This is a genomic window from Rhodococcus sp. F64268 (assembly GCF_023015605.1).
In the GTDB taxonomy this organism is placed as follows: Bacteria; Actinomycetota; Actinomycetes; order Mycobacteriales; family Mycobacteriaceae; genus Rhodococcus.
This window is the reverse complement of sequence record NZ_JALKAI010000004.1, coordinates 283,182-340,852: the sequence shown is the minus strand read 5'-3', so window position 1 is coordinate 340,852 and position 57,671 is coordinate 283,182. Positions and strand designations below refer to the sequence as shown.

The 57,671-nt window shown below is 64.8% G+C and carries 48 protein-coding genes and 2 tRNA genes (2 of these 50 cut by a window edge); 31 read left to right on the top strand and 19 right to left on the bottom strand.

Annotated elements, in window-relative coordinates; genetic code table 11:
- From glsA to MWU77_RS11910, 3 genes are all read right to left on the bottom strand, one after another.
- Positions 1-297 carry the start of a glutaminase A gene (gene glsA / locus MWU77_RS11920; protein WP_169689061.1) on the bottom strand. Its footprint begins 714 nt before the window's first position, so 297 of the gene's 1,011 nt are visible here — the first part of the coding sequence; it begins with the start codon at positions 295-297; its stop codon lies off the left edge, out of view.
- A gap of 129 nt (positions 298-426) precedes the next feature.
- Entirely contained in the window at positions 427-4,470 is a 4,044-nt protein-coding gene (locus tag MWU77_RS11915) for a bifunctional nitrate reductase/sulfite reductase flavoprotein subunit alpha (protein ID WP_247273774.1), read from the bottom strand.
- 142 nt (positions 4,471-4,612) lie between these two features.
- Positions 4,613-6,067, bottom strand: a complete 1,455-nt coding sequence (locus MWU77_RS11910; protein ID WP_169689063.1) for a CCA tRNA nucleotidyltransferase — start codon at positions 6,065-6,067, stop codon at positions 4,613-4,615.
- A gap of 114 nt (positions 6,068-6,181) precedes the next feature.
- Here MWU77_RS11910 and MWU77_RS11905 point away from each other — a divergent pair, with 114 nt between their 5' ends.
- From MWU77_RS11905 to MWU77_RS11885, 5 genes are read left to right on the top strand one after another with little or no spacing between them, the layout of a single operon-like run.
- Complete coding sequence (locus MWU77_RS11905; RefSeq protein WP_247273773.1) at positions 6,182-6,787, top strand: NUDIX hydrolase; 606 nt, start codon at positions 6,182-6,184, stop codon at positions 6,785-6,787.
- Positions 6,784-9,177, top strand: coding sequence for a glycoprotein (locus tag MWU77_RS11900; RefSeq protein ID WP_247273772.1), 2,394 nt, complete (start codon positions 6,784-6,786; stop codon positions 9,175-9,177). The genes MWU77_RS11905 and MWU77_RS11900 overlap by 4 nt, the downstream gene beginning before the upstream one ends.
- Positions 9,174-13,064 carry a murein biosynthesis integral membrane protein MurJ gene (gene murJ, locus MWU77_RS11895; RefSeq protein ID WP_247273771.1) on the top strand — a complete coding sequence of 1,297 codons (3,891 nt, stop codon included), beginning with the start codon at positions 9,174-9,176 and terminating at the stop codon, positions 13,062-13,064. Before MWU77_RS11900 ends, murJ begins: the two co-directional genes overlap by 4 nt.
- Positions 13,065-13,110: 46 nt before the next feature.
- On the top strand, positions 13,111-13,710 hold the full coding sequence (gene sigM / locus MWU77_RS11890) for an RNA polymerase sigma factor SigM (RefSeq protein ID WP_374229856.1): 600 nt from the start codon (positions 13,111-13,113) through the stop codon (positions 13,708-13,710).
- A 54-nt stretch (positions 13,711-13,764) separates the two neighbouring features.
- A complete protein-coding gene (locus tag MWU77_RS11885; RefSeq protein ID WP_247273770.1) occupies positions 13,765-14,472 on the top strand; it encodes a hypothetical protein in 708 nt (235 codons plus the stop codon).
- Between the two features lie 10 nt (positions 14,473-14,482).
- Here the strand turns inward: MWU77_RS11885 and MWU77_RS11880 are convergent, their stop codons facing one another.
- Positions 14,483-15,040 carry a helix-turn-helix domain-containing protein gene (locus tag MWU77_RS11880; RefSeq protein ID WP_247273769.1) on the bottom strand — a complete coding sequence of 186 codons (558 nt, stop codon included), beginning with the start codon at positions 15,038-15,040 and terminating at the stop codon, positions 14,483-14,485.
- Positions 15,041-15,140: 100 nt separating this feature from the next.
- On the opposite strand from MWU77_RS11880, the gene MWU77_RS11875 reads away from it, so the two are divergent.
- The 4 genes from MWU77_RS11875 to MWU77_RS11860 all read left to right on the top strand — a co-directional run bounded on the left by MWU77_RS11875 (position 15,141) and on the right by MWU77_RS11860 (position 19,175).
- The gene (locus MWU77_RS11875; protein WP_247273768.1) at positions 15,141-16,340 is read left to right on the top strand and encodes an NADH:flavin oxidoreductase; all 1,200 of its coding nucleotides are present in this window, start codon (positions 15,141-15,143) and stop codon (positions 16,338-16,340) included.
- 207 nt (positions 16,341-16,547) lie between these two features.
- Positions 16,548-17,513, top strand: a complete 966-nt coding sequence (gene trxB, locus MWU77_RS11870) for a thioredoxin-disulfide reductase (protein WP_247273767.1) — start codon at positions 16,548-16,550, stop codon at positions 17,511-17,513.
- 43 nt (positions 17,514-17,556) lie between these two features.
- On the top strand, positions 17,557-17,880 hold the full coding sequence (gene trxA / locus MWU77_RS11865; protein WP_169689071.1) for a thioredoxin: 324 nt from the start codon (positions 17,557-17,559) through the stop codon (positions 17,878-17,880).
- 116 nt (positions 17,881-17,996) lie between these two features.
- The gene (locus MWU77_RS11860; RefSeq protein ID WP_247273766.1) at positions 17,997-19,175 is read left to right on the top strand and encodes an N-acetylmuramoyl-L-alanine amidase; all 1,179 of its coding nucleotides are present in this window, start codon (positions 17,997-17,999) and stop codon (positions 19,173-19,175) included.
- 63 nt (positions 19,176-19,238) lie between these two features.
- Here the strand turns inward: MWU77_RS11860 and MWU77_RS11855 are convergent, their stop codons facing one another.
- The 9 genes from MWU77_RS11855 to rpmH all read right to left on the bottom strand — a co-directional run bounded on the left by MWU77_RS11855 (position 19,239) and on the right by rpmH (position 26,132).
- Positions 19,239-19,931, bottom strand: coding sequence for a GNAT family N-acetyltransferase (locus tag MWU77_RS11855; RefSeq protein ID WP_169689073.1), 693 nt, complete (start codon positions 19,929-19,931; stop codon positions 19,239-19,241).
- A 55-nt stretch (positions 19,932-19,986) separates the two neighbouring features.
- Positions 19,987-21,168: a ParB/RepB/Spo0J family partition protein gene (locus MWU77_RS11850; protein WP_169689074.1), complete on the bottom strand. Its 1,182-nt coding sequence runs from the start codon at positions 21,166-21,168 to the stop codon at positions 19,987-19,989.
- Complete coding sequence (locus MWU77_RS11845) at positions 21,165-22,139, bottom strand: ParA family protein (protein ID WP_169689075.1); 975 nt, start codon at positions 22,137-22,139, stop codon at positions 21,165-21,167. The genes MWU77_RS11850 and MWU77_RS11845 overlap by 4 nt, the downstream gene beginning before the upstream one ends.
- A gap of 626 nt (positions 22,140-22,765) precedes the next feature.
- The gene (gene rsmG / locus MWU77_RS11840; RefSeq protein WP_169689076.1) at positions 22,766-23,443 is read right to left on the bottom strand and encodes a 16S rRNA (guanine(527)-N(7))-methyltransferase RsmG; all 678 of its coding nucleotides are present in this window, start codon (positions 23,441-23,443) and stop codon (positions 22,766-22,768) included.
- 122 nt (positions 23,444-23,565) lie between these two features.
- A complete protein-coding gene (locus MWU77_RS11835; protein WP_247273765.1) occupies positions 23,566-24,108 on the bottom strand; it encodes a protein jag in 543 nt (180 codons plus the stop codon).
- A 22-nt stretch (positions 24,109-24,130) separates the two neighbouring features.
- Positions 24,131-25,237, bottom strand: coding sequence for a membrane protein insertase YidC (gene yidC, locus MWU77_RS11830; RefSeq protein ID WP_169689078.1), 1,107 nt, complete (start codon positions 25,235-25,237; stop codon positions 24,131-24,133).
- 71 nt (positions 25,238-25,308) lie between these two features.
- A complete protein-coding gene (yidD, locus tag MWU77_RS24960; protein WP_308198792.1) occupies positions 25,309-25,605 on the bottom strand; it encodes a membrane protein insertion efficiency factor YidD in 297 nt (98 codons plus the stop codon).
- The gene (gene rnpA, locus MWU77_RS11820) at positions 25,596-25,967 is read right to left on the bottom strand and encodes a ribonuclease P protein component (RefSeq protein WP_169689080.1); all 372 of its coding nucleotides are present in this window, start codon (positions 25,965-25,967) and stop codon (positions 25,596-25,598) included. Before rnpA ends, yidD begins: the two co-directional genes overlap by 10 nt.
- Positions 25,968-25,988: 21 nt before the next feature.
- The gene (gene rpmH, locus MWU77_RS11815; protein WP_040744549.1) at positions 25,989-26,132 is read right to left on the bottom strand and encodes a 50S ribosomal protein L34; all 144 of its coding nucleotides are present in this window, start codon (positions 26,130-26,132) and stop codon (positions 25,989-25,991) included.
- Between the two features lie 490 nt (positions 26,133-26,622).
- Here rpmH and dnaA point away from each other — a divergent pair, with 490 nt between their 5' ends.
- The 14 genes from dnaA (at position 26,623) to MWU77_RS11745 (ending at position 44,739) form a co-directional block, all read left to right on the top strand.
- Positions 26,623-28,272: a chromosomal replication initiator protein DnaA gene (gene dnaA / locus MWU77_RS11810; protein WP_169689081.1), complete on the top strand. Its 1,650-nt coding sequence runs from the start codon at positions 26,623-26,625 to the stop codon at positions 28,270-28,272.
- Positions 28,273-28,816: 544 nt separating this feature from the next.
- Positions 28,817-30,001 carry a DNA polymerase III subunit beta gene (gene dnaN, locus MWU77_RS11805; protein ID WP_169689082.1) on the top strand — a complete coding sequence of 395 codons (1,185 nt, stop codon included), beginning with the start codon at positions 28,817-28,819 and terminating at the stop codon, positions 29,999-30,001.
- Between the two features lie 25 nt (positions 30,002-30,026).
- Positions 30,027-31,262, top strand: a complete 1,236-nt coding sequence (gene recF / locus MWU77_RS11800) for a DNA replication/repair protein RecF (protein ID WP_169689083.1) — start codon at positions 30,027-30,029, stop codon at positions 31,260-31,262.
- The gene (locus MWU77_RS11795) at positions 31,252-31,809 is read left to right on the top strand and encodes a DUF721 family protein (protein ID WP_169689084.1); all 558 of its coding nucleotides are present in this window, start codon (positions 31,252-31,254) and stop codon (positions 31,807-31,809) included. The genes recF and MWU77_RS11795 overlap by 11 nt, the downstream gene beginning before the upstream one ends.
- A gap of 206 nt (positions 31,810-32,015) precedes the next feature.
- Positions 32,016-34,052, top strand: coding sequence for a DNA topoisomerase (ATP-hydrolyzing) subunit B (gene gyrB, locus MWU77_RS11790; protein WP_247274111.1), 2,037 nt, complete (start codon positions 32,016-32,018; stop codon positions 34,050-34,052).
- Positions 34,053-34,434: 382 nt separating this feature from the next.
- Complete coding sequence (locus MWU77_RS11785; protein WP_247273764.1) at positions 34,435-37,941, top strand: ATP-binding protein; 3,507 nt, start codon at positions 34,435-34,437, stop codon at positions 37,939-37,941.
- Positions 37,938-38,354: a roadblock/LC7 domain-containing protein gene (locus tag MWU77_RS11780; RefSeq protein WP_054805599.1), complete on the top strand. Its 417-nt coding sequence runs from the start codon at positions 37,938-37,940 to the stop codon at positions 38,352-38,354. The genes MWU77_RS11785 and MWU77_RS11780 overlap by 4 nt, the downstream gene beginning before the upstream one ends.
- A gap of 13 nt (positions 38,355-38,367) precedes the next feature.
- Positions 38,368-38,742 (top strand): DUF742 domain-containing protein, encoded by a 375-nt coding sequence (locus MWU77_RS11775; protein ID WP_247273763.1) that lies wholly within the window; start codon positions 38,368-38,370, stop codon positions 38,740-38,742.
- 13 nt (positions 38,743-38,755) lie between these two features.
- Positions 38,756-39,310 carry an ATP/GTP-binding protein gene (locus tag MWU77_RS11770; protein WP_054715879.1) on the top strand — a complete coding sequence of 185 codons (555 nt, stop codon included), beginning with the start codon at positions 38,756-38,758 and terminating at the stop codon, positions 39,308-39,310.
- A 426-nt stretch (positions 39,311-39,736) separates the two neighbouring features.
- On the top strand, positions 39,737-40,561 hold the full coding sequence (locus MWU77_RS11765) for an MHYT domain-containing protein (RefSeq protein WP_169689086.1): 825 nt from the start codon (positions 39,737-39,739) through the stop codon (positions 40,559-40,561).
- A 128-nt stretch (positions 40,562-40,689) separates the two neighbouring features.
- Entirely contained in the window at positions 40,690-43,194 is a 2,505-nt protein-coding gene (gene gyrA, locus MWU77_RS11760; protein ID WP_169689087.1) for a DNA gyrase subunit A, read from the top strand.
- A complete protein-coding gene (locus MWU77_RS11755) occupies positions 43,195-44,379 on the top strand; it encodes a DUF3566 domain-containing protein (RefSeq protein ID WP_169689088.1) in 1,185 nt (394 codons plus the stop codon).
- A 75-nt stretch (positions 44,380-44,454) separates the two neighbouring features.
- Positions 44,455-44,528, top strand: a tRNA-Ile gene (locus tag MWU77_RS11750).
- Positions 44,529-44,666: 138 nt separating this feature from the next.
- A tRNA-Ala gene (locus tag MWU77_RS11745) sits at positions 44,667-44,739 on the top strand.
- A gap of 128 nt (positions 44,740-44,867) precedes the next feature.
- Here MWU77_RS11745 and MWU77_RS11740 read toward each other — a convergent pair.
- Genes MWU77_RS11740 through MWU77_RS11725 form a run of 4 tightly spaced genes read right to left on the bottom strand, consistent with a single transcriptional unit; the run spans position 44,868 to position 47,941 of the window.
- Complete coding sequence (locus MWU77_RS11740) at positions 44,868-45,215, bottom strand: metal-sensitive transcriptional regulator (protein ID WP_169689089.1); 348 nt, start codon at positions 45,213-45,215, stop codon at positions 44,868-44,870.
- Between the two features lie 48 nt (positions 45,216-45,263).
- Positions 45,264-47,513, bottom strand: a complete 2,250-nt coding sequence (locus MWU77_RS11735; RefSeq protein ID WP_247273762.1) for a cation-translocating P-type ATPase — start codon at positions 47,511-47,513, stop codon at positions 45,264-45,266.
- Positions 47,514-47,538: 25 nt separating this feature from the next.
- Positions 47,539-47,700: a hypothetical protein gene (locus MWU77_RS11730; RefSeq protein WP_169689091.1), complete on the bottom strand. Its 162-nt coding sequence runs from the start codon at positions 47,698-47,700 to the stop codon at positions 47,539-47,541.
- 34 nt (positions 47,701-47,734) lie between these two features.
- The gene (locus MWU77_RS11725; protein ID WP_169689092.1) at positions 47,735-47,941 is read right to left on the bottom strand and encodes a heavy-metal-associated domain-containing protein; all 207 of its coding nucleotides are present in this window, start codon (positions 47,939-47,941) and stop codon (positions 47,735-47,737) included.
- 203 nt (positions 47,942-48,144) lie between these two features.
- On the opposite strand from MWU77_RS11725, the gene MWU77_RS11720 reads away from it, so the two are divergent.
- The 6 genes from MWU77_RS11720 (at position 48,145) to MWU77_RS11695 (ending at position 53,049) form a co-directional block, all read left to right on the top strand.
- Positions 48,145-48,552 carry a YciI family protein gene (locus tag MWU77_RS11720; RefSeq protein WP_169689093.1) on the top strand — a complete coding sequence of 136 codons (408 nt, stop codon included), beginning with the start codon at positions 48,145-48,147 and terminating at the stop codon, positions 48,550-48,552.
- Position 48,553: 1 nt separating this feature from the next.
- Complete coding sequence (locus MWU77_RS11715; protein ID WP_169689094.1) at positions 48,554-49,699, top strand: RNA polymerase sigma factor; 1,146 nt, start codon at positions 48,554-48,556, stop codon at positions 49,697-49,699.
- Positions 49,700-49,764: 65 nt separating this feature from the next.
- On the top strand, positions 49,765-50,265 hold the full coding sequence (locus MWU77_RS11710) for a hypothetical protein (protein WP_169689095.1): 501 nt from the start codon (positions 49,765-49,767) through the stop codon (positions 50,263-50,265).
- 93 nt (positions 50,266-50,358) lie between these two features.
- Positions 50,359-50,868, top strand: a complete 510-nt coding sequence (locus tag MWU77_RS11705; protein WP_247274110.1) for a copper chaperone PCu(A)C — start codon at positions 50,359-50,361, stop codon at positions 50,866-50,868.
- The gene (locus MWU77_RS11700; protein ID WP_247273761.1) at positions 50,861-52,033 is read left to right on the top strand and encodes a Dyp-type peroxidase; all 1,173 of its coding nucleotides are present in this window, start codon (positions 50,861-50,863) and stop codon (positions 52,031-52,033) included. Before MWU77_RS11705 ends, MWU77_RS11700 begins: the two co-directional genes overlap by 8 nt.
- Positions 52,034-52,077: 44 nt before the next feature.
- Entirely contained in the window at positions 52,078-53,049 is a 972-nt protein-coding gene (locus MWU77_RS11695; RefSeq protein ID WP_247273760.1) for a R2-like ligand-binding oxidase, read from the top strand.
- A 15-nt stretch (positions 53,050-53,064) separates the two neighbouring features.
- Here MWU77_RS11695 and MWU77_RS11690 read toward each other — a convergent pair whose 3' ends face one another.
- On the bottom strand, positions 53,065-54,228 hold the full coding sequence (locus tag MWU77_RS11690; protein ID WP_247273759.1) for a hypothetical protein: 1,164 nt from the start codon (positions 54,226-54,228) through the stop codon (positions 53,065-53,067).
- Between the two features lie 121 nt (positions 54,229-54,349).
- Between MWU77_RS11690 and MWU77_RS11685 the strand changes: the two genes are divergently transcribed.
- Together MWU77_RS11685 and MWU77_RS11680 are read left to right on the top strand one after the other, a co-directional pair.
- Complete coding sequence (locus MWU77_RS11685; RefSeq protein ID WP_206040158.1) at positions 54,350-56,053, top strand: alpha/beta-hydrolase family protein; 1,704 nt, start codon at positions 54,350-54,352, stop codon at positions 56,051-56,053.
- Between the two features lie 62 nt (positions 56,054-56,115).
- Complete coding sequence (locus tag MWU77_RS11680) at positions 56,116-57,408, top strand: lipase family protein (RefSeq protein ID WP_247273758.1); 1,293 nt, start codon at positions 56,116-56,118, stop codon at positions 57,406-57,408.
- 61 nt (positions 57,409-57,469) lie between these two features.
- On the opposite strand, the gene MWU77_RS11675 is transcribed toward MWU77_RS11680, so the two are convergent.
- Positions 57,470-57,671, bottom strand: partial view of an acyl-CoA dehydrogenase family protein gene (locus tag MWU77_RS11675; protein ID WP_247273757.1) — the 3' end only. The gene runs 1,754 nt beyond the window's last position; the window shows 202 of its 1,956 coding nt (coding positions 1,755-1,956); its start codon lies beyond the right edge, outside the window; it ends in the stop codon at positions 57,470-57,472.

The following is a 57,671-nucleotide window of genomic DNA, read 5'->3' as shown; positions in this document are numbered from 1 at the left end:
CTCGTGACCGAGCTCCTGGCATACCAGGGCGTAGACGAATGCCTTGGAAATCGACTGGATCGAGAACTCGATACGCGTATCGCCCGACGAATGAACAACACCGTCCGTGCCCACCACGCACACACCGAATCGATCCGGGTCCGCCTCGGCAAGCGCCGGAATGTAGTCGGCCACCGCACCGTCTCGGAGGGTCCGGTAGCGTCGATGGGCAGCCTCGACGAGCGAGTCCACTTCGTTCCATTCGGGTAGCAACCCCGTGGAAACTTCCTGTGAGACGTCCGAGAGCCCGAGCTCCACTGCAATCCCTCCCCGGACCACCGTGTGTGACAAGCATTCTGTGGCACAAACAATCCTGGGTGGACTGTAGACGGAACGTACGCCGCTCGCGGGAAGCGCGCCGATCTTGGTCAGGAAATGGGGATTCGTTCAGTACACGTCGCGCACATAACGCTTCTGCGCGATGAGCCCGTCGATATACGCAGTCGCCTGGTCCTGGTCGAGCCGGCCGTGGGCCTGCACCACGTCACGCAGAGCGGTGTCCACGTCTTTCGCCATCCGGGCGGCATCACCACAGACGTAGAAGTGGGCACCGTCCTCCAGCCAGCGCCACAGACGCGCACCGTGTTCACGCATGCGGTCCTGCACGTAGATCTTCTGTCGCTGATCACGGGAGAAGGCGAGGTCGAGCCCGGTGAGGAATCCGTCCGAATGCATTGCCTCGATCTCATCGCGGTACAGGTAATCGGTCTCGATTCGCTGGTCGCCGAAGAACAGCCAGTTACGTCCCGTGTGGCCGGACTCTCGACGGTCGTGGAGAAAGGCACGAAACGGCGCGATCCCCGTCCCCGGACCCACCATGATCATCGGTGTATCCGGCGACGACGGCGGTCGGAAGTGGTTGCTGCGCTGCACGAAAATCGGGATGTCCGCGCCCTTGCTGTGGTCGGCGAGGAAACTGGAGCACACCCCTGCGCGGCCACGACCCGCGTTGTCGTACCGCACCACCGACACGGTCAACTGCACTTCACGAGAATTCACCTTGGGGCTCGACGAGATCGAATACATGCGGGGCTGGAGACGTTCGAGTAACGGCAACCATTCGTCCAGGGGTGCTTTGAAAGGATATTCGGCGATGATGTCCATCGCCTGCTTGCCCCACAGCCAACGCTGCAGTTCGAGCTTGTTGCCGGGGCGGAGAAGTTTCGCGAGTTCGGCGCTTCCGGTCTGGTGTTGCACGAACTTCAGCAGGTCCGGTGTCACCCGGGTGATATCGAGGTGCCGTGTCGCGGCCTCGCGCAGCGGGATCGTCGGGAGTCCCGGGATCTCGGTGGGTGCCTCCGCGTCGAGAACGGTGACCTGAAGCCATTCGTCCACGGTGTCCGGACGATTGGTGGGTACCACACCGAGTGCATCGCCCGCGCTGTATTCGAACGCAGGATCGAACAGTTCGAATCCGAATTGACGCACTTCCTTCGACGAACCCGCACCACTGAGGCAGGTATTGCGAGTGAGCCGCGTGATCAGCGGCGACTTCCGCGAGTAGGACGGTGCTGCCGGTACCGGTGCGACAGCAGGCCCTGCACGTCCCGGAGCGCCATCGAAGTGCAGCTCGATCTCGCTGAGCCACTGCGCCGACCGCTCCTCGAAGTCGGGCTCGCAGTCGACGCGGGAAACGAGAGCGGTTGCGCCGAGCTCGGCCAGCCGCTCGTCGAGCTTTCTGCCGAATCCGCAGAAGTCGTCGAAACTCGAATCGCCGTACGCAAGAATCGCATACCGCATTCCCGCGAGATCGGGAGCGTCGTCGCGGGTCAACGCCGCGAAGAAGGTGCTGCCGTTGTCGGGAGCGTCGCCGTCGCCGAACGTGCTCGCGACGACAAGCAGATTCGGGACATCGATCAGGCCTGCAACACCCAAATCGTTCAACGACATCGACCGCACTGCGCAGCCTGCAACTCGGAGCCGTGTGGCGCACGTTCCGGCGAACTCCTCGGCGTTGCCGGTCTGCGACGCCCACGCGACGACGACGGGTGTCCCTTCGCTTTCGCAGCCAGGATCGGTGGACTCGGGCCCTCGCGACCAGGCTCCTGCCAGCAGACCCTCGATCCATGTGCGCGTCGACGCAGAGAACGGCGCCGACGCAGGAAGCACCGGGACACCGCCGAAATCACTCGAACGAATTCCTGCGAGCATGCCGGACAGGTAGATTCGTTCGATCTCATCGAGCGGGGGCGCCTCGATATCGAGACCGATCGCCGACGCGACACGACTCGCGGGGTCGTCGATGACCTGTTCCGGCGAGTCCACCCTCGCCAACGCGACAGCACACACCTTGAATTCGGGCTGGTGAGATACGGGATCGGTTGCGTCGTTGGTCACGGCGTTGATCGCGAGGTCCTCGCCGAACTTGTCGTTCCAATGGAACGGTGCGAAGCAGTTGCCCGGGCCCACACGGTCGGTGACCACCGCGGGAAGCACCGCACGGCCACGACGCGAGGTGATCTCGACGCGATCGCCGGCGGTGATCGCCAGTCGCTGCGCGTCGTACGGGTTGACCTCGACGAACGGACCGGGCTCCAGCTTGTTGAGCTTGGCGACCCGGCCGGTCTTCGTCAGGGTGTGCCATTGATGCTGGACCCGTCCGGTATTGAGGATCAGTGGGTAATCGTCGTCGGGCAGTTCGGCGGCCGGGGCGTACGGACGCGGAAAGAAGCGGGCCCGGCCGTCCGGGGTGGCAAACACGTATCGGGGTGCGGTGCCGTCGTCGCGGACGAGCTGCGGCCGGACGGTGCCGTCGTTGAGATAACGGATGGGATTACGCGCGGCTCCTCCGGGCGGGCACGGCCACTGCACCGGAGTCCGGCGCAACCGGTCGTAGGTCACTCCACGCAGGTCGTATCCGGTGTCCGGGTTCGCGAATCCGACGATCTCCTCGAAGATCTCGTCGGCACTCGAGTAGTCGAAGGCGCTGCCGAATCCCATCGCGGCGGCAACCCGGGCAATGATCTCCCAGTCGGGAACAGCGTCGCCGATCGGATCGACGGCCTGACCGATGAGATTGAGTGTTCGGTCAGAACTTATTGTCACGTAGTCCGATTCGGACCACAGCGCTCCGGGAAGCAGGATGTCTGCGTAATCGGCGGTTTCCGTTTCGGCGAAACTGTCCTGCAGGATCACGAGTTCGGCCTTCTCGAGACCCTCGAGAACGGTCTTGCGGTTGGCGACGGTCGCTACGGGGTTGGTACAGATGATCCAGCAGGCCTTGATCCCCCCGGCAGCCATCTTCTCGAACATGTCGATCGTGCCGGTCCCCACCTCGGTCCGCAACGTGCCGCGGGGGAGGCCCCACCGTTCTTCGACGAAGACGCGATCCGCCTCCGAGAGCACACTGCGCTGTCCGGGCAGACCCGGTCCCATGTAACCCATTTCGCGTCCGCCCATGGCATTGGGCTGGCCGGTAAGGGAGAACGGGCCGCTGCCGGTCCGGCAGATCGCACCGGTCGCGAGATGGAGATTGCATATCGCGTTGGTGTTCCACGTGCCGTGGATGCTCTGGTTGAGCCCCATGGTCCAGCAGCTCATCCAATTGCCTGCCTCACCGATCCACTGCGCCGCGGTCCGGATGTCACTTTCGTCGATTCCCGTGATCCGGGCGACTGCCTCCGGCGGATAGTCGGCGAGGAATTCTTCCATCGCGACCCAGCCATCGGTGTGATCGTCGATGAACTTCCGATCCACGTGACCGTTTTCGACGATGAGGTGCAGCAGACCGTTGAGTAGGGCGAGATCGGTGCCGGGGGAGATCCGCAGGAACAGGTCGGCCTTGTCGGCAGTCGCTGTGCGGCGAGGGTCGACGACGATCAACTTCGCCCCGGCCTTGACACGATCCATCATCCGCAGAAACAGGATCGGATGGCAATCGGCCATGTTGGAGCCGATCACGAAGAACACGTCGGCGTGGTCGAAATCCTCGTACGAGCCGGGTGGTCCGTCCGATCCCAGCGACTGCTTGTAACCGGTGCCTGCACCTGCCATGCACAATCGCGAGTTCGATTCGATCCCGTTGGTGCCGATGAAGCCCTTCGCCAGTTTGTTGGCCAGGTACTGCGACTCGAGAGACATCTGCCCCGACACGTAGATCGCGACGGCGTCGGGACCGTGTTCGTCGATGATGGCGTTCAAGCGACGCGCGGTGTCCGAAATCGCGGTCTCCAACGCAACCGGGACGTGATCGGCACCGCGTTCCGGGCGTACACGTGCGGTCTCGAGTCGGCCACCTCCTGCGAGCATCGCGGCGCTCGTCGCGCCTTTCGTGCACAGCCGGCCCCGGTTGGTGGGGTGTTCCTTGTCTCCGTATGCGTCGAGCACACGGCGAGTCCCGGTGCTCGGGTCGACGCCGACCTCGAGGACCATCCCGCATCCCACACCGCAATACGAGCAGGCAGTTCTCACCAAGGCGCTCGTATCCTGCATTCCCAGCTCCTGCCCGGACCGTCTCGTGAATGGCCCGGTGTCCATGCTGCGGACACGGTGTTGCGGGAGGATCAAACGCGGTGAGCACACTGTGACATCTGGCTCACGAGTCCGCACAACCCGTGTGAGGAGCCGGAAACACTCACGCCTTCGGTTGCTGATCCCACCACTTCAGGAGCTCGGCCTCGGCCTCGTCCCGATCGAGCGGCCCGCGATCGAGGCGCAGGTTCTTGAGGAACTTCCACGCCTTACCGACCTGGGGTCCTGCGGGGATCCCGAGCAGTTCCATGATCGCGTTGCCGTCGAGATCCGGACGGACCCGTGCCAGGTCCTCCTGCTCCGCGATCACGGCGATGCGATGCTCGAGATCGTCGTAGGTGGCCTGCAACGATGCGGCACGGCGCTTGTTGCGGGTGGTGCAGTCGGCGCGCACGAGTTTGTGCAGCTTCGGGAGAAGGTGCCCGGCATCGTGCACGTAGCGACGCACCGCCGAGTCCGTCCACTGTCCCTTGCCGTATCCGTGGAACCGCAGGTGCAAGAACACGAGCTGACCCACGTCCTCGACCATCTGCTTGGAATACTTCAGGGCTCGCATCCTTTTGCGGACGAGTTTCGCGCCGACCACTTCGTGGTGGTGGAAGCTCACACCGCCACCCGGCTCATTGCGTTTGGTGCCCGGCTTGCCGATGTCATGCAGGAGCGCTGCCCAGCGCAGCACCAGATCCGGGTCGCCGTCTTCGAGGTCGATCGCCTGTTTCAGAACGGTGAGTGAATGCCAGTACACGTCCTTGTGCTGGTGATGCTCGTCGATCTCGAGTTTCATCGCCGGGATCTCGGGAAGCACACGCTGCGCAAGTCCCGTTTCGACCATCACATCGATGCCTTCGAGGGGGTAGGTACCGAGAATGAGTTTGTCGAGTTCGGCCTGGACGCGTTCGGCGCTGATCCGCAGGATCTCGTCGGCCATCTCGACGATCGCCGTGTGCACCCGCTCGGTGAGGGTGAATCCGAGCTGCGACACGAAACGCGCGCCGCGCAGCATCCGCAGTGGATCGTCGTGGAAGGAGTCCTCCGGCCGCGCCGGCGTGTCGAGCACTCCCGCGACCAGCGCATCCATCCCGCCGAGTGGGTCGACGAACTCGCCGGCACCGTCGCTGCCGATCCGGACTGCCATCGCGTTGACGGTGAAGTCACGGCGCACCAGATCGTCCTCGAGCCGGGTGCCGTACTCGACGATGGGATGGCGGGTCACACGGTCGTACGCGTCGCTGCGGAACGTGGTGATCTCGATCTGTTCGGGGCCCTTCGACGCGCTCACCGTTCCGAAGTCGATTCCGGTGTCCCACTGATGGTCGGCCCAACCGCGAAGAAGTTCCTGCACGAGTTCGGGGCGGGCGTCGGTGGTGAAGTCGAGGTCGGTGCCCAATCTCCCCAGCACGGCATCGCGAACACTGCCTCCCACCAGGTACAGCTCGTGCCCCGCCTCGGCGAAACGTGCCCCGAGAGGAGCCAGGACATCCGAGAGTGCCCGCAGCGTCGAGTCGGCGCTTGCGAGCAGTCGGGCGCGGCGATCGGCGTCCGCGGTGGGAGAGTTCACGCCTCCGGACTTTACCGAGCTGCCCGTGCTCCCGGTCGGACAGGCACCGACGTGTGGCCGAACCGGGCCCGAGGTTGAAACAGCACGGTGGCCGTTACAACTACTATCGATCAGGTGTCGCCCGCAGAACGTGCCAACCGCAACCGCCGCAATCCGCGGCGGCGCGGCTCGGGCGGCAAATCACCTGTGCGCGGAGGTGTGGCGAACCCGGCTTCGACGCCGCACTCGCGGATGCGCACCGTACGGGAGACATCCGCCGGTGGTCTCGTCGTCGACGGACTCGGCGGCCCACCCGATCAATTGTGTGCCGCGCTGATCGGTCGCACCGACCGCCGTGGCCGCCTGCTGTGGTCGCTGCCGAAGGGCCACATCGAGAAGGGTGAGACAGCGGAAGAGACCGCGATGCGCGAAGTCCACGAGGAGACCGGCGTGCGCAGCAAGGTCCTCACCGAACTCGGCAGCATCGACTACTGGTTCGTGACGGAAGGACGACGAGTCCACAAGACCGTCCATCACTATCTCCTCCGTTATCTCGGGGGTGAGCTCTCCGACGCCGACATCGAGGTCACCGAGGTGGCCTGGGTGCCACTGACCGAATTGCGGACGCGGCTCGCGTACGCGGACGAGCGGAAACTCGCCGATATCGCCGATCAGCTCATCGCCGACATCGACCCCGCCTGGCTGAAGGACGCCGACGATCCGGGGGCCGCGCTCGGATGACGGTGGTGTTCTCTCGGGCCTGCGCCGCGGTCCTCGCTGCGATTGCGCTGGCCCTCGTAGCTCTGGTCGGGCCGGTCCCCGGCTCCGCAATTGCCCAGACGACCGACGAACCACAGTTCCTCCGCCTCGACATCGACCAGGTCACCCCGTCGGCGGTGTCCCTGACCAGCGGTCCGGTCGTGTCGGTGACCGGCACTGTCACCAACATCGGCGATCGCGATGTCGAAGACGTCTGGGTGCGCCTGCAGCGTGCACAGGCCGTCGCGGATTCAGCGACCCTACGCAGCGCATTGACCCTTGATCAGGCCGGATACGACACGGTCGGGGAGTTCGAGGTGGTCAGCGATCGTATCGGGCAGGGAGACACCGAGGAATTCACTCTCGAACTGCCGCTTCGCTCCGATCTCGTCCCCTCCCTCGACATCGCCGAGCCGGGTGTGTACCCGCTGCTCGTCAACGTCAACGGTGTCCCCGAATACGGTGGCCAGGCGCGCCTCGACGACGCCCGGTTCCTGCTTCCGGTCCTGGGGGTGCCCGCCGCGGACGAGGTCGGTACCGGTACCGATGAGAGCACCGACACGAGCGGCGCCACCTCGCTCGGGGAAACGTCCGCCGAAGCCAGGGAGAAGGCATTCCCCGCGGTAGCACCCGAGGGGTCGACGCCCGTCCCGACCACCGTGCTCTGGCCACTCGCCGATCGACCCCGGATAGCAGCGGGAGTACCCGGATCGGCAACCGATCCGGTCCGTCTCGTCGACGACGATCTTGCAACCTCGCTGGCCGACGGCGGCCGTCTCGACGGGTTGCTCCGTGTCGCGGAAGAGGTCGTGCAGAACGAGCAGCAGGTCGGCGACGCAATGTGCCTCGCGATCGACCCGGACCTGCTGGTCACGGTCGCGAACATGACACGCGACTATCTGGTGGTTGCTGATCCCGCCGACCCGATCGGCGACGCAGAGCCCGGCACGGGCACCGACGCGGCGATCTCATGGCTGGAGCGGTTGCGGGCGCTGTCGGCGCGGATGTGCACGACCGCCGTGCCGTACGCCCAGACAGATCTCACGGCGCTCGCCGAGACCGGCGAGCCGTCACTGATCGAATCCGCGCTCACCTCGCCCACCGAGATCATCGACACGACCCTGGGTATCTCTTCCGTGAGTTCGGTGGTCTGGCCCGACTCCGGCGTACTCACCGAGAAAGCGGGCACGATGATCGCGGCGAACGGTCCGGTGACCGCGTTGCTCGCCGACGATGCCGTGCAGAACACCGATGCCGGCGCTGCGGGTGTCCGCATCAGCGGCGTGGACGGACTCACAGCGAGTCTGTTCGACAGTGCCGCGGGTGCTGCACTCGCTGCCATGGGCGACGATCCGCAGACACCCTCGTACGTGCCCGAATCGTCGCGCTACACACTCACCGACGATTCGACGACTGCCCGACTCCAGGACGCGCTCGGCGCCATCGCCTGGCCTGCCCTGAATTCGTCGTCGGAGTCGGCACCGTCGGCCGGGCCGGATTCGCTGGTGCTCGCGCCGCCACAGGTGTGGTCCGTATCCGCCGACGATGCTGCTCGGACCCTGTCCATGGTGTCGACCCTGATGAAATCAGGACTCGCAACGGCACAGTCGTTCCAGTCGATGCTCTCTGCCGCCGCTGCGACCGGCAGCGACCCGGTCGCGTCACTGCTGACGTATCCGGAACAGGCGATCACCGACGGTGCGCCTGCGCCGGTGGTTCACGAGGCCTCCGCACAGATGCCGCGTCTCGACGGGCTCGAGGACGCCTTCGTCGAAGACCCGCAGGCCCAGCTCACCCCGAGTGCGTTCACCGCGCCGCTGCGGAACGACATGCTGCGCTCGATGACGCTGGCCGGGCGGCGCGGCACCGATCCGGATGCGGCCGCTGCAGTTGCCGAGCAGCGAGCGACGGAGGTGCGCGAGGCCGTCGATCGGATGTTCGACTCGGTCACGGTGCTCGCGCCGGGCGGCGTCTTCACTCTCACGTCGGAGCAGAGCCCGCTGCTGCTCGTGGCCCGTAACGATCTCCCCGTGGGCATCAACGTCCGGTTGCACGTCGACGTGCCCGCAGCAATGGACATCACCGACATCGGCCCCACCCAGCTTCCGCCGAGAGGGAGTCGCACCCTCACGGTGCCTGCCGAGATCAGCGACTCGAGAAAGATCGAGGTCGAGTTCGCGCTCACGACCGAGTCCGGTCTGTCACTCGGCAGCCCCACGCAGGTCACGGTACGTTCCAATGCGTACGGCCAGATCCTCGCCATCGTCACAGGCTGTGCGGGAGCACTCCTGTTGTTCCTGGCGGGGCGGAGACTTCTGCACAGGTTCCGGGGGGAGCCGGATCCGGCCGATGAACGATTGGGAGAGAAATGACCGGGAACCCCACCCGTACCGGTGCCGGGGAGCATCAGGGGCCGACGAGTTCCCCGGATGTCACGGGTCCGACGACGTCTCCCGACCTCACCGGGGCGCCTCGATCCGGCAGGGCGCAGAGCCTGCTCGCCGCGACCGGGTCGATCGCGATCGCCACCCTGATCAGTCGCATCACGGGCTTCCTCAAGCAACTCCTCATTCTCACGTTGCTCGGCGCCGGGGTCGCGAGCTCGTTCACGGTCGCTCACCAGATCCCGAACATGATCTCCGAGCTCGTGCTCGGGGCCGTGCTCACCTCGATCGTGGTGCCGGTTCTCGTCCGCGCCGAACGGGAGGACCCCGACGGCGGTGAGGCCTTCATCCGGCGGTTGTTCACTGCCGCGCTGGTGCTCCTCGGCACCGCGACGGTGCTTGCCGTCGCAGCGGCCCCGCTCCTGACGACGCACGTCTTCCTCGACGATTCGGGGGAGGTCTCGACGTCGCTGACCACGGCGCTGTCGTATCTACTGTTGCCCGCGATCGTGTTCTACGGCATGTCGGGCCTGTTCACAGGCATCCTCAACACCCGGCAAGTGTTCAAGCCCGGCGCGTGGGCACCGGTGCTGAACAACATCGTCGTGCTGTCCGTGCTCGTTCTCTACTACCTGATGCCCGGCGAGATCACTCTCGACCCGGTACGAATGAGCGATCCGAAACTGCTGGTCCTCGGGATCGGGGTGCTGCTCGGTGTCGTCACTCAGGCCATGAGTCTGGTCCCCGCGTTGCGCAGGGAAGGCATCAACCTCAAGCCCCTGTGGGGGCTCGACGACCGGCTCCGCCAGTTCGGTGGCATGGCCGCGGCGATCATCATGTACGTACTGATCAGCCAGGCCGGCATGGTCTTCGCGACACGGGTGTCGTCGGGCGCCGACGAAGCAGGCCCCGCCATCTACAACAATGCGTGGCTGCTCCTGCAGTTGCCCTACGGCGTGCTGGGCGTCACCGTGCTCACCGCGATCATGCCGAGACTGAGCCGAAACGCCGCCGACGGCGACACACCCGCCGTCGTCGACGATCTCTCCGTCGCGACACGCCTGACGATGATCTCGCTCATCCCCATCGTCACCTTCCTCACGATCGCCGGACCCCAGATCGGCGAAGCACTGTACGGCTACGGAAACTTCGGTAGCGGCAATGCCGAGCTGCTCGGTCGCGCAGTGAGCTGGTCTGCGTTCACGCTCATCCCGTATTCGCTCGTGCTGATCCACCTCCGCGTGTTCTATGCGAGAGAGCAGGCGTGGACACCCACGTGGATCATTCTGGGCATCACCGCTGTCAAGATCGGGTTGTCGGCGCTGGCACCGGTCATCGCGAGCGACGGCAGTCAGGTCGTCGTCTTCCTCGGGGTCGCAACGGGTATTGCCTTCACGGTCGGCGCGTTCATCGGTGGATTCCTGCTGCATCGCACACTCGGCAACCTGCAGATGGCGAATGTCGGGCGGACTGTTTGGCACGTGGTGTTCGCGTCGGCTGCCGCTGCCGCTGTGGTGTTGCTCGCCGACACGCTGCTCCAGCTCGACGCACTGAGTGAGCGGTTCGGCGGTGTCGGTTCCTTTGTGCGGGTCGGCATCACCGGGGTCCTTATGGTCCTGGTCGCCCTCGTAGGCATGTGGTTGCTGAAGGTTCCGGAGATCCTCTCGATCGAAGCCATGATCCGTCGCAAGGTGGGTGCGCGGCGCGGCGACGCACCGGACGACACGCCGGGATCTGCCGACGCTCTTCCGACGTCACCGCCGCCGACCGGGCCACTCCCCGCCCCTCGCCGCCACGACTACCCCGAAACCGATGTGGAGCGCACCGTCGTGCTCCCACGTATCGACTACGGGGAGTACGGAGTCGGGCCGTACGACGCGATCACAGAGGTCATTCCCGCGGTTCGGGACTTGCCCCGTCCCGTCGATCGCCGGGCGCAACTCCCGTACCCTGGTCAACAGATTCGACCCGGGCGGCGTGAACCTCGATACTTCGTGGCTCCCGGCGATCCCCGCCTCCGTACGGATAGCGGACGAGTCGACAACGAAGGAGTAAGGGTGAGCGACGACCACGCTGCCGGCAAGTCCGCGCTCGATTCAGCGAACCGGAACAACACCGGCTCCGCTGCCGAAGGCTCGAAGGCCGCCGCCGGTTCGACGGGCGCCGCAAACCGTACCTCCGCGTCCGGGGCCCGGAACCCGGATGCCGGACGGCCGCGCGATCCCCACACCGACACGGGTGTCATCCCGATCGGTTCGCCGCAGCTGCCGCCGGTTCGGGTGTCGGGCAGCGCACCTCGTCGCACGATGCGCGGACCCGAGCTCATCGCGGGCGCATCGGTCGCGGGAGGACGCTATCGGCTGCTTGCTCCACACGGGGGAGCACGGGGACTGCGATTCTGGCAGGCGCTCGACGTCAAGCTCGACCGCGAAGTGGCTCTGACCTTCGTCGACGCCGACCAGCGCGCCGCCGATGCGAGCGGCCCCGATTCTCCTCAGGCCGTGCTGTCCCGCTCGCTCCGGCTCGGACGCATCAACTCGCCGGGTCTCGCACGAGTGCTCGACGTCGTCCGTGGCAGCTCGGGGGGCATCGTTGTCGCCGAGTGGACCCCGGGTCGGTCGCTGAAGGAAATGTCGACCACCGAGCCGTCACCGATCGGCGCGGCTCGTGCCGTGCGCGCGCTTGCCGCGGCAGCCGAGGCCACCCACCGCGGTGGCAGCGCATTGTCGATCGATCACCCCGACCGGATCCGCATCAGTGTCGCGGGCGACGCGGTTCTCGCGTTCCCGGCCACGTTCTCCGACGCCGACGCGATCTCCGACGTCCACGGCCTCGGCGCGACCCTGTACGGGCTGATCACCGGCCGGTGGCCGATCGACGAACCCGGTAACCCGGGTGCCCCCAAGGCAGCTCCGGCACGCGGTGGCGGCACGGTCGGCGGGATGCCGATCGCCGAGCGCGGTCCCGACGGTGTTCCCGTCGAACCTCGCGCGATCCGTCCGGATGTCCCCTTCGAGATCTCCGCGGTCGCGGTGCGTGCGCTGTCCACCGACGGTGGTATCCGGACGGCCGCGACGGTGCAGCACATCCTCGACCAGGCGTCGGTGGTCGACCAGAAGACCGACATGATCCCCGCGCTGCGGCTCGGGCAGCGAACCGCAGCCGCCGAGAGCCATGCCCTCGCCGACCCGGAAGCGCTCGCGCAGAAGAAGAAGCACTCCGAGCGGATGCTCATGGCGCTCGTCGGACTCGGCATCGTCACCGTGATCATCCTCGCGTTGATCGGCTGGTGGATCACCAATCTTCTTGCCGGCGATTCCAACGATGCCCCGTTGACGAGCCAGGAATTCGGGCTCACCCCGACGTCCGAGGCTCCGGTGGCCGCGGGCGCGGGTGAAGGCACAGAATCCGCGGCGCCGGTTGCTCCGGTGGCCGCCGGGCCGGTCGCCGCGACGTCGGTGGCGGTGTTCTCTCCGCAGGGCACCCCCGATTCTCCGGCGACCGCATCGCAGGCCATCGACGGCGATCCGAGTACCAAGTGGAGCACCGACGCCTACTTCGATCCGTTCCCGTCGCTCAAGAACGGTGTGGGCCTGCTGGTCACGCTTGCCGACACTTCCACGCTGTCGTCGGTGACCGTCACGACGGATTCGCCGGGAACGGTGCTCGAAGTGCGCAGTGCACCGTCGGCTCAGTCGTCTCTTGATCAGACCCAGGTGATCGGTTCTGCCACACTCGATTCGGGCGAGACCGAGATTCCGGTCGAGGCCGACGGCGGCACATCGCATGTGTTGTTGTGGATCACCGATCTGAGCACGAGCAGCGGCGGTCACAAGAGCACGATCTCCGAGGTCACCTTCACCGCGGCGAAGTAGGCCCCGCACAGCGGGAATCATCCGGCAAATCGGATACCATCCGCGCGTGCGAATTTTCGGGGGGATCGCAAAAGTCGCTGTGCCCGACATCGGAGAGATGTCGGATGCAGAGTTGTTGTCGGCTCATGTCGGAGGGGACAGGGCCGCGTTCGAGGCGTTGATATCACGGCACCGCGACCGTCTGTGGCAGGTCGCCAAGCGCACGAGTTACTCGGACGAGGACGCAGCCGATGCAATGCAGGATGCGATGCTCTCGGCGCACCGGATGGCCGCCACGTACCGCAATGATGCCGCCGTGCGAAGCTGGCTGCACTCCATCGTCGTCAACGCGTGCCTGGACCGCATTCGCCGCAATCGGGTACGTCCGAGCGCGGCACGCTATCCCGATGGTGTCGAGCGGATCCGCGATGAGCACGATCGGATTTCCGATCTCGAGACCACCCTCGACGTGCGAGCCGCGTTGTTCGCGCTCCCACCCGAGCAACGCGCCGCGGTGGTGGCCGTGGACGTCGAAGGCTATTCGGTGAGAGAGGCAGCTCGCAGGCTCGGTGTCCCCGAGGGCACGATCAAGAGCCGATGCGCACGCGGCCGAAAGAAACTTGCCTTCGTTCTCGACGACCTTCGATTCAGAGGGAACCGATCGTGAACCGCGTACGTCCTACTCTGGTGAGGGCACCCGAGCCGCCGAGGAGGAATGCGTATGAACGAGGACGAGTTTCCACGTCCGCCGTACTCCGACGACCTACTCGCTGATCTCCACGCCGGGGCATTGGACGACGAACTGGCCGATCGGCTGTGGCCGCTGGTACGGCAGGACCACCACGCCATGGCCGTGATCGACCGGCTCGATGCCGTGCAGGCACGACTACGCGAGTGGGGTGATGAACCCGCTGCCGAACCCATACCGCACGATGTCGCACTGCGTCTCGACGCGACACTGCACAGCCTCGGGCAGCGTCACGGAACGCGACGGCTCGACCGACGGGTCCTTGCGGTGGCGGGGATCGGTGCCGCGGCGGTCCTCGCGGTCGTGTTCGCCCTCGTCTTCCGCGGAATCGGCGCTGCCGAGGACGCCGTCGGACCGCCGCTCGCATCCGGTACCTCACTGTCACAGGATGATTCCCCTTCCGGGACGAACGCACTGACTCCGGCATCCTTGCGAGAGATCGTCGGCTCCACGGGTCTCGGGCCGCTGGCCGAGATGAATCGCCTGGGAGACTGTCTGTCGGCTAACGGATTCGATCCGGACAGCAGGATTCTCGGTTCACGCGAGATCCGGGTGGACGATTCCGATGCCATCGCAATTCTGCTCGCCGGCCCGCAGTCACCGCAGATCACGGCACTCGTGGTGGGCACCGGGTGCGGAGCCACCGATCCCGCGACGATCCGGGTCGAGGTTCTGGGGTGATTCCGGCCGGTCAGCCTTCGGCGGCGGGCAGCAACAACTCGAGGATCCTCGCTCGTAGTTCCGGGGTGTCGTCTTCGGCGGCGATGAGCCCTGCGAAGAGCGCCGAACCCGCCGCCATCACCAGGATCGCGCGGGCATCGATCTCGGAGTCGTGACCCGTCTCGCCGGCGAACAGGGCCGTGCTCGGTCCACTGAAGGTGCGCCACAGCGCGTTCCGGAGGTCGGCGTGATCACGTAGTGCGGCAAGCAGTCCGGGCAGGGCAGCACGCACATCGGGCCGGGAGAAGAGTTCCACACTGCCGGTGACGACCCATTCGATCCAGCCCCGGCGATCGATCCCCGTGTACGGCTCGAGATCAGGTGCTGCTCCGAGCAGCGCGTGGAGAACCAGGTGTGCCTTGGTGGGCCAGCGCCGCGTCAAGGTCGCGCGGCCGACACCGGCGCGTGCGGCGAGTGCGCGCATACTCAGTCCGTCCCAGCCGACCTCGACGAGCATCTCTCGGGCAGCGGCCAGTACTTCGGCGTCGATTCGAGGGTCGCGGGGACGCCCGGGAGCAGCATCGGACATACAGCCTGTATTTCTCTTCGGACAGATCGTGGCGTCAGCGGCGCCGCGCGCGTTATAGTCGGATCCTAATTACGGTACCACTGGCATCGAAAGTAGGGGCATGACTTCGCCGCGACCCACCGTGTTCGAGCCCGCCCGGCTCGGACCTCTCACCCTCCGCAACCGAATCATCAAAGCCGCCACGTTCGAAGGCGTCATGCCTCGCGGAGCGGTCAGCGATGAACTCATCGAGTTCCACGCCGAAGTCGCGCGAGGCGGAACAGCGCTGACCACCGTCGCCTACTGTTCGGTGTCCGCGAGCGGTCGCGTCCACCGCGACACGCTCGTTCTCGACAGGGCATCCATTCCCGGCCTTCGGCGCCTCACCGATGCCGTCCACGCTGAGGGAGCACTCGCGTCCGCGCAGATCGGTCACGCCGGCCTCGTCGCCAACCAGATCTCGAACGGCATGAGCACCCTCGCCCCGTCGACGCGGATCAGCGCACCCGCAATGGGTCTCGTCCGCGGCGCATCGCTCGCGCAACTCGACGAGATCGTCGAATGCTACGCATCAGCGGCCCGCAATGCGGTCGAGGCGGGCTTCGACGCCGTCGAGGTCCATCTCGGCCACAACTACCTCCTGAGCTCTTTCATGAGCCCGAACCTCAACAAGCGCAAGGATTGCTACGGCGGCAGCATCGCCAACCGCACGGCATATCCGCGCCGGGTGCTCGAAGCGGTACGACGCGCGGTGGGGGACAAGATTGCCGTCATCGCGAAGTTCAACATGACAGACGGAGTCCCCAAGGGATTGTGGCTCGACGAGTCGCTGCCCATGGCACGACTCATCGAATCCGACGGCCACATCGACGCAATGCAACTCACGGGCGGCAGCTCCCTCCTGAACGGCATGTACTTCTTCCGCGGCGACGTCCCGATGAAGGAATTCGTCGCGTCGCAGCCCAAGGTTGTCGGGTGGGGCCTGAAGGTCTACGGGCCGAAGATCTTCCCGAAACTTCCGTTCGAAGAAGCCTTCTTCCTGCCGATGGCCCGCCAGTTCCGGTCGGAGCTGTCGCTGCCCCTCATCCTGCTCGGCGGCATCAACCGCCTCGACACGATCGAGACCGCTCTGGACGAGGGGTTCGAGTTCGTCGCGATGGGCCGAGCTCTACTGCGAGACCCGGATGTGGTCGACAAGTTCCGCAATGCGACCGCGCACGAGGGGCTGTGCATCCACTGCAACAAGTGCATGCCGACCATCTACACCGGCACCCACTGCGTCATCCGCAGAACGTTGGAGGACGTCCCCACGACTGCTTGAGGGTCCGTCACACACCGTCCTGATCGGGTACTTCGGGGGGACGACGCGGGATCGTCCGCACCAACTGTGGCGTGAGGCACGGCGAGCAGGGAACAACACCGTTTACCCTGGTGTTGATACTTGAAGCTCGGCCGTGGCCTCACCTGCACGGACGACTGTGGCCGCTGACTGCGTCCCACCCACAGCACCCCACCCAGGAAGGTTCGCATGACGACTTCGCCCACGATCCACGACCTCATCATCGTCGGCTCGGGACCGGCGGGATACACCGCGTCGATCTACGCGGCTCGTGCCGAACTCTCGCCGCTCGTGTTCGAAGGAACCCAGTTCGGTGGCGAACTCATGACCACCACCGAGGTCGAGAACTTCCCGGGCTTCCGCGAAGGGATCATGGGCCCAGAGCTGATGGATCAGATGCGGGAACAAGCTCTGCGATTCGGCGCCGATATCCGCACCGAGGACGTCGAAGAGATGGATCTGCGGGGCCCGATCAAGACCGTCGTCGCGAACGGCGAGACCTACAGCGCCCGCGCGGTCATCCTCGCGATGGGCGCCGAGCCGCGCTACCTGGGAGTGCCGGGGGAGGAGAAACTCCTCGGCCGCGGCGTTTCCGCGTGTGCCACATGCGACGGCTTCTTCTTCCGCGATCAGGACATCGCCGTCGTCGGTGGCGGCGACTCCGCGATGGAAGAGGCCACGTTCCTCACCCGCTTCGCACGAAGCGTCACCCTCATCCACCGGCGCGAAGAGTTCCGCGCTTCGAAGATCATGCTCGAGCGTGCACGCGCGAACGAGAAGATCCGATTCCTCACCAATGCCACCGTCGCCGAGGTCCAGGGTGAGAACAGTGTCACCAACCTCGTCGTCGAAGACACTGTGACGGGCGAGCGCAGCGATCTCGCCGTGACCGGTCTGTTCGTCGCCGTCGGCCACGATCCGCGGAGTTCGCTGGTCGCGGGCCAGGTCGATCTCGACGACGAAGGCTATGTGCTGGTTTCCGCACCCGGCACGGCGACATCCGTGCCCGGTGTCTTCGCGGCCGGCGATCTCGTCGACCACACGTACCGCCAGGCGATCACTGCCGCGGGCACGGGCTGCTCCGCTTCCATCGACGCCGAACGCTGGCTCGTCGCCAATCGCGAAGCGGCCGAGCCGGTCGCTGCCCAGGCATAGAGCGCTCTTCTCGATCCCAACCATCACTGCGCAGGAGAACAACATGGCAAACACCGTCAACATCACCGACTCGTCCTTCGTCGAAGACGTCCTGCAGGCCGACAAGCCTGTGCTCGTCGACTTCTGGGCGACGTGGTGCGGTCCCTGCAAGATGGTCGCCCCGGTCCTCGAGGAAATCGCGGGGGAGCACGGCGAGAAGCTGACCGTCGCCAAGCTCGACATCGATGCCAACCCGTCGTCCGCACGCGACTACCAGGTGATGTCCATTCCCACGATGATCCTGTTCTCCGGCGGCAAGCCCGTGAAGACGATCGTGGGGGCGAAGGGGAAAGCGGCGTTGCTCCGGGAGCTCGACGAGGTCCTGTAGTAACGTCCCAGGATCGAGCGCCCGTGGACATGGTCTCGGGCGTATCTGAGACAATTCCGTTCGATGCTGCCCCGCGCGTGCTGGGCACTCCGGTCAGCACGGAAAGGCCCCCACACATGCGCCCTCTTCGTCACGGCGATCACGGCCCTGCTGTAGCCGAGATCAGGAACACCCTGGCCGGATTGGGGTTTCTTCACGGCGGAGCCGAGGTCGCCGACGAATGGGTCGGCTCCGACGTCACCTTCGATCATGAGCTCGACGGTGCCGTGCGCGCCTTCCAGCAACAGCGTGGCCTGCTCGTCGACGGCATCGTCGGCCCCGCAACGTATCGGTCGCTGAAGGAAGCGTCGTACCGTCTCGGTGCACGCACACTGATCTATCAGCTTTCGGCGCCCCTCTACGGGGACGACGTCGCAGCACTGCAGACGCGCCTTCAGGATCTCGGGTTCTACGTCGACCGGGTCGATGGATACTTCGGCCCCCGCACGCACGCCGGTCTCAGCTCGTTCCAGAAGGAGATCGGCCTCGCACCCGATGGCATCTGCGGACCCGAGACCCTGCGAGCACTCGAGCTACTCGGCACGCGAGTGTCGGGGGGGTCGCCGCACGCCATCAGTGAGGAGGAGATCGTCCGGCGGTCCGGTCCGCAGCTCAGCGGCAAACGGATCGTCATCGATCCGGGTCTCGGTGGTAACCACCACGGGATCGTTCTCCGCAGCCCGCACGGCACCATCTCGGAAGCGGACATCCTGTGGGATCTCGCTCGCAGGCTCGAAGGGCGCATGGCGGCCACCGGCATGGAGACTTTCCTGTCGCGGCCCTATCATGCGAACCCGACAGACATCGAGCGCGCCGGTACCTCCAACGCGTTCGGCGCCGACCTGATGATCTCGCTGCGCTGCGATGCGAGTTCGAATCCGGTGGCGAGCGGAATCGCCAGTTTCCACTACGGCAATTCGCACGGCTCCGAATCGATGATCGGGCAGGTCCTCACCGGGTACATCCAGCGTGAGATCGTCGCGCGCACCCCTCTCCAGGATTGCCGCAGTCACGGACGAACCTGGGATCTGCTGCGGCTGACGAACATGCCGACCATCCAGATCGATCTCGGCTACCTCACCAACGCACACGACGCGATGGTGCTCGCCGACCCGCGCCACCGCGACACGATCGCCGAGGCGGTACTCATCGCTGTCAAGCGCCTGTACCTGCTCGGTCAGGACGACCAGCCGACCGGGACGTACACCTTCGCCGAGTTGCTCGCAGAAGAGCTGTCGATCACCGAGACGCGGTAAGTCTCACTCGCAACATGGAGAGGCCCCCTCAGCTGAGGGGGCCTCTCCATTTGTATGAGGAAGCTACTGCACACCCACCGTCGCCCTGCCGGCAAAATCCTCGACAGTGATCGAGGCGGCTTCGATCAGCCGATCCAAGGCAGCTTCGACCTCTTCCTTCCAGCCGTGGTCGCGGTCGAGCTCGAGTCGCAGGCGCGGATACCGGTGATGAGGCGCGACCACATCGAACCCCATGTCCTCGAGGAAATCAGCGGAGATCATGCACTCGTGCGGCGAGCAGGTGTTCGCCACCGTTGCCGACGGAGTATCACCGAACGAATCCGCAACAGGATCCGGTCTTATGCCGAACGCTTCGAGCGCACGCACGTTCCGGCGTACGAGGTCGTCCACGACGGCGCGAATCAGATCGGCTCCCACTGCGAGTCCCCGGGCATGCGGTTCGATTCGCATGGTTGTCAGGAGGATCGCGTCGGCGCTCACCGGCGAAGTGGGAAACAATTGCGCACGCGGAACCATATTGGGCGGCGCGTAGAACGCGCACGCGGCCACCTTGTCGCCGACGGTCGCGATCTGCGCGCAGGAACCCCACTGCAGCATGACCGTCGACAGCCACGCCTCCTTCTCGAACTCGGGGTCCGAGAATCCGCGCGCCTCAGCGACAGTGTCGGGGTCCATCTCCCAGAACACACACCGACGGGAGTGCCGCGGCAACCGATCGATACCGCTCAAGGAGAGCGGTGTGACTCGTGTCGACACGCGATTCCTTCGCCTCCACCTCTGGTCTAGACAGTCGTCCTGCTCCGGTGGGGAGTCAAGAAGGGTTCTGCTGCGATTCCATCAGGGTCACGATGCGTTCGAGATCGTCGACCGACCCGAACTCCACCACGATCTTGCCCTTCCGCTTGCCGAGACTGACCGTGACGCGGGTGTCGAACGACGACGACAGCCGTTCAGCGACGTCCTGCAATCCGGGCATCTGGATCGGCTTCCGCCGCACAGGAGCCGCCACGTCGGGTGTGCCTGCCCGATTCGCGAGGACGACGGCTTCCTCGGTGGCACGGACCGACATACCTTCGGCCACGATGCGCGCGGCGAGCACTTCCTGGGCGTCCGCTCCGGCCTCGAGGGAGAGCAGCGCGCGAGCGTGACCCGCGGAGAGCACCCCCGCCGCGACGCGACGTTGGACGGCAATGGGAAGTTTGAGGAGCCGGATCATGTTGGTGACCACGGGACGGGAGCGGCCGATACGCGCTGCGAGTTCCTCGTGGGTGACTTCGAACTCTTCGAGCAGCTGTTGGTACGCGGCGGCCTCTTCGAGCGGATTGAGCTGCACACGATGGATGTTCTCGAGGAGCGCATCTCGGAGGAGGGCGTGGTCCTCGGTGTCGCGAACGATCGCGGAGATGGTTTCGAGCTCGGCCTGCTGCGCCGCGCGCCAACGCCGCTCGCCCATGATGAGCTGGAACCGGTCGTCGTCGATCCGGCGCACGACGATCGGCTGCATGAGCCCGAACTCGCGGATCGAGTGTACGAGCTCACCCAGCGCCTCCTCGTCGAATACCTGACGCGGCTGCTTCGGGTTCCGCTCGATGCGGTCGATCGGGATCTCGAGGTATACCGCCCCGGTGGGGGAGGGGAGGGGTTCGGCGGTATCGGGCAGCTCCGACGCGTTCGTTTCCGTGTCGGGGTCGACAGGTTCGGACGCTGCCGGCTCGGTCTTCCCGCTGGCGGCCGGCGTCCCGTCACCGATGATCACATCGGCCGCTGCGGTCCCGAGACCCGACGGGGAGATGGTGAAGCCGGAGCTACTTCCCGGACGCCGTGCCTGCGTCTTGATGACCGGCGACTTCTTCGCGGATGCGGGAGCGGCTGTATCCGCCTTGGTGGTGGTGCCTGTGGCGGGTGCAGGATCGTCGGGGCTCTCGACGGGAGGGCCCGTCGGAATCAATGCCGCCAAACCGCGCCCAAGCCCACCCTTGCGTGTCGCACTCATCGGTTCCCCTGGTTGTCCTGAATCCCACGTGCCGCCAGTTCGCGCCCTGCGTCGAGGTAACTCATTGCACCGCGCGAACCTGGATCGTAGTCGAGAACCGTCGTCCCGTATCCGGGAGCTTCGGAGACTTTCACACTGCGCGGGATCACCGATCGGAGCACTGCGCCGCCGAAGTGCTGACGGACCTCCGCTGCGACCTGATCCGCGAGCTTGGTCCGACCGTCGTACATGGTCAGGAGAACGGTCGACACGTGCAGCGCAGGATTGAGATGTGACTGTACGAGTTCGATGTTGCGGAGCAACTGGCCGACACCTTCGAGTGCGTAGTACTCGCACTGAATGGGAATCAAGACTTCCTTCGCAGCGACCAATGCGTTCACTGTGAGCAGTCCGAGCGACGGCGGACAATCGATGATGACGTAGTCGTATTCGCGGTCGCCAAGGGCTTCCTTCGTGATCGCGTTGCGGAGTCTGTTCTCGCGCGCGACCATCGAGACGAGTTCGATCTCGGCGCCCGCCAGATCGATCGTCGCCGGAATGCAGAAAAGTCGTTCACTGTGAGGACTCTGTTGCACGGCCTCCGCGGCGGTCACCTCACCGAGCAGAATCTCGTAACTCGACGGAATGCCGGAGTGATGGGGCACTCCCAATGCTGTGCTCGCGTTGCCTTGAGGGTCGAGGTCGATGACGAGGACGGTGAGCCCTTGGACCGCGAGGGCGGCGGCAAGGTTGACGGCCGTTGTCGTCTTACCGACGCCACCCTTCTGATTTGCGATGGTGAGGACGCGACGTTCGGGTGGTCTGGGGAGTGCGCTCGCTTCACTCGGGTGCAGAACCTGACTCGCGCGATGCGCAGCCGCGCCGATCGGGGTGTCCATCGACGAGAATGTGTCGACGGGGACCGGAAAGAAGTCGTCGTCGTTTGCGACCTCGGTTTCACGTGAAACAGCGGATTCAGATCCACCCGACATAGAACGCTCCTTAAACATAGATCCGCTCGGTTCGCACGCTACATCCTTCACGCTTCCGACACTTGCTATGCGCGGCGGTTGCAGACGAAGACGTGGCCTCGCAAGGATCACCTGGACGGAGTTCTGCACAGCGCATCACCGACACTTGGCGCACATCCACTTCTTCGCTCGCGCTCAAGTATGTCAAAAGAATTCCCGGAGGTGTCGTCGACACCTCGTCGTCGTTGTTTCACGTGAAACGTACGTCAGGAGGTTTCACGTGAAACCAGGCCGGGGGCGCCGCACTGTTTCACGTGAAACATCACCTTGGGAGGTCTCAACCAAATCTCGGGAGTCCGTACCCATTTCGAAAAGTGTTACGAAACAAGGTAATTCGAACATTGATATCGAAACTTACTGCACAGCAATATCTTTCATGTACGCGGCACATTCATTGCCGCGAATCGACCTGGACCGTCACAGTGACGAAAGTGAGGATGGGTATCCGGATGTCCTCCCGCAACACCTTCTTGCGCGATCAGACCCCCGAAAGGGACGTCCGGGTTCGAGATCTACACCGCCTCGAATCGAAGAACCCCTCCGACTACCGCGGGGGAGGGGAGGGGTTCTGTTTCACGTGAAACCGCTCAGCGCTTCCGGCGTCGCTGAGGCTTGGCGATCCGCTCGGCTTTCACCACAAGCGTAGGAACCTCGAGGAGATCAGCACCGCACTCGAGTACCTCGAGGTTTCCCGCTCCAAGCTTGGCGAGTTCGTCGCGATCCCGTTCGATCTCTTCGGCCGCTGAACTTCCCTTGAGCGCGAGCATTCGACCACCCTCATGAATGAGGGGAATAGACCACTTGGCGAGTTTGGCGAGCGGTGCCACAGCCCGAGACGTGACTACATCGGCACCGCCCGCTTCGTGAATCACACCCGGTTGCTCGGCGCGGCCGCGCACCACGAGCACATTCTCCAGATCGTGTGTCTCGACGAACTCCGCGAGATATACCGAACGACGCAACAACGGCTCGACGAGCGTCACCCGCAGATCGGGCCTGGCGATTGCCAGCGGAATACCGGGGAGGCCGGCCCCACTTCCGACATCCACAACTCTCTCGTCCGCTTCGATCAATTCACCGAGAACCGCGCAGTTGAGGATGTGCCGCTCCCACAGCCGTGGAACTTCGCGAGGGCCGATGAGTCCGCGTTCGACACCGTCTGTCGACAACGACTCGTGGTAGCGCTGCGCAAGGTCGAATCGGTCACCGAAGACGCGGTGAGCGATTGCGAGAAAGTCGGAGTCTTCGTGTTCCACGTGAAACATCCTCTCCCGGAAACGGGTAGTGCAACAAGCAGTAGTGCAACAAGCAATGGACCGACCTGTCGCGTCCACCGATGAAAAGAGGAGCCCGGGCCGGCCGGGCTCCTCTTCGAATCAACTGTCGATCAATCTCGGATGATCACGACTCGCCGGTTGGGCTCAGCGCCCTCGCTCTCGCTGGACACGCCGTCGATCTGAGCAACGGCGTCGTGCACGATCTTGCGCTCGAACGGCGTCATCGGGGTCAATTCCTCGCGCTCACCCGACTCGAGAACCCGCTTGGCGGCCGACGTACCGAGAGCGCTCAGTTCGGACCGCTTGCCCGCGCGCCAGCCGGCAACATCGAGCATCAGTTTGCTGCGTTCACCGGTGGCCTGCTGAACTGCCAGTCGCGTGAGCTCCTGGAGCGCGTCCAGAACCTCGCCGCTCCGTCCCACGAGCTTGGACAGATCCTTGCCCCCGTCGATGCTGACCACCGCACGGTCGCCCTCGACGTCCAGATCGATGTCGCCGTCGAAATCGAGTACGTCGAGCAACTGTTCGAGGTAGTCGCCGGCGATCTCGCCCTCTTCGATCAGATCATCGTCGTCATCCACGCCGAGTTCTGCATCCTGAGCCTCGGTGGTCACCTCGAGGTCCTCCTGTGCCTTGTCCAGGTCACTGGCCATATTCAGCTCTCTTCTACTTCGATCAGCGCCGCTTGCGCTTGGAGTTCTTGGGACGGCTGCCAGGCTTCGGCGCACTCCCGCCGGAAGTCTTTCCGCTCTGGGGATCGGTCTTCTTCAGCGACACATCCGGGGCCTGTGCAGTGTCATCGTTGCTCGATGAATCCTCGGACGGAGATTCGGCAGCCACCGGTGCGGCAGCTCCGCCGCCCTTCTTCTTGTTCTTGGTCGGCCGTGCCCCCGGCTTGGGTGCATTCTCGTTCCGGCGCGCAAGCGCCGCCTCACGCTTCGCTTCTTCCTCGCTGTCGATCCGCCGGAAGACGATGTGCTGCTGACCGTAGGTCCAGACGTTGTTGCTCACCCAGTAGAGAAGGATCGCGATGGGCAGGAACGGGCCACCGACGAGCACACCCAGGGGGAACACGTACAGGGCCAGCTTGTTCATGATGGCAGCCTGAGGTGCGGCTGCGGCTTGAGCGCTCTGCCTGGCCACCGAAGCACGCGAGTTGAAGTGCGTGGCAATACCCGCGATCACCATGAGCGGGACCGCCACCATCGCGATGTCCCAGCGGGACGGAAGGTCTCCACCGTCGACGGTGAAGGCCTGAAGTGACGCCACCGGCTGAGTGATCCACGAGGAGATCGGCGCGTTGAAGATACGTGCGCTGAGGAAGGACTGCACGTCCTCAGGGCTGAAGGCGTAGTTGCCGAGCTGTGCGTTCTCCTCGGGTGACAGTCCGAGCTGACCGAGCCCCGTCCCTGTGCGGTTGAACGAGCGGAGCACGTGGAACAGACCGATGAACACGGGCACCTGCAGCAACATCGGCAGGCAACCCATCAGGGGGTTGAAGCCGTGTTCCTTCTGCAGCTTCTGCATCTCGAGCGCTTGACGCTGGCGGTCGTTCGAATACTTCTTCTGCAACGCCTTGATCTGCGGCTGCAGTTCCTGCATCTGGCGCGTCGTGCGGACCTGCTTCACGAAGGGCTTGTACAGGATGACGCGCAGCGTGAAGACGAGGAACACCACGGAGAGCGCCCAGGTCAGTCCGCTGTCGGGCGCCAACACGAAGGAGAAGGCTTTGTGCCAGACCCACAGGATCCAGGACACGGGATAGTAGATGAAGTCGAGCACGGCTCTTGGTACTCCTCTGGTCGTCCATGATCGCCACGCAACGGCGTCGGTCTCAGGTCTTCAGGCGCCGCTCAGGTTCCCGCTGGGGAAGGTCGGTGTCGGCGCTCCGGCACCGGATCCCAACCGCCAGGGTGCCAGGGTCCACACTTGAGCAGTCTCACAGCCGTCAGTGCAGAACCCACGACGACACCCCGCATCCGTAGCGCGTCGACGGCATATTCGCTGCAGGTAGGAAAGAATCGGCAGGTCGGCATCCGAGTCGGCGACACATAGACGCGATAGAGCTCGATGCAGAAGATCAACGCCCGAGTCGGCGCAGTGCGGACCGACCGCAGCGCAGCACTCCACCCGGGCGCGTTCACCGGCATTCCTCGAGAATCCCGAGACGTATCAGTCCCGAGCGGACTTGCCGCTCGAGATCGCGGGATTCGGCGGTAGCCGCGCCCGGCAAGGCGCGCAACACCACATCGGTGCCTTCGGGAATCGACTCGACCAGCTCCACGCAGATATGACGAAGCCGGCGCGCGACTCGATGTCGAATCACCGCCGGCCCGACAGCCTTACTCACGACGAGTCCGAAACGAGGACCGCCGACACCACTCACGACGAAATCCGGCTGCTCCCGCGAAAGCGCGTGCACAACGAGATCTCGACGCCCCTGACGACGACCACGGCGCACAGCTTCGGAGAAATCCGAACGGCGCCGCAGTCGATACGGCTCAGGTAACACCCCGAGCTCCCGGTTACAGGATCAGGCGGTGAGGGAAGCGCGGCCCTTACGGCGACGCGCCGTCACGATGGCGCGGCCCGCACGGGTCCGCATCCGGAGACGGAAGCCGTGAACGCGCGCGCGGCGTCGGTTGTTCGGCTGGAACGTCCGCTTGCCCTTGGCCACGGTCAACACTCCTCGATAATCTGCGGCACCAGGAGGCGCCATTGGTCCAACGTTTACGGAATTTCGCATGGCCCGCGCGTAGTGACACAGCACAGACCAGCCACTGCAGTACGAGTGACTGTTCGAGGCTACTCGGGTCCGGGCGCGAAATCAAACCGCGAGCCGTCGGCTCACGCAACTCGACACGCCGATCCGAATTCCGCAGAACCTTCCCGAGACGACCTGTGACTGCAGTCACTGTGAGGTAGGGTGTCGACCATGGCGTCGAGGGGGATCGCTGTCGCCCTGCGGGCCGTGTGCCACACTGGGTTCACGACAGGCCACCGCAGCCGGCGTCGCCGATGACAATTGCGGTTGCACCCTGTACACAACTAGCGCTGATACACAGCTTGCACATCGAATCCCCACCCCGACCGGGCCGTTTCCCCTGGTTGTCCACACCTGTGGATAATCATGTGGAAATCCGGTCGACTCTGTGGGAGGAAGCTTCGTGAACGACGAGCCTAACGCGCTTGCCGATGTGTGGGCGGACGTCGTTTCCGAGCTCACCGTGGACAACGGTGGATTGTCGAAGAGCCAGAAGGCATGGCTCAACCTCGTCAAACCCATCACCCTGGCCCAGGGTTTCGCGCTGCTGTCGGTACCGTCCACGCTGGCGCAGCAATCGATCGAGCGTGATCTGCGCGAGCCCATCCTGCGGGTACTCAACCGCAATCTCGGACAGGGAGTAGAAGGACTCGGCGTCCGAGTCGAACCTCGCGAACGGGTCGACGACCCCGCAGAGGATCCCTACGCCGAACCTCGCGACACATTGCCTCTCGAGGGACTTCCGACCGAACCCACTTCGCGTGAGGTCAGATCCCGCGAAACGGCACGTCGCGACACCGAAACCCGCGAACGGCGCACTCCCCGCGACGCAATGCCTGCGGTCGACGGCAGGAGCCTCCACCCTCGCCGTTTCGGACCCGGCTACGACCACGAGCCCTTCGAACCCGATCACGGAGACGTCGACGAGGTCGACGACGATCACGAAGCGCTCACCGCGGTACGTGAGTCCTGGCCGTCCTACTTCACTCAGCCGCCGCCTCCGGAAACGCCGGCGATCGGGAGCAGCAGTCTCAACGCGAAATACACCTTCGACACTTTCGTCATCGGTGCGTCGAACCGATTTGCGCACGCCGCAGCCGTGGCGATCGCCGAAGCTCCCGCCCGCGCGTACAACCCGCTGTTCATCTGGGGTGCGTCCGGCCTGGGCAAGACGCATCTCCTGCACGCCGCGGGGCATTATGCACAGCGACTCTTTCCCGGAATGCGGGTGAAGTACGTCTCCACGGAAGAGTTCACGAACGACTTCATCAACAGCCTGCGCGACGACCGGAAGGTCGCGTTCAAACGCCGCTACCGCGAGACAGACATCCTCCTCGTCGACGACATCCAGTTCATCGAAGGCAAGGAAGGAATCCAGGAGGAGTTCTTCCACACGTTCAACACCCTCCACAATGCGAACAAGCAGATCGTGGTCTCCTCGGACCGACCGCCCAAGCAGTTGGCCACGCTCGAGGAGCGGCTGCGCACCCGGTTCGAGTGGGGTCTGATCACCGATGTTCAGCCACCCGAACTCGAGACGCGCATCGCCATCCTCAGCAAGAAGGCGCGGATGGACGGGCTCGATGTGCCGCACGATGTGCTCGAGCTCATCGCGAGCCGGATCGAACGCAACATCCGTGAACTCGAGGGGGCACTCATCCGGGTCACGGCGTTCGCGTCCCTCAACAGGCAGCCGCTGGACCTGACCCTCGCCGAAGTGGTGCTTCGCGATCTGATGCCCGATTCGACGGCACTCGAGATCAACGCCTCGACGATCATGGCGGTCTGCGCCGAGTACTTCGGCATCTCGATCGACGATCTGTGCGGGCCGGGTAAAGCACGTCCGTTGGCCCAGGCCAGGCAGATCGCGATGTACCTGTGCCGTGAACTCACCGATCTGTCGCTGCCGAAGATCGGCCAGACCTTCGGGCGCGACCACACCACAGTGATGTACGCGGACAAGAAGATTCGCAAGGAGATGGCCGAGCGACGCAAGATCTACGACCAGGTCCAGGAGCTCACAGCCCGCATCAAGCAGCGCTCGAAGCGGTAGCCGAGACCCACTGCAGGACCATCCGAGAATCGGAAGCGCCACACCGGGCGCTTCCGATTTTTTCTGTCCACAGCCTGTGGGCAACCCTCGATTCCATCCCGGATCTCGAGAAAACAGACCCACTCACACTTGTGGACAAGGGTGTGCAGAACGTGGGATCTTTGTGGACGAACGGTGGACAGAAGTAGAACAGTCTCGAGGTGTCCACATTCATCCTCGAGAATTCCTCGAGTTCATCCTCGAGTCGAGCGCCTCGAGAAGGCCTCGCCACCAGCGTAGACGGTGGTTCGTCCACAGATTCCACAGGACCTATTACTACTTCTGTGAGTTCTTCTCAGAAATACTCTTTCAAAACAGGTGTGTGGATCCCTCGAGTCCACAGGCCCTCGAGAGTCGTGTCCTCGCAACGAGGTCCGGCTTTCCAAGCAGCGCTCGAGGGCCTACCGTGGAGCCGCATCCCCGACGCCGAGCGAAGGAGTCGGGGCCGTGTGTCAGACTCGTAAGACTTGTCGATGACCACGATCGAGAGAGGATCCCCCGGGCGATGGAGCTTGGAAGCATGAAGTTTCGTGTTGCTCGCGAGGACTTCGCCGACTCTGTCGCATGGGTGGCACGAAGCCTCCCGTCGCGCCCACCGGTTCCGGTGCTCGGTGGAGTACTTCTCGGAGCCGAAGAGCAGGGCCTGACCGTCTCGGGCTTCGACTACGAGGTCTCCGCGCAGGTTCACGTCCCGGCCGAGGTCATCACACCGGGCCAGGTGCTCGTCTCAGGCAAGTTGCTCGCCGACATCACCCGTGCGCTCCCCAACAAGCCTGTGGATGTCGTCCTCGACGGCACCCGCGTGCTCATCACCTGCGGTAGCGCCAAGTTCTCCCTGCCGACGATGCCCGTCGAGGACTACCCGCAGCTTCCCGAGCTCCCCCAGCAGACGGGTGCCCTGTCCGGAGATCTGTTCGCCGAGGCCATCGGCCAGGTCGCGGTTGCGGCCGGCAAGGACGACACCCTTCCGATGCTCACCGGCATCCGAGTCGAGATCGAGGGCACCGACATGGTGCTCGCGGCCACCGACCGTTTCCGGCTCGCGGTGCGCAAGCTCGAGTGGATGCCCACCGGCGAAAGCACCAGCTCGGCAGTGCTGGTGCCCGCGAAGACTCTGTCCGAAGCCGCGAAAACAGTTGGTGGAGCATCGAGTCCGGTGGTCCAGCTGGCACTGGGCAGTGGCTCCTCGGTTGGGGCTGACGGTCTGCTCGGCATCGTCGCCGACGGCCGCCGCACCACAACGCGGCTTCTCGACGCCGAGTTCCCCAAGTTCCGTCAGCTGCTCCCGAGCGAACACACCGCGATGGCCACGGTCGAGATCGCACCGCTGGTCGAGGCGATCAAGCGTGTTGCGCTCGTCGCCGAACGCGGAGCGCAGGTCCGCCTCGAGTTCAGCGAGGGCAGCGTGTTGCTCTCGGCCGGTGGCGACGATGCAGGGCGCGCCGAGGAATCGCACCCGGCCGAGTTCCACGGCGAGCCGATGGTCATCGCATTCAACCCGGGATATCTGCTCGACGGTCTGACGTCGTTGCACACCGACAAGGTGTCCTTCGGCTTCACCACGTCGAGCCGTCCGGCCGTGCTGCGCCCCGCTACCGATGAGGAGCCGGTGCCCGACGAGTCGGGCACGTTCGCTGCCCCCGACAGCGCCTACACCTACCTCCTGATGCCGGTGCGCCTGCCGGGCTGACCGGCGAGCAGAAAGTGAACGGACCGTGTACGTTCGCACGTTCGCGCTGCGCGATTTTCGTTCATGGAAGACCGCGGCGGCCGATTTGGCCCCCGGCCCAACCGTTTTCGTCGGGCCCAACGGACACGGTAAGACCAATCTGATCGAAGCGCTCGGGTACCTGTCGGGTCTGTCATCGCATCGTGTGTCCTCCGATTCCCCTCTGTTGCGCGCTGGGACCGCACGAGCGTTCGTGGGTGCCGTGGTCGTCAACGGTGGCCGTGAACTCGGAATCGACATCGAGATCAACGACGGCAAGGTCAATCGGGCCCGAATCAACCAGTCGCCGGCCAGGCGACCGAGAGAGATCGTCGGGATCCTCAGGACGGTGTTGTTCGCACCTGAGGATCTGTCGCTGGTCCGTGGCGACCCGGGCGACCGTCGGCGGTTTCTCGACGAGTTGCTCACCACGCGGTTTCCGCGTCTCGGTGGGGTGCGCGCCGACTACGACAAAGTTCTGCGTCAGCGTTCCGCGTTGCTCAAGACGGCCGGCGGGGCACTTCGAAAGGGCGCGCGCTCGAGCGATGGCGCGAGCGCGCTGGCGACGCTCGACGTATGGGACGGGCACCTGGCGGCACACGGGGCGGAGTTGCTGGCGGCGCGAATCGCGCTGCTGCACGACCTCGAGCCCCATGTGGTCGAGTCCTACCGGTCCATCGCACCGGAATCACGTCCGGCGGCCTTGCGGTACCGGAGCAGTCTCGGCGACGCACTGCCCGCAGAGTTTGCTGATCCCGCGCGAGTACCCGAGCACGACGACCTGGGACTGATCGAAGGCGCGTTTCTGCAGAGGCTGTCGGCGATGCGTTCCAAGGAGATCGAACGGGGCGTGTGCCTGGTCGGTCCTCATCGGGACGACCTCGAGTTGGCGCTCGGTGATCAGCCGGCGAAAGGGTATGCGAGCCATGGCGAATCCTGGTCGTTCGCTCTGTCGCTGCGGCTGGGCGCATTCGCTCTGCTCCGGTCGGAGGGTACGGATCCGGTCCTGATGCTCGATGACGTGTTCGCCGAGCTCGACCGTCGTCGCCGAGCTGCGCTCGCGGCGGTCGCGGCAACGGCGGAACAGGTCCTCATCACCGCGGCCGTACCCGAGGACGTACCGTCCGAGCTGGCGGGTGCACGGTTCCCGGTGCACGCGGAGGACACCGAGCACGGCCGTATCTCGGTGCTGGGTGCCGTGCAACGAGGAGAATCGGTGGGGGAGGTAACCGATGACGGATGACGAGGCTGCCGGATCGAAGGACAACGGACCCGAACCTGAACTGCGTGGTGTGGATCTGGCACGGCGCGCCCTCGAGGAAGCTCGAGCAGCTGCGAAGGCCAGTGGCAAATCGGTCGGGCAAGGGCGTGCCTCGAGTGGAAGGGTGCGTCCGCGACGTCGCAAGCGGGGATGGTCGGGTCCTGGCCCCGACGACCGGGATCCTCAGCGACTGGGTGCGTTGACCGGGGCGATCGCGAAGCAGCGTGGCTGGTCGGCGCATGTATCCGAGGGCACGGTGCTGGGCAGTTGGGCGCGGGTCGTGGGCGAGGACATCGCCGCGCATGCGAAGCCTACGACGTTGCGCGACGGGATCCTCCATGTCTCGGCAGAGTCGACCGCTTGGGCGACGCAGCTGCGGATGATCCAATCGCAGATACTCGCGAAGGTTGCGGCGTCCGTGGGGCACGGTGTGGTCAAGGAACTGCGGATCACCGGTCCTACCGCGCCGAGCTGGCGCAAGGGTGAACGGCACATCCACGGCCGCGGCCCCCGCGACACCTACGGTTAGCCGGGGCTCCGCGCGAGCGCCGAAATAGCGGCGATGTAGGAATTCACTTTCACCGGTCTGCGCCGTGCCGACTGTGTGGACGTCAGCGGTGCGGCAAGCGCGCTCTGTGTCGCCGGGGGCATATGGGCGAACGCCAAGTAGAATGGACAAGAATGCGCCGCGCGCATGTGCGCGCGGCCAAGGCGGAAAAGGAGAGCTACCCACCCGTGGCTGCCGAGAAGTCGAACAAGAAGAAAAGTGACTACGGTGCGTCTTCCATCACCGTCCTCGAGGGCCTCGAGGCGGTTCGTAAGCGTCCCGGCATGTACATCGGCTCCACGGGCGAGCGTGGTCTTCACCACCTCATCTGGGAGGTCGTCGACAACTCGGTCGACGAGGCGATGGCGGGTTATGCCTCCAAGGTGGAGGTGACCCTTCTCGAGAACGGTGGTGTCGAGGTCGTCGACGACGGCCGTGGCATCCCGGTCGGAATGCACGCGTCGGGTGTACCCACGGTCGAGGTTGTGCTCACCCAACTCCACGCAGGTGGCAAGTTCGACTCCGACGCATACGCGGTGTCGGGTGGTCTGCACGGCGTCGGTATCTCTGTTGTCAACGCCTTGTCCACCAAGCTCGAGGTGGAGATCGATGTCGATGGATACCACTGGGAACAGACCTACACGAACTCGAAGCCCGGTGAGCTGATCAGGGGTGAACCGACCAAGCACACCGGAACCACTGTGCGGTTCTACGCAGACGACGACATCTTCGAGACCACGCAGTACAACTTCGAGACCGTTTCGCGGCGCCTGCAGGAGATGGCGTTCCTCAACAAGGGCCTGACGATCACGCTCACCGACGAGCGGGTTCTCCCCGAAGAGATCACCGACGAGGTCGTCGCCGAGACTGCCGAAGCCCCGAAGAGTGCCGAGGACGAGGCAGCGGAGGCTTCCGAGCCTGTCGTGCAGAAGACCAAGACGCGGGTCTACCACTACCCGGGTGGTCTAGAGGACTACGTCCGCCACATCAACCGCACCAAGACGCCGATCCACAACTCGGTGGTGGGCTTCACCGCAAAGGGCACCGGTCACGAGCTCGAGCTCGCGATGCAGTGGAACTCGGGTTACTCCGAATCCGTCCACACCTTTGCCAACACCATCAACACCCACGAGGGTGGTACGCACGAGGAAGGGTTCCGTGCGGCGCTCACGAGCGTGGTCAATCGGTATGCGAAAGAGAAGAAGCTCCTCAAGGACAAGGACCCGAACCTCACCGGTGACGACATCCGCGAGGGCCTGGCCGCGATCATCTCGGTGAAGGTCGCGGAGCCGCAGTTCGAGGGGCAGACGAAGACGAAACTCGGCAATACCGAGGTCAAGTCGTTCGTGCAGAAGGCGTGCAACGAAAACATTTCGCACTGGCTCGAGGCCAATCCGGCCGATGCGAAGACGATCGTGACCAAGGCTGTGTCGTCGGCTCAGGCCCGTGTGGCCGCGCGCAAGGCCCGTGAGCTGGTGCGTCGTAAGAGCGCCACCGATATCGGCGGCCTGCCCGGCAAGCTTGCTGATTGCCGCTCGAAGGACCCGGCCAAGTGTGAGATCTACATCGTGGAGGGCGACTCCGCAGGTGGTTCGGCGAAGTCGGGCCGCGACTCGATGTATCAGGCGATCCTTCCGTTGCGCGGAAAGATCATCAATGTCGAGAAGGCGCGTATCGACCGTGTGCTGAAGAACGCCGAAGTGCAGGCCATCATCACGGCGTTCGGCACGGGCATTCACGAAGAGTTCGACATCGCGAAACTGCGCTACCACAAGATCGTGCTGATGGCCGACGCCGACGTCGACGGACAGCACATCGCGACGTTGCTGCTCACGTTGCTGTTCCGCTTCATGCGCCCGCTCGTCGAGCAGGGTCACGTCTACCTGGCGCAGCCGCCGTTGTACAAGCTCAAGTGGCAGCGCGCCGACGCCGAGTTCGCCTATTCGGACCGTGAGCGCGACGGACTTCTCGAAGCGGGCCTCGCCGCAGGCAAGAAGATCAACAAGGACGACGGCATTCAGCGCTACAAGGGTCTCGGCGAGATGAACGCCAAGGAACTGTGGGAGACCACGATGGATCCGTCCGTGCGCATCCTGCGCCAGGTCACCCTCGACGACGCGGCTGCAGCCGACGAACTGTTCAGCGTGCTCATGGGTGAGGACGTGGAGGCTCGGCGCAGTTTCATCACGCGCAATGCGAAGGACGTGCGCTTCCTCGACGTCTGATCCTTGCGGATGTGAAGGCGTCGTGGGTTGCCTCACGTTCCGGTGTGTCACCCCGGTAGGGCCTGCGATGTGTGGTAACTCATGTCGCAGGCCCTACTGATACTCTCATTTCGGACGAAAGCCGCTTACATTCTGCGGTTACTCATGAGTACACTCCTAACGGCCATTCGTATGCGTGGTCGCCGAACAGGGCCATGAAGGGAATCATCGGGCGTATGTGGAAACCCGTCTTCCATATCCCTTGTATGTCCCGATATGGTGCCCTCACCCAGAAACGTCTCGTTCGACTGCATTCCAGAGAAAATCACGCTCACCGGTCGAGTGGGTTGGTTGCGAATGCTCGTCGCCCGGCGCGAACGGGTTGGAAGGAGAGCTGTAATCCATGAGTGACGAGTCACCGCGCCGGCAGCGGTGGTGGAGCATCGAGGGGTGGGGTCTTCGCAGGAAGGTCACCGCTGTCCTCGCCGTTCCTGTAGTAGTGGCGATGGTCCTCGGCGGACTTCGCGTCCAAGCGGAACTCAGCAACGCGATCCATTTCTCGTCCGCTGCGGACCAGGTCGTGGCAGTGCCCGATATCGTCGACTTCTCGACTGCGTTCGCAACCTCTACCGCTATCAATGCGTCCGGCACGGCGACACCGGAGGACCTCGATGCCCTCCGGGAATCATTCGAAAAAATCAAGCCTCTTGCCGAAAACCCCGATTTCGATCCTGCCATCACTGCAGACCTCACCCAGACGATCGCCGCCGCAGAGACCCTCTACGGGCAGATGCAGGCCGGCCCCGTCCCCGTCGCACAGATGGCCAAGACTTACAACGAGGTTCGCGACAGCCTCAACCGGATCGTCGAGGCGATTCTCGACCAGATCGACGACCCGGAGGTCCTCGGCCACGGGACTCGCCTGATCAATGCGTGGTACTCGCAGCGTTACCTGTTCGGTCAGGTCCTCGGCATCATCGAGATTCTCGAGAACCCGGAAACCTCGGGCACTGCGCTGGTCACCGCGTCCGGCGGCGAGCTCGCGATGCTCGATCTGCTTGCTCGCTCGTACCCCCTCGCCGACTCACAGATCGCCGACCTGCGCAGCGGTATCGAAGAACGAACCGCAATGGTGGAGGCCGCAGGCCAGGGCCCGCTGCCGTTGATGGACCTGCGCACATCGATGCTTCACAGCGTCGATGTCTACTCCAACATCATCAACGAAGCTTCCCACGCGATCAGTGAGACTGTGATCGACCGCGCGTCGGAAACTCGTTCTGCCGCACTCCGAGATACCGCATTCGTACTCGCGGCGCTGCTCGTTGCTCTCGTTCTCGCGTTGCTCGTGTCGCGGTCGCTGGTGGGACCGATCCGTCGTCTGCGTTACGGCACTCTCAAGGTTGCACGTCAGGAACTTCCCGAAGCCATCGACCGGATCAAGGTCGGCGAAAGCATCGAGGACATCGAGTTCACACGGGTTCCGGTCGAGACGACCGAGGAGATCGGTCAGCTCGCCCGCGCCGTCGACGACATGCACGGTCAGGCGCTGCGCCTCGCCGGCGAGCAGGCCCACCTCCGCTTGCAGATCAGCGACATGTTCGAGACGCTCGCACGTCGAAGCAAGTCGCTCGTCGAACAGCAGCTCGGGCTCATCGAGCAACTCGAGTTCGAAGAGAAGGACCCGTCCCGTCTCGAGAGCTTGTTCAAGCTCGATCACCTCGCGGCACGCATGCGCCGTAACGGCGACAACCTCCTGATTCTCTCCGGGACACGCATGCGCCGCGGACAGTCCGCCCCGGTTCAGCTCGGCGACATCCTGCGTGCGGCGATGTCCGAGGTAGAGGACTACCAGCGAGTCGAGATCGGTTCCACGCCGGACGGTGCGCTCAGTGGTGCCGTCGCGACGGACATCGTTCATCTGCTCGCCGAACTGGTCGACAACGCCCTGCGCGCTTCCCCGCCCGACAGCACTGTCACGTTCAGCTTTGCACGTGCCGTCGACGGTGGTCTGCTCGTCGAGATCGCCGACCGCGGTATCGGTATCCCGTCCGACGAACTCGAGTTGATCAACGATCGTCTCCGTCAGGGTGGCGAGGTAGGCCCGGACACTGCTCGTCACATGGGTCTGTTCGTGACCTCGCGTCTTGCAGATCGCCACGGCCTGACCGTGCGCCTGCGGCCGACATTCGACACCGCTCGTAATCCCGGTATCACCGCGAGTGTCCACATTCCGGACGTTCTGCTCATGTCGCCGCTGGCACTGGCCCAGCCGGCGCCCGTCATCGACGGGGAGGCGGAGGAGATCTCCGTCGAACAGAAGCAGGAAGCTCCTCTGACCTCGACGGACCGCGAACACTCGCAGCCGATTCCGGAGTATCTTCCGGTGCGCGCCGATGCTCGTCAGGACCCACGTGTCGACGATCAGCTCACGGAGATCCGTCGACCGGACACCGCTCCGGCCGGGTTCGCGCAGTCGGAAACCGGATACCGGGAGCAGCCGCAGCAGTCTCAGCCCCAGGCGTTCCCCCCTGCTCCGGCAGCCCACGCCGCTCCGACAGCTCCGCCTCGTCAGCAGCCGCCGCGCGAGCAGACACCGACCGGTCTGCCGCAGCGTCAGCCGGGCTCGACTCCAGGACTGCCGCAGCGTCAGCCGGGCTCGACACCGGGGCTTCCGCAGCGCAGTCCCGGTTCGACTCCAGGACTTCCGCAGCCGGACGGACAGCAGGCTCCGCGCCGGGTCCAGCCCGATGCGGCGGCGGCATTCGCTTCGGCGCTCCCGTCACGTGCCAACCGCACACCCGTGGATCCGAATACCGAGAGCGGACGTCGCGAGAGTCCGGAGCGCGAGCAGGATCCGCCGGTTCAGGAATCGCTGAACCAGGCCGAGGAGACTCGGGATTCGTCGAGTCACGCCGTTCCCGCGGCCCCGCCGATCCGCGAATCCGGTCTGCCTCAGCGTCGTCCGGCCCAAGGGAACCCCCCGGCCTCGGGCTCAGGTCTGCCTCAGCGTCACCCTGGTGCAACTCCCGGCGTTCCCGTGCGCGCGGTGCGCCCTCCGCAGGACGCACCCGAATCGGGTCTGCCGCAGCGAAATCCCGGCGCTACACCGGGTCTGCCGCAGCGTCGGCCGGGGTCCACGCCGGGTCTGCCTCTGCAGAGTCAGGACGGATCGGCAACGTCGAACGGTCATACCGCACAGCCGACCCGAAGTGAGCCGGATGCGCGACCGGCAGCGGTCACGTCGTCGGGTCTGCCGCAGCGTCGGCCCGGTGCGACTCCGTCGGTAGCGCCTCTGCAGGCAGGTCCGCCGCCCAGCGCGGAGAATCGTCGTGGTGGAGCGTTCGGGCTGCCGCGTCGGCAGCCGGGCACGTCGCCGCGAATCCCGCAGTCCGCAGCCCGCCCGGCGAGTATTGCCGACGGTGGTTCGGTATCGGAGCAGAGCGATGCGCAGAATGCGGCCCGGCATCGTTACCGCACCAATTCCGCGAAGACCGCGTCGTTCTTCCAGCCGCGGCCGGATGTGGGTTCGCCGAAACCTCACTCCGCGGCCGGTAACCCGATTTTCTCCGACATGATGTCGGACTGGCTCGTCGATCCGACGAACCTTCCCGAGGATCGGCGGAAGCGCGAATGGCATTCTGCCGCCGACTCCGGATGGCAGGCAGCGCAACGTGCAGCGGAAGTTCCGGTCGAGGAACACACCACCTCCGGTCTGCCTCGCCGTGCGCCGGGCGAACGCCTCGTCCCGGGTGCCGTGCGCGAACCTGCGACCGCAGAACAGCGCGTGCTTCGACGTCGTGACCCGGAAGCCATTCGGGCCAATCTCAGTCGCCACCAGCAGGGCGTCCGCAATGGACGAGCTTCGGCGACGACAAGTAATCGCGAGAACAATGAACAGGGAGTTCGATGAACATTGATCATGGATCCGATGTAGCTCGTCCATTGGACTGGTTGGTTTCCAACTTTGCGCGCGAAGTCCCTGGTGTCTCGCATGCGGTCCTCGTGTCGGCCGACGGTCTCCTCATGGCTGCCAGTGCCCACCTTCCGGTCGACCGTGCCGAGCAGCTCGCTGCGGTGACGTCCGGACTCGCGAGCCTCTCCAACGGGGTTTCGCAGTTGTTCGACGGTGGTGGAGTATTGCAGTCCGTGGTCGAGATGCAGCACGGCTACTTGCTGCTCATGAGTGTCGGCGACGGTTCGCACCTCGCTGCGCTCACCGCGTCGGAGTGCGATATCGGACAGGTCGGCTACGAAATGGCGCTCCTGGTCGACCGGGTGGGCGCGTCGGTCGAGGCGACGCCTCGGGTCGGCCTGGGGTCCTGACGTCGAGGTGGCCATGGAACCGCGCAAGCCGGAGTCGGCGCCGGACCAGCCGAGTCTGGTCCGGCCGTACTCGCTGACTTCGGGACGCACAAGTCCTGCGGTCGAACTGGCGTTGGAAGCCTTGATCCAGGCAATTCCGGGAACAGACAGCCGGGCTCGGGATCTGGACAACATCAACGCCACGATCTTGGAACTGTGCAAGGAGTCCCCGTCGGTCGCCGAGATCGCGGCGAGGGTGGGTGTGCCGCTCGGCGTTGCACGCGTGCTCGTAGCCGACCTCGTCGAAGCCGGGCATGTACAGATCCTGGCCACGCTGAAAGACGATTCGAGCGACGCGGAGCGTCGTGAGCTGATTGAAAGGGTCCTCAGTGGACTTCGCGAACTCTAACGCTACGAAGCGCGTGACCTCGACCAAGATCGTGATCGCCGGCGGATTCGGTGTCGGTAAGACCACGCTGGTGGGGGCTGTGTCGGAGATCGTTCCGCTCCGCACAGAAGCGCTCGTCACCAACGCCAGCGATGGCGTCGACAACCTTGCCGCAACGCCGCAGAAGTCGACCACAACCGTGGCCATGGACTTCGGTCGAATCAGTTTGGCCGAGGATCTCGTGCTGTACCTCTTCGGTACGCCCGGTCAGCATCGGTTCTGGTTCATGTGGGACGACCTCATCCGCGGTGCCATCGGTGCGATCGTGCTGATCGATACCCGTCGATTGGACGAGAGCTTCGCCGCTGTCGACTTCTTCGAAGCGCGCAATCTTCCGTTCATCGTCGCGATCAACGAGTTCGACGATGCACCGCGCTACCCTCTCGAAGACATTCGCCAGGCCATGGCCATCTCGCCCGAGGTGCCGATCGTCTCGATCGACGCTCGGTCGCGTGAATCGGCCAAGCAGGCACTTGTCACCGTCACCGAATACGCACTCCGGAAGTTGCATCAGCCGGTGGCGCAGTAGGAGATTCGGGCCCGCGGCCAATCATCATTCGGTACGGATGATGGCGCGGGCCACCATCACCTCGGCAATCGGGGTGTTCGTCGGAGTGACGGGTGCGCGCGACGCGCGCACTGCGTCAGCCGACGGGTCCGTGTGTGGTGGTTGATCATCACGAAATGTCTTGTCGGTCGGGCTGTTGCGGATGCCGCGGTGATCTGCGTGCCCGATCGATGGGTGTCAGGTCACATTCGTGAGAACGGTGTCGCCTGCACCGCTCGACTGCTCGGACTGCCGACTGTGTCTCCTTCAAGCTTCTCGCACAACAGTTTTCGATGAACGCAGGGTAATGTCCCCGACGGCTGTCAGGGACACTGTTGCATCGAAATCACGTGTGCAGCATGCCTCCTCGTGCTGGTGGGGTCGTGTGCTGTTCAGCTTGGAGAACATATGTCGCACGAACTTCACCACTTCTCGATGGGAATGTGGGTCTTCGTTCTGGCCTGGCTCACATCGGTGATCGGGTCGTATGTCGGCCTGTCCTGCGCGCACCGTGCAAACCACGCTCCTACCCGGGCACTCCGGATGCGCTGGACGGTGCTGGCGAGCATCTCGATCGGCAGCGTCGGGATCTGGTTGATGCACTTCATCGGAATGATGGGGTTCACCGTGCCCGGTTCCTCTGTGCGTTACGGCTTGGCCGAGACACTGGTATCGGTCGTACTCGCCGGTGGTGCGACATGGTTCGGCCTGAGCATCGTCGGTAACGATGCGCCCTGGATGGCGAATGCCCCGCAGTGGATCCGTCTGGTGGTCGGCGGTGGTGTCATGGGGTGCGCTGCTGCCGCGATGCACTACACCGGAATGGCCGCCGTACGTGTACAAGGAGAACTCGTCCAGGACACGACCTTCGTTGCTGCCTCGGTCGCGATCGGCGTCGCGGCCTCCCTCGTAGCGCTGGCATTGTCGCAGCGTGTCGCGAGCTCGCTCATGCGTGTACCTGCAGCGTTGTTGATGGCCTGTGCGGTGGTGGCATTGCACTACACCGGTATGGCAGGCGTGTCGGTGATCATCGATCCGGCGGCGCCGGCTCCAAGCGGCATGACCGTGATGTCCCTGATGTTTCCCGGCTTCATCGTAGGGCTCGGTGTGCTCGTGGTTCTGGTGATCTTGCTGCTGGCTGCTCCCAGCGACGATGACATGCTTCGTGAGTTCCAGATCGCGGACTGGTCGGAATCGGTGGATTCGCGCGGGGTGAAGTCCGAGATGTCGTGATGCGTGGCCCGAAAGTGGATGTCCTTCGCGGCGGTTGCTGACCTGCACCTATAGACTCGGGTGGTTGCGAGAGGTTCGCCGGGCGTGAGCCCGTACCGGACGTTCGAGCCGAGTAGAAGAAGGAGCTCATGACCGACATCACGTTGCCGCCGGAGGGTGCGGGGCACGACCGTATCGAGCCCGTCGACATCCAGCAGGAGATGCAGAACAGCTACATCGATTACGCGATGAGCGTGATCGTGGGCCGCGCACTCCCCGATGTGCGTGACGGTTTGAAGCCCGTGCACCGCCGCGTGCTGTATGCGATGTTCGACAACGGCTTCCGTCCCGACCGGGGCTATGTGAAATCTGCGCGTGCAGTCGCGGAGACGATGGGCAACTATCACCCGCACGGCGACTCGTCGATCTACGACACGCTCGTCCGTCTCGCGCAGCCGTGGTCGTTGCGGTACCCCCTCGTCGACGGGCAGGGCAACTTCGGCTCCCGAGGAAACGACGGGGCCGCGGCCATGCGATACACCGAGTGCCGCCTGACGCCGCTCGCAATGGAGATGTTGCGCGAAATCGACCACGAGACGGTCGATTTCCAGCCGAACTACGACGGTCGAACGCAAGAACCGACGGTTCTCCCCAGCCGTATCCCCAACCTGTTGATCAACGGTTCGGGCGGTATCGCGGTCGGTATGGCGACCAACATTCCGCCTCACAACCTGGGCGAGGTCGCCGAAGCGATCTACTGGGCACTCGAGAACTTCGAAGCCGATGAGGAAGCCACACTCGCGGCGGTCATGGAGCGCATCAAGGGCCCCGACTTCCCGACTGCAGGCCTGATTACGGGCTCGCAGGGCATCCATGATGCCTACACCACCGGGCGCGGTTCGGTGAAGATGCGCGGCGTCGTGGAGATCGAAGAGGATTCCAAGGGCCGTTCGTTCATCGTCATCACCGAACTGCCGTACATGGTGAACCCGGACAACCTGATCACCTCCATCGCGGAGCAGGTGCGCGACGCGAAGATTGCGGGTATCTCCGATATCCATGACGAGTCGTCCGACCGCATCGGCATGCGCATCGTCGTCACGGTCCGCCGCGACGCCGTCGCCAAGGTCGTGCTGAACAACCTGTACAAGCACACGCAGTTGCAGACGAGCTTCGGGTGCAACATGTTGTCGATTGTCGACGGGGTGCCGCGCACGTTGCGTCTCGATCAGATGATCCGGTTGTACGTCAACCACCAGATCGAGGTCATCATCCGCCGGACGCGGTATCTGCTGCGTAAGGCCGAGGAACGCGCTCATATCCTGCGCGGCCTGGTCAAGGCCCTCGATGCGCTCGACGAGGTCATCAAGCTGATCCGCGCGTCACAGACCGTCGACATCGCTCGCGCCGGCCTGATGAATCTGCTCGACGTCGATGAGATCCAGGCCGATGCGATCCTGGCGATGCAGTTGCGTCGGCTCGCTGCTCTCGAACGTCAGAAGATCGTCGACGACCTCGCCGAGATCGAACGCGAGATCGACGATTACAAGGACATCCTCGCCAAGCCCGAGCGGCAGCGTGCGATCGTCCGCGACGAATTGAAGGAGGTCGTCGAGAAGTACGGCGACGAGCGTCGCACCCGCATCGTCCCCGCCGACGGCGACGTGACCGACGAGGACCTGATCGCCCGCGAGGACGTGGTCGTCACGATCACCGAAACCGGCTACGCCAAGCGCACCCGCACCGACCTGTACCGGTCGCAGAAGCGCGGTGGCAAGGGTGTCAAGGGTGCCGACCTCAAGCAGGACGACATCGTCAAACACTTCTTCGTGACGTCGACGCACGACTGGTTGCTGTTCTTCACCACCAAGGGCCGCGTCTACCGCGCGAAGGCATACGAGCTTCCCGAAGCGAACCGCACGGCCCGTGGCCAGCATGTCGCGAACCTGCTGGCATTCCAGCCGGACGAGCGCATCCAGGGTGTGATCCGGCTCAAGACGTACGAGGATGCGCCGTACCTGGTCCTCGCGACCCGCAACGGACTGGTGAAGAAGTCGCGCCTCTCGGATTTCGACTCCAACCGCTCGGGCGGCATCGTTGCGATCAACCTGCGCGACGAGGACGAGATGGTGGGCGCCGTGCTGTGCTCGTCCGAGGACGATCTGCTGCTCGTGTCCGAGCTGGGTCAGTCCATCCGCTTCTCGGCGACCGACGAAGCCTTGCGTCCGATGGGTCGCGCGACTTCCGGTGTGCAGGGCATGCGGTTCAACGGCGAGGACAAGCTGTTGTCGCTGAACGTGGTGAAGGAAGGTACGTACCTGCTGGTTGCAACTTCCGGTGGCTACGCGAAGCGCACGCCGATGGAGGACTACCCCGTCCAGGGGCGCGGTGGTAAGGGTGTTCTGACCATCCAGTACGACAAGCGACGTGGCACCCTGGTCGGTGCACGAATCGTCGAGGACGATGACGAGTTGTACGCCATCACGTCCGGCGGCGGTGTCATTCGTACTGCTGCCAAGCAGGTACGCAAGGCAGGCCGACAGACCAAGGGTGTGCGTTTGATGAACCTGGGCGAGGGCGACACGTTGCTTGCGATCGCACGCAACGCCGACGAGCCCGAGGAGATCGACGCATCCGAATCGAAGGAGTCGTAAGTGAGCACTCCCCAGGGGCCGAACGGATCCGACCAGGGAAAATCCGCCCGGAAGCCCGAGGACCGGAACGGACGCGAGGTGGAGACCGACCCGAGCGGGCGAGCTGCTGAGAAGCAGGCGTCCGGGCAGGCGAAGTCTGCCGGTGACGACGTGACGCCGGAGGCCGCTCAGTCGGGGAAGCCCGGTGACAAGCCTGCGGCAGAATCCACGAGCGGGCCGGCACCGAAGTCCGCCAAGTCATCGGAGCCCGCCTCGACCCCCGGCAAGGGGGAATCGGCTCCCGCCGAGGAGCAGGCGACGCGACAGGCACAGCGTTCGGGCCCGACGCCGCGTCCGGCGGGTCAGAAACCGCCTTGGCAGCGTGGACAGCAGCCTGTGGCCGACAAGCAGGGTGCTGCGGCGCCGCAGCAGAACACTCCGCAGACGAATCTCCCTGGGGTCGGGCCCGGCCTGGGAAAGACTGCAAATCGCCCGTCAGGAGCCGCTCAGCGTCCCGCGACGGGCTCCCAGCCGGCCGTGGGTAAACCTGCCGCCAAGAACAATCCCCCCGCCAAGAGCAATCCCGCAGCGAAGGGCAGCGCCGCGCCTACTCGTCCGGTCGTCACCGGTACGGCAGCCGCCTCCATGACCGGTGGCGCGCAGGGATCCGATCGGGGCGCCGCGGCAGCCAAGTCGGCGGTCATCGACGGCCCGACCCGGCACATCGAGCGCAAGGATCTGGCGAAGGACCTGCCGGATCTGTCGAGCGTCAAGCACCCGACGCCGGCGGCGCCCGCCGCGGCGGAAACTCCGCACGCGAGCCCCGTCGTCGTGGCACCTGCCGCGGGTGAGGCGCTCAGGGCGACTGTCCAGCTGCGCCGCATCGATCCGTGGTCGATGCTGAAGGTATCCGCTCTGATCTCCCTGTCGCTGTTCTTCGTGTGGATGATCGCGGTCGGTCTGTTGTACGGCGTGCTCGCGGGCATGGGCGTGTGGGATCGGTTGAACAGTGCCTTCACCGACCTCGTCTCGGAGTCGGGAAGTGACGGACTTATCACCGTCGGTCAGGTGTTCGGCTACGCGACGGTGATCGGTCTCGCGAACATGATTCTGATGACCGCTCTTGCCACGCTCGGTGCGTTCATCTACAACCTCTGCAGCGACCTCGTCGGCGGGGTGCAGGTCACTCTGGCAGACCCGGACTGACCTGCAGGAATGCTGCCCCATCGAAGCAATTTTGTTCTTCGACTGTCGGTGGGGTAGTGTTCCATCTCGGTTCGAGGGCCTATAGCTCAGGCGGTTAGAGCGCTTCGCTGATAACGAAGAGGTCGGAGGTTCAAGTCCTCCTAGGCCCACTCCCCGTGCCGAAAGGGGCAGCAGAATGAAAGTTCTCATCGCGGTGGGAACGGCAGTTCTGGTGGTCTTCGGAATCGTCCGGATGCTCCGGAGCGAGGATGAGTGGCACGAGGTACCCAGCCGGTGACCCGGCGTACGGGGCCTTAGCTCAGTTGGTAGAGCGCTGCCTTTGCAAGGCAGATGTCAGGAGTTCGAATCTCCTAGGCTCCACAGTCGAAGGGCGCTTCCGAGAAATCGGGAGCGCCCTTCGGTCATTTACGAGAACCTTCCTCCTGCTCCTCCGGTTTCCGTTGGTTGTGTACCTGCGGAAACCCGAGGAACAGGAGGAAAGTGTCCGGTCAGGATCGCAGTAACCGAGCGATGGCGTCGGTCGCTTCCTTGATCTTCGCGTCCGCTTCGGGCCCGCCCGCGACCGCGGCGTCGACCACACAATGACTGATGTGGTCTTCGAGCAGACCCATCGCGACGGCCTGTAGCGCCTTGGTCATCGCCGAGACCTGGGTGAGGATGTCGATGCAGTACTTCTCGTCTTCGACCATTCGCTGTAGTCCTCGGGCCTGGCCTTCGATGCGCTTGAGTCGTTTGAGGTAGGCATCCTTCTCGGTGATGTATCCGTGTCCGGCGTGTTCATGGCAGTCGGCTGCGGGAACATCGGATGGGGTGGCCGCTGGGGTGGGTGTGGCCATTGTGTCCTCCTGGGATCCGGCCGGCATGTGGCGCATCGTCGATTATGCCTATCGTGCGGTGGAGCGGAATCGGCGAAGTCGCAGACTGTTGCTGACCACGAACACCGACGAAAAGGCCATTGCGGCGCCCGCGATCATCGGGTTGAGCAGGCCCATCGCGGCCAGTGGCAGCGCGGCCACGTTGTAGGCGAACGCCCAGAACAAGTTGCCCTTGATCGTGCCGAGGGTACGGCGGGAGAGACGGATCGCATCGGCTGCGGCGCGTAGGTCGCCTCGGACGAGCGTCAGATCGCTCGCTTCGATTGCGACGTCGGTGCCGGTGCCCATCGCGAGCCCGAGGTCGGCCTGGGCGAGCGCGGCGGCGTCGTTGATCCCGTCACCGACCATCGCGACCACCTTGCCCTGCTCCTGCAGGCGTTTGACGACGTCGACCTTTTCGGACGGCAGGACCTCCGCGATGACCTCGCCGATTCCCACTTGACCTGCGATGGTCGTGGCTGCGGCGGTGTTGTCGCCGGTCAGCATGATCGGTGTCAGACCGAGGTCGCGCAGTTGGGTGATCGCTTCGGCAGAGGTGGGCTTGATGACATCGGCGACCACCAGCACTCCGCGCGCAGCGCCGTCCCAGCCGATTGCGACGGCGGTTCTGCCGTCGGCTTCTGCGGCCTTCATGGCGGCGTCGAGTTCGGCGGGCAGGTGTTGGGCGAAGTCGTCGAGCAGCCGCGTGCGTCCGATGAGCACTGCACGATCGCCCACGGTGCCTTGCACGCCGAGTCCCGCAAGGTTCGCGAACTGTTCCACCGGCGGCAGGCTGCCCACCTTGTCGCGGGCGCCCTTGGCGATGGCCTGTGCGATGGGGTGTTCGGAGGAATCCTCCAGGGCTCCCGCCAGACGCAGAACCTCATCGGTGTCCTCACCGGGCGCGGCGATCACGTCGACCAGGGTCATCTTGCCTGCGGTGATGGTGCCGGTCTTGTCGAGGACGACGGTGTCGACCCGGCGGGTCGATTCGAGGACTTCCGGGCCCTCGATCAGGATGCCGAGTTGAGCTCCGCGACCGGTGCCCACCATCAGAGCGGTCGGTGTCGCCAGACCGAGCGCGCACGGGCAGGCGATGATCAGTACGGCGACGGCTGCAGTGAACGCTGCCGCGACCGAGCCTCCGGTACCGAGCCAGAACCCGAGGGTTCCCACCGACAGTGCGATCACGATGGGGACGAAGACTCCCGAGATCCTGTCCGCGAGCCGTTGTGCCTGGGCCTTGCCGGTCTGAGCGTCTTCGACGAGTGCGGCCATCTGCGCGAGTTGGGTATCGGATCCGACGCGATTGGCGCGCACGATGATTCGGCCGCCCACGTTGACGGTGGCGCCGATGACCTGGTCGTCCGGTCCGATTTCTGCCGGTACCGATTCGCCGGTGACCATCGAGGCATCGACTGCGGAGGAGCCGTCGACGACGATGCCGTCGGTGGCGATCTTCTCGCCGGGCCGGACCACGAACTCGTCGCCGACGGACAATTGCTCGACGGGTACCCGTTGCTCTTCACCGTTGCGGAGTACCGAAACTTCTTTGGCGCCGAGTTCGAGGAGCGCACGTAGCGCTGCACCGGCATTGCGCTTGGATCGGGCCTCGAAGTATCGGCCTGCGAGGATGAAGGTCGTGACCCCGGCGGCAGCCTCGAGGTAGATGTTGCCAGTGCCGTCGGTGCGGGCGATGGTGAACTCGAACGGGTGGGTCATACCGGTGATGCCGGCGGTGCCCCAGAACAGGGCATAGACAGACCAGCCGAGCGCTGCGAGGGTGCCGACGGAGACGAGGGTGTCCATCGTGGCGGCGCCGTGCCGGAGGTTGGTGAGGGCGGCCTTGTGGAACGGCCAGGCCCCCCACACGACAACGGGCGCGGCGAGGGTCAGGGACAGCCACTGCCAGTTCGGGAACTGGAGAGCCGGAACCATCGCCATCGCGATCACCGGGATGCTGAGGGTCAGTGAGACCAGCAGTCGCTGCCGCAACGCGGCGGTCGGATCCGGCTCCGCGGTGGGATCGGATTCAGCGGCAGTGGGCGGCGAGGGTAGCGCGGCGGTGTATCCGGCCGCCTCGACGGTGGCGACGAGGTCGGCGGGCGACACATCGCCGATGTAGTCGACGCGCGCTTTCTCCGTGGCGTAGTTGACGGTGGCTGTGACGCCGTCGAGTTTGTTGAGTTTGCGCTCGATTCGGTTGGCGCACGACGCGCAGGTCATGCCACCGATCTCGAGTTCGACGCGACCATCTGCCGGACGGGCGACGGAGTTCATTCGGTACTCCTCTCGGATGCGGTGGTCAGTGTCCGTGCTCGTCGACGGTGGTGGTCGTCGGGGGGAGTGACGGGGAATCGATGTGGCTCGTGTTCTCGGGGCCGGTCAGCGTGCCGGCCCCGAACGCGAGGGCGAAGACTGCGACCAAGGAGAGGATGAATCCGGCGACCTTCGTCGGTGTTTTCATCGGAGGACTTCCTGTCGGAGTCGGTGTGGGTGGCTCAGTCGGCGATCTTGTAGCCGGCCTCATCGACGGCTGCTGCTATGGCTGCACTGTCGAGTGCGGTGTTCGACTCGATGTCTACGCGTCCGCTTGCGAGGTCGACTTCGACACCGGTGACGCCGGGGATCTCACTGATTTCTTCACGGACCGATGAGACGCAGTGTCCGCAGGTCATTCCGGACACGGTGACTGTGGTGGTGTTCATGAGTTCCTCTTTCTCGCTCGCTGCACGGAGGTGTTCCGTCGACCAATATACCTATACCCCCCATGGGTATCAACCCTTGCCGGGGTGGACCCTTCGGAAACCAGGTGGGATCTTGTAATCCGGATGATGTCGAGAACTGCCGAATCGCTCCGTCCCAGGTGTGGATGCAGCCACACGGGCTGTGCAGAACCGAGGAGATCACGATGGCGAAGTACCTACTGCTCAAGCATTACCGCGGCGCCCCCGAGTCGGTGAACAGTGTCCCCATGGATCAGTGGACCCCCGAAGAGGTCGACGATCACATCAAGTACATGCAGGAGTTCGCTGCGAAACTCGAGAAGACCGGTGAATTCGTCGACGGGCAGGCACTCGCTCCCGAGGGCGCATTCGTCCGATACGACGGGGAGGGGCGTCCGCCGGTCACCGACGGACCCTTCGCGGAGACGAAGGATCTCATCGCCGGTTGGATGGTGATCGACGTCGACTCCTACGAGCGCGCCGTCGTCCTCGCCGGTGAATTGTCGGCAGCGCCGGGCGCCGGCGGCAAGCCGATCCACGAGTGGCTCGAAGTGCGGCCGTTCCTCACCGCACCTCCGACGATCACCGAGTGAGATGGACGAACTGCTGCTGAGGACGCTGACTCCCGCAGTCATCGGCGTCCTCGTGCACCGCGGAGTCGACTTCGCGACTGCCGAGGACGCCGTGCAGGAGGCGCTCATCGAGGCCACCCGGACATGGCCGGAACGACCACCCGTGGATCCGAAAGCGTGGCTGGTCGCGGTGTCCTGGCGCAAATTTCTCGACGTATACCGCTCCGATACGGCGAGGAGAGAACGCGAGCAGCGAATGGTCGTCGAACCACCGCCCGGGCCGACGGAGACCGCCGACGACACACTGCACCTGTTCCTGCTGTGTGCTCATCCGTCGTTGACCTCGACTTCGGCTGTGGCGCTCACGCTCCGCGCCATCGGAGGGCTGACGACCAAGCAGATCGCGTCGGCCTACCTCGTCCCGGAGGCGACGATGGCGCAGCGGATCAGCCGTGCCAAGAAAACCGTGAGTGGTGTGCGGTTCGCAGAGGTAGGCGATCTCGCAACTGTGCGACGCGTGCTCTACCTGGTCTTCAACGAGGGCTACACGGGGGACGTCGACCTGGCACCCGAAGCGATCCGGCTCACTCGGCAGTTGGCGGAGATCGATGATGACGAAGAGACCATCGGGTTGCTGGCGTTGATGTTGCTGCACCACGCCCGACGTTCCGCGCGCATGCGTGAGGACGGGAGTCTTGTCGCGCTTGCAGACCAGGATCGTTCCCGCTGGGACACCTCACTCATCGCAGAGGGCGTGGCCATGCTTCAGGCCGCGCTGGCTCGGGACCGGCTCGGCGAGTTCCAGGCCCAGGCCGCCATCGCGGCCCTGCACGCCGACGCGGTGCGTGTCGAAGAAACCGATTGGGTGCAGATCGTCGGCTGGTACGACGAACTCCTCAGCTTCACCGGATCTCCGGTCGTGGCGCTCAACCGTGCCGTCGCGGTCGGTGAGGCCGACGGACCCGGGGCAGGTCTCGCGGCCTTGGCTGCGGTGGATTCCGGCCTTCCGCGATACAGCGCGGCGGCGGCGTACCTCCACGAGAAGGCCGGTGATCTCGAGGACGCCGTTCGGCTGTATGCCGAAGCGGCTCTGACTGCGTCCAACCTGGCCGAACGGCACCATCTTGCACGGCAAGCGGCAAGGGTGAGTCAGCTGCTCCACGGGTAGCCGGATGTTTCACGTGAAACGACACCCGTGTACGACAGTTCGTAGTATCGACGTACCCTGGGCTCATGTTCACCGAACGACGGCTCGTGGCGCATCTGCGCGGCGGCTTCGCCGGGGGCACTTCCGGTGCGGTGAGCATCGCCGCACACGCGGCGGCCGGGGGAGCGACACCCGGCCAGAGTTCGGCGGTACTCCTGCTGCTGGCGGCGGTCGCTGTCGGAATGCTCGCGGTGGGAAGCCGTCTTCCCGTGATGGCGGTCCTCGCGGTGGGCCAGGTCCTCGGTCACGTCGCACTTGCTCTGGGGTCCGAGCACATGCATATGCCGAGTCCCACCATGGTCGCGGCGCACGTCGCGGCGGTGGGGGCCGGAGCCTTCTTGATCACCGCTGCCGAGCGGGGCTGCCGCATCGCCCTGGCGGCGGTGCATCGTCTCGTCCCTCGGCGCTACCACGCGCCACCCGTACGTTCTCGCGTCGTCCCGTGCGTCGCGCATCGCCCGCACGCGCGTCGTGTGCTTCTTCCCGCTGCCGGGCTCGGCACGCGAGGTCCGCCGGTCGTGGCCTGAACTCGACCTCGTTCACGAGTCCCCACCGGGATCGCCGCCGCGCGGCGATCGGCGCTGCCGCATGCCCGGACAACAGCATGGAGAACCCAAGTGATCAAGATCTTCAGAACATCTCTGCTCCTCACCGCCGCCGGCGTTCTCGTCGCGGGATGCGGCGCCGACAGCAACCACACCACCGCAGCAGACTCGCTCGTCGTCTCGTCGTCCTGGGCGAAAGCTGCCGACTCAGGCATGACCGCTGCGTTTGCGGAACTCGAGAACACCGGCGATGAAGACCTGACCATCGTCTCTGCAGCGAGTCCCGGCGCGGGCAGCACAGAACTACACGAGATGGTCGCGGGTGACGGTGGCGCGATGGTGATGCGCGAGTCCGAATCCGGGTTCGTCGTCGAGGCCGGCAGTGTGCACAGCCTCGAGCCGGGAGGCGACCACCTGATGCTCATGGATCTGACCGGTCCGATCGTGCCGGGAGCGGACGTGTCCTTCACCCTCACCTTCGACGACGGTTCCACGAAGGACTTCACAGCTCAGGTCCGCGACTTCGCGGGTGCCCAGGAGGAATACGTACCAGGGCACGCGGAAGGAGCCGACCACAGTGGCTGACGTAAGTCGTCGTCGCCTGCTGGGCGGTAGCGCTGCGATGCTCGGGGTGGTCGGGCTCGGAGTGGGAGGCGCAGGTGTCGCAGCCGCAACGCGGGAGCCTGAGCGCAGGGGTGCAGACACCGTCGAGTGCCACGGTGTGCACCAGGCGGGAATCGATACCGAGCCGCAGGCGTTTGCCGCGTTCGTGGCGCTCGACCTGAAACCGGATGTCGATCGGGTCGGCTTGATCGGTGTGATGAAAGTGTGGGCGGAGGACACGCGCCGACTCACCCGTGGAGTGCCTGCGCTCGGCGATACCGAACCCGAGCTGGCAGTCGACCCCGCACGCCTGACCGTCACTGTCGGATACGGAAGCGCGGTGTTCGATGCGGCAGCATCGGTCGCTGCGCGGCCGGCGTGGCTTCGGCCGCTGCCGTCGTTCGGCATCGACGAACTCGAGGACCGATTTTCTGGAGGCGACCTGCTGCTGCAGGTGTGCGGCGACGACCCGATGACGGTGTCTCATGCGGTGCGCGCACTCACCAAGAGCGTGAGATCGCGTGCGTCGATCAGATGGGTGCAGCGGGGTTTCCGTCATGCCGCGGGTACCCGGTCCGAGGGGCTGACGATGCGCAATCTCATGGGCCAGGTCGACGGCACCGTCAATCCGCAGCCTGCGACCCCGGATTTCGATCGCCAGGTCTGGAATGCGGGCGAGCCTCGGTGGCTGGCAGGTGGGACGTCACTCGTGTTGCGCCGCATCCGCATGGAGCTCGACACGTGGGACGAACTCGACCGTCCCGCGAAGGACCTCGTGATGGGGCGCAGGCAATCGGACGGCTCACCGCTGACCGGTGCCGACGAGCACGACGACGCCGATTTCGAGGCGCTCGACGACCACGGGATTCCGGTGATCCCGCCGGAGGCGCACATTGCTCGGGCCCGGCCGCGCAGCGCCGACGAACAGTTCCTCCGCCGCGCCTACAACTACGACGACGACGGAGCAGGTCTGCTGTTCGCCGCCTACCAGGGCGATGTGGATCGGCAGTTCCTTCCCGTGCAGGAGCGGCTCGCGGAGCACGACGCGCTCAACACCTGGACCACTCCCGTCGGATCGGCCGTCTTCGTCATACCACCTGGATATGGACCTGATGGGTACCCGGGGGATGTGCTGTTGGAGAACTGACCGAATATGTGACGCAGGCCCGGTTCGGGGCTAGCCTGGTTACTGTGACGTGGATAACACAGGAACGTCAGGGGTTTGCGTCGCTGCGGGAAGGCGGCCTCAATTGGGACGCCTTCCCGCTTCGGCTCTTCTCGAAGGGCAACGCCAAGTTCTGGGATCCTCACGACCTCGACTTCTCGCGTGACGCGTCGGACTGGTCGGAGCTGAATTCGGAGCAACAGCGCAGTTCGACCTTTCTGGTTGCGCAGTTCGCCGCGGGTGAAGAAGCCGTCACCCAGGACATCCAGCCGTTCCTGCGTGCGATGGCGGCCGAGGGCCGGATCGGCGACGAAATGTACTTGACGCAGTTCTGTTTCGAGGAAGCGAAACACATGCAGGTGTTCCGGCTGTGGATGGACGAAGTGGGCCTCACATCGGATCTGCATCCGTACGTGGCGGACAACCCGTACTACCGACAGTTGTTCTACGAGGAACTACCGCACTCGCTCAAGGTGCTCGATTCGGATCCGTCACCTGCGAACCAGGTGCGCGCGAGCGTCACCTACAACCACGTGATCGAAGGAAGTCTGGCCCTCACCGGCTATTACGCCTGGCAGAAGGTGTGCACTACACGGGGAATCCTGCCGGGCATGCAAGAACTGGTGCAGCGCATCGGCGACGACGAGCGCCGCCACATGGCGTGGGGAACGTTTACGTGCCGTCGGCACGTCGCGGCGGACGATTCGAACTGGAACGTCGTGCAGGAGCGCATGAACGAACTGCTCCCGATGGCCCTCGGGATGATCGGATGGGTCAACGACCAGTTCGACGAACAACCCTACGGACTCGATCCCGAGGAGTTCGTCGCCTACGCGGCCGACCGGGCACAACGCCGACTCGGGGCGATCGAGTCGGCTCGGGGCCGGGCCGTCGAGGAAATCGACCTCGACTACACACCGGAGGTTCTCGAGGACAAGTTCGGTGCCGAGGACGCAGCGGAACTCGCCTCGATCACCGAGACGGAGGCTGCCGGCTAGGCGGAAACCGGGTGGTCAGAGCATCAAGGCGAGCACGAGGCACACGACGATCACCGCGCCGATCCCGGCCAGCGCGTAGGTGCGCGCCGACAATTTCGGCTCAGCGGGTGGTTCGGTGGCCTGCGCGACGGTCAATGCTTTCTGATCTTCATCCACCACTTCGGACGCTGAGGAGCCTCTGGACGAGGGCTCTCGGGCCGGACCCGAATCGGTGGTGGTGGCAACAGCCACCGGTGGGTCGTCCTCCGAGTCGGTTTCGGCTTCGCGCAGCCGCGCGAAGCCGCCGGTGAGGACGTCTGTTCTGTCGTAGGACGGCGGCAGGCCGATGCGTGCCTTCTTCTCTCGCGCAGGCGTGAAGCCTGTTGCCAGGATCGCCGCTCCGAGCGCAGCAGTCTGCTCGGGTCCGGGGCCGACAAGGCTCCGAACCATCAATTTGGTCGCGAGGCTGTTCGCGATGTCCTGGATGTGCGACCGGTCGCGGGCGATGAGCCCATCGCCCATGACCACGACGGCATCGAGGTTGTCGGGCATCCACCCGAACGCCCCGAGCGCTGTCGCCAGTTGCGCCGCCGGAGAGGGTGCGCCCTTGGCCGTGACACGGAAGGCTTTCCCTGCCGGCACGCCGGAGCGAACCAGTGTGACTGTGGATCCCGCATCGTCCACGTGGTAGACGCCGATGAGCAGACCGGGGGTCTCGGAGATCTCCGAGGCGTACCACGTTGCGGCGCCCTGAGCGTCGGAAACGAGGTCGACGTGCCTCAATTCGGCGTAGTCGAGCGCGGCGCGGAGCACCGAGACCCGGGTCGGATCCCAATGCGATGGGTACGTGGCCGTGTAACCGGGATCGGTGTCGCGGTCCATGCCCCCGAAGGTCGGAAGTGGGTGACATTCGTTGAGGAGGCAGTGAACTGCTGTTGCCATTGCGTCCTCGGCGCGATAGACGCGGCCGTCGCTTGCAGCGATGCCCCCCGGGTCTCCCACACGTGACAGGAATCCGGAGAGCGTACGTGCCTCGTCGACCGTGCGGGTGGAACCGCCGAGTTGTGAGTTGCCGTCGTGGTCGATGTGCAGGACCGTGTCGCGGGCGATGACAACGGGATCCGGGGTGCCGGGTTCGTTGGATGCCACCACTGCTGTGGAGACGATCCTGCCTATCCGAAGCCCTACCCCGATCGCCATCTCGAACCCTCCCTGTAACGATTTGCTTACATCATGCCCCCTTACTCTTCCGGGAGGGCGTGTACGCCGTATGGCTACCGTAGACCGCGCCTGTCGTGAATATCCCATTTAGACTCCAGCGATGGCACAGCAGGAGGAGCGCTCGGAGCCCGGATCGTTTTCGGAGATCGTCTATCGGCGCACAGCGCACCCGGTCGGTCTCGCTGTCGCGCTGTTCTTCTTCGCGCAATCGATGACGCCGTCGCTGCTGCCGCGTGTGTGGTATCTGCAGGGTGTTGCCACGGGAATCTCGGTGGCCACGGGTTACGGACTCGGCTGCTTCGTGGCCTGGGTTCTGTGCAGATGCGGAGTGCGCCCCCGGTGGTCTGCAGTCACTCGTCGTCGTGGATGGTGGTTGCTGGCCGTCGTCGCTGTCGCGGTGATTCCGACCTTCCTCGTACTCGGCTCGTGGTGGCAGCAGATCGTCCGTGAGCTGGTCGGCCTCGAACGACTCGAACGCCTCCTGTACCTGCCGGTCCTTCTCGTTGCGGTGATCGTGGCGCTCGTGCTGATCGCGGTGGCTCGCCTGCTGAGATTCGGGGTGATGCGGTTGTCCGTGTTCTCTGCGCGATTCCTGCCCGATGGAGTTGCGAACGTCGCTGCGATCGTCGTCGTCGTGGTGGTGCTCGTGGTGGTTCTCGACCACGGGGTGTATCGGGGAATCCTCTCGGTGGCAGAGCGTTCCGCGGCCGTATCGGATCACGGTACGGCGGACGGCGTCGATCGTCCGGCCGCACCGGAGAGGTCGGGTTCACCGGACTCGTTCGAAAGCTGGGAGACACTGGGCCGGGAGGGGAGAACCTTCGTCGCGGGCGGTCCTACTGCCGCCGAGATCGCCGATGTCACCGGTGAACCCGCGCTGACACCGATCCGCGCATACGTGGGTAAGGAATCCGCCGGCACTGTCGCCGAGGGGGCAGGCAAAGTGGTTGCGGAGCTGGAACGCACGGGCGCATTCGACCGGTCGGTCCTCGCGGTGGTGACCACCACCGGGCGCGGTTGGGTCAACGAGAACGTCGCAGGAGCACTCGAATTCGTGAGCGGCGGTGATTCGGCGATTGCGGCGATGCAGTATTCGTTCCTGCCGAGTCCGTTGGCATTTCTTGCCGATCGTGAAACCCCGCAGGATGCCGGACGCGCGTTGTTCGACGCGGTGTACGAGCGGTGGGCCGAATTACCCGGCGATGCCCGTCCGAAGCTCGTGGTCTTCGGGGAGAGTCTCGGATCATACGGTGGTCAAGCCGCTTTCGCGTCCGGCGATGCGCTCGTCGCCATGACCGACGGTGCATTGCTTGTGGGCACACCGAACTTCGCGGAGCCGTGGGGGAGGATCACCGAGATGCGCGACGAAGGTTCGTTCGAGCGTCTTCCTGCCGTGGACGGCGGGCGGAACATCAGGTTTGCGTCGGATCCGGGTGATGCAGATCTTCCCACCGAGTGGGAGTTTCCACGTGTGGTGTTCTGGCAGCACGCGAGTGACCCCATCACGTGGTGGTCGTTCGATCTGATACTGCATCGGCCCGACTGGCTGCGCGAACCTCTGGGCCCCGACGTGGACCCGGGGATGCGGTGGATTCCGTTCGTGACGTTCTGGCAGGTGACTCTGGACATGGTTTTCTCGGCGGACGTGCCCGACGGACACGGTCATTCGTATGGGGTGGATGCAGCCGAATTGTGGGCGGACATTCTTAGCCCGCCGGGGTGGGGCGGTGACGAAACCATACGGGTGCAGGAAGCGCTTTCCGGCATGTCACAGAACGCAGAGCTGGAACTTACTGCCGAGTAAATGCATGTTACATTGCGTATCGCTGTGATGGGCGGCACACATTTCGAGGCACGGAGGAATCAATGGCGGGTCGTACCCGGCGATGGGGGATGACGGCGGGATTGGCGTCTGCGGCACTGATGGCCGGATTGATGGTCACCCCGGCGACAGCGAATGCAGAAGGCGACTTCTATCAGCCGCCGGAGGTGCTCGGGGGAGCACCGGGTGACCTCATTCGCACCGAATCTTCCGACCTCGCGATCCGCGTGCCCACGCCCGACGGTGTGTTCCCCGCTCAGGGAACACGGCTGCTCTACCGCAGTAACGACGCCAACGGCGAAGCAAACGCCGTGAGCGGCACCTATCTCGAACCGTCCATGGCATGGAACGGGCCGGGCGAGCGACCCCTGGTGGTGCTGGCCCCCGGAACGCAGGGCCAGGGCGATCAGTGCGCACCGTCGAAGGCCCTCAACCACGTCGTGCAGTACACACCGCCGCTCGATCTCTTCACCGAATACGAACTCCTCTCGATCAACGCGATGCTGCTGCAGGGGATCGCCGTGGCGGTCACCGACTACGACGGATTGGGAACCCCCGGCCACCACACGTACGTCAACCGTGAGGCCGAGGCCCACGCGGTCCTCGACGCGGCACGAGCAGCGCAGAAGCTGCCCGGGGCTTCCATCTCGGAAAACGGACCTGTCGGCCTCTTCGGCTACTCGCAGGGCGGTGGCGCCACAGCCGCCGCGGCGGAACTCGCTCCCTCCTACGCTCCGGAACTCGACATCAAGGGCGCCTATGCCGGCGCACCTCCGGCCGATCTGGTCGAGACCCTGAAGCAGATCGACGGAACCGCGCTCACCGGTGCCGTCGGCTACACGATCAACGGTCTCATCGAGGCATACCCGGAACTGACGGATGTCCTCGACGCAGAGATCAACGAACGAGGGCGCGAGATGCTCGCCGCGGTGGCGAACCAGTGCTTGCCCGAGACGCTGTTCACCTTCGGTTTCCAGCAGACCAGTGACTACACGCGCACCGGCGAGCCCCTTGACGTCGTGACCTCTCGGATCCCCGAGGTTCAGGAAGTGATCGCGGAGCAGCGTATCGGCCGACTGTCCCCGCAGATCCCGGTTCTCGTCCAGCACGGCACCCAGGACGATACGGTGCCGTACGGCCAGGGCCGCCAGATGGCGCTCGACTGGTGCGCCCAGGGTGCCGCGGTGCAGTTCTCCCCGAACAACACGCCGCCGATCCTCCCCGGCTTCATCGTCAATCACGCGTTGCCCATGATCGGTGGCCTGCCCGAGGCGGTGGCGTACATGAACGATCGCTTCGCGGACAAGCCCGCGCCGTCCAACTGCGGCGCATTCTGATCCTGCCACGACAGTAGAATTCGGCCCCCGCTCCGCGAGTGGGGGCCGAATTCTTTTGCGATCAAGCAGGATTCTGTGTCAGCCGGAAGCGGCGGGCCAGGTTCTCGTCCTGTGACGGTCCGGGCGCCCACTCGGAGATCCACGGACCTGTGCCCTCACTCTGATCGAGCACCCCGTTCTCGAGCCACGTGTAGCGCCCCTCGAGCACACCGTGAGTGAGCGCGACGTCGGCGTCGTCGGTGTTGGTCCACAATCCGTCGAAG

Excerpts from the sequence above, each read along its gene's own strand:
- MWU77_RS11915 (WP_247273774.1), bottom strand. The coding sequence starts at position 4,470 with ATGCAGGATACGAGCGCCTTGGTGAGAACTGCCTGCTCGTATTGCGGT.
- MWU77_RS11900 (WP_247273772.1), top strand. The coding sequence starts at position 6,784 with ATGACGGTGGTGTTCTCTCGGGCCTGCGCCGCGGTCCTCGCTGCGATT.
- murJ (WP_247273771.1), top strand. The coding sequence starts at position 9,174 with ATGACCGGGAACCCCACCCGTACCGGTGCCGGGGAGCATCAGGGGCCG.
- MWU77_RS11885 (WP_247273770.1), top strand. The coding sequence starts at position 13,765 with ATGAACGAGGACGAGTTTCCACGTCCGCCGTACTCCGACGACCTACTC.
- MWU77_RS11880 (WP_247273769.1), bottom strand. The coding sequence starts at position 15,040 with ATGTCCGATGCTGCTCCCGGGCGTCCCCGCGACCCTCGAATCGACGCC.
- MWU77_RS11875 (WP_247273768.1), top strand. The coding sequence starts at position 15,141 with ATGACTTCGCCGCGACCCACCGTGTTCGAGCCCGCCCGGCTCGGACCT.
- trxB (WP_247273767.1), top strand. The coding sequence starts at position 16,548 with ATGACGACTTCGCCCACGATCCACGACCTCATCATCGTCGGCTCGGGA.
- trxA (WP_169689071.1), top strand. The coding sequence starts at position 17,557 with ATGGCAAACACCGTCAACATCACCGACTCGTCCTTCGTCGAAGACGTC.
- MWU77_RS11860 (WP_247273766.1), top strand. The coding sequence starts at position 17,997 with ATGCGCCCTCTTCGTCACGGCGATCACGGCCCTGCTGTAGCCGAGATC.
- MWU77_RS11850 (WP_169689074.1), bottom strand. The coding sequence starts at position 21,168 with ATGAGTGCGACACGCAAGGGTGGGCTTGGGCGCGGTTTGGCGGCATTG.
- MWU77_RS11845 (WP_169689075.1), bottom strand. The coding sequence starts at position 22,139 with ATGTCGGGTGGATCTGAATCCGCTGTTTCACGTGAAACCGAGGTCGCA.
- rsmG (WP_169689076.1), bottom strand. The coding sequence starts at position 23,443 with ATGTTTCACGTGGAACACGAAGACTCCGACTTTCTCGCAATCGCTCAC.
- MWU77_RS11835 (WP_247273765.1), bottom strand. The coding sequence starts at position 24,108 with ATGGCCAGTGACCTGGACAAGGCACAGGAGGACCTCGAGGTGACCACC.
- yidD (WP_308198792.1), bottom strand. The coding sequence starts at position 25,605 with ATGCCGGTGAACGCGCCCGGGTGGAGTGCTGCGCTGCGGTCGGTCCGC.
- dnaN (WP_169689082.1), top strand. The coding sequence starts at position 28,817 with ATGGAGCTTGGAAGCATGAAGTTTCGTGTTGCTCGCGAGGACTTCGCC.
- MWU77_RS11795 (WP_169689084.1), top strand. The coding sequence starts at position 31,252 with ATGACGGATGACGAGGCTGCCGGATCGAAGGACAACGGACCCGAACCT.
- MWU77_RS11785 (WP_247273764.1), top strand. The coding sequence starts at position 34,435 with ATGAGTGACGAGTCACCGCGCCGGCAGCGGTGGTGGAGCATCGAGGGG.
- MWU77_RS11780 (WP_054805599.1), top strand. The coding sequence starts at position 37,938 with ATGAACATTGATCATGGATCCGATGTAGCTCGTCCATTGGACTGGTTG.
- MWU77_RS11775 (WP_247273763.1), top strand. The coding sequence starts at position 38,368 with ATGGAACCGCGCAAGCCGGAGTCGGCGCCGGACCAGCCGAGTCTGGTC.
- MWU77_RS11765 (WP_169689086.1), top strand. The coding sequence starts at position 39,737 with ATGTCGCACGAACTTCACCACTTCTCGATGGGAATGTGGGTCTTCGTT.
- gyrA (WP_169689087.1), top strand. The coding sequence starts at position 40,690 with ATGACCGACATCACGTTGCCGCCGGAGGGTGCGGGGCACGACCGTATC.
- MWU77_RS11740 (WP_169689089.1), bottom strand. The coding sequence starts at position 45,215 with ATGGCCACACCCACCCCAGCGGCCACCCCATCCGATGTTCCCGCAGCC.
- MWU77_RS11735 (WP_247273762.1), bottom strand. The coding sequence starts at position 47,513 with ATGAACTCCGTCGCCCGTCCGGCAGATGGTCGCGTCGAACTCGAGATC.
- MWU77_RS11730 (WP_169689091.1), bottom strand. The coding sequence starts at position 47,700 with ATGAAAACACCGACGAAGGTCGCCGGATTCATCCTCTCCTTGGTCGCA.
- MWU77_RS11725 (WP_169689092.1), bottom strand. The coding sequence starts at position 47,941 with ATGAACACCACCACAGTCACCGTGTCCGGAATGACCTGCGGACACTGC.
- MWU77_RS11720 (WP_169689093.1), top strand. The coding sequence starts at position 48,145 with ATGGCGAAGTACCTACTGCTCAAGCATTACCGCGGCGCCCCCGAGTCG.
- MWU77_RS11715 (WP_169689094.1), top strand. The coding sequence starts at position 48,554 with ATGGACGAACTGCTGCTGAGGACGCTGACTCCCGCAGTCATCGGCGTC.
- MWU77_RS11710 (WP_169689095.1), top strand. The coding sequence starts at position 49,765 with ATGTTCACCGAACGACGGCTCGTGGCGCATCTGCGCGGCGGCTTCGCC.
- MWU77_RS11690 (WP_247273759.1), bottom strand. The coding sequence starts at position 54,228 with ATGGCGATCGGGGTAGGGCTTCGGATAGGCAGGATCGTCTCCACAGCA.
- MWU77_RS11685 (WP_206040158.1), top strand. The coding sequence starts at position 54,350 with ATGGCACAGCAGGAGGAGCGCTCGGAGCCCGGATCGTTTTCGGAGATC.
- MWU77_RS11680 (WP_247273758.1), top strand. The coding sequence starts at position 56,116 with ATGGCGGGTCGTACCCGGCGATGGGGGATGACGGCGGGATTGGCGTCT.